This is a genomic window from Shewanella chilikensis (assembly GCF_002836945.1).
GTDB classification, from domain to species: domain Bacteria; phylum Pseudomonadota; class Gammaproteobacteria; order Enterobacterales; family Shewanellaceae; genus Shewanella; species Shewanella chilikensis.
This window is the reverse complement of sequence record NZ_NIJM01000034.1, coordinates 1-43476: the sequence shown is the minus strand read 5'-3', so window position 1 is coordinate 43476 and position 43476 is coordinate 1. Positions and strand designations below refer to the sequence as shown.

General features: G+C 52.0%; 41 protein-coding genes and 1 pseudogene. 24 read left to right on the top strand and 18 right to left on the bottom strand.

What is annotated here, in order from left to right; genetic code table 11:
• Positions 1-21 precede the first annotated feature (21 nt).
• Complete coding sequence (locus CX651_RS13460) at positions 22-1368, top strand: MFS transporter (RefSeq protein WP_101056463.1); 1347 nt, start codon at positions 22-24, stop codon at positions 1366-1368.
• Between the two features lie 76 nt (positions 1369-1444).
• On the opposite strand, the gene CX651_RS13455 is transcribed toward CX651_RS13460, so the two are convergent.
• Positions 1445-2092: an MBL fold metallo-hydrolase gene (locus CX651_RS13455; protein ID WP_101056462.1), complete on the bottom strand. Its 648-nt coding sequence runs from the start codon at positions 2090-2092 to the stop codon at positions 1445-1447.
• Positions 2093-2440: 348 nt separating this feature from the next.
• On the opposite strand from CX651_RS13455, the gene caiA reads away from it, so the two are divergent.
• Positions 2441-3577: a crotonobetainyl-CoA dehydrogenase gene (gene caiA / locus CX651_RS13450; protein WP_101056461.1), complete on the top strand. Its 1137-nt coding sequence runs from the start codon at positions 2441-2443 to the stop codon at positions 3575-3577.
• Positions 3578-3663: 86 nt separating this feature from the next.
• Here the strand turns inward: caiA and CX651_RS13445 are convergent, their stop codons facing one another.
• The 4 genes from CX651_RS13445 to CX651_RS13430 form a co-directional block, all read right to left on the bottom strand.
• On the bottom strand, positions 3664-4032 hold the full coding sequence (locus CX651_RS13445) for a YbbD family protein (protein WP_101056460.1): 369 nt from the start codon (positions 4030-4032) through the stop codon (positions 3664-3666).
• A gap of 173 nt (positions 4033-4205) precedes the next feature.
• The gene (locus CX651_RS13440; RefSeq protein ID WP_101056459.1) at positions 4206-5726 is read right to left on the bottom strand and encodes a YifB family Mg chelatase-like AAA ATPase; all 1521 of its coding nucleotides are present in this window, start codon (positions 5724-5726) and stop codon (positions 4206-4208) included.
• Positions 5727-5872: 146 nt separating this feature from the next.
• On the bottom strand, positions 5873-6373 hold the full coding sequence (locus CX651_RS13435) for a hypothetical protein (RefSeq protein ID WP_101056458.1): 501 nt from the start codon (positions 6371-6373) through the stop codon (positions 5873-5875).
• Positions 6361-7173 carry a winged helix-turn-helix domain-containing protein gene (locus tag CX651_RS13430; RefSeq protein ID WP_101056457.1) on the bottom strand — a complete coding sequence of 271 codons (813 nt, stop codon included), beginning with the start codon at positions 7171-7173 and terminating at the stop codon, positions 6361-6363. The genes CX651_RS13435 and CX651_RS13430 overlap by 13 nt, the downstream gene beginning before the upstream one ends.
• A gap of 310 nt (positions 7174-7483) precedes the next feature.
• On the opposite strand from CX651_RS13430, the gene CX651_RS13425 reads away from it, so the two are divergent.
• The 4 genes from CX651_RS13425 (at position 7484) to CX651_RS13410 (ending at position 11631) form a co-directional block, all read left to right on the top strand.
• Positions 7484-8302 carry an EAL domain-containing protein gene (locus CX651_RS13425; protein WP_101056456.1) on the top strand — a complete coding sequence of 273 codons (819 nt, stop codon included), beginning with the start codon at positions 7484-7486 and terminating at the stop codon, positions 8300-8302.
• A gap of 140 nt (positions 8303-8442) precedes the next feature.
• Positions 8443-8691: a hypothetical protein gene (locus CX651_RS13420; protein ID WP_101056455.1), complete on the top strand. Its 249-nt coding sequence runs from the start codon at positions 8443-8445 to the stop codon at positions 8689-8691.
• A 49-nt stretch (positions 8692-8740) separates the two neighbouring features.
• Positions 8741-9847, top strand: a complete 1107-nt coding sequence (locus CX651_RS13415; RefSeq protein WP_332871575.1) for an ABC transporter substrate-binding protein — start codon at positions 8741-8743, stop codon at positions 9845-9847.
• Positions 9844-11631 carry a GGDEF domain-containing protein gene (locus CX651_RS13410; RefSeq protein ID WP_101056453.1) on the top strand — a complete coding sequence of 596 codons (1788 nt, stop codon included), beginning with the start codon at positions 9844-9846 and terminating at the stop codon, positions 11629-11631. The genes CX651_RS13415 and CX651_RS13410 overlap by 4 nt, the downstream gene beginning before the upstream one ends.
• Before the next feature lie 11 nt (positions 11632-11642).
• Here the strand turns inward: CX651_RS13410 and CX651_RS13405 are convergent, their stop codons facing one another.
• A complete protein-coding gene (locus CX651_RS13405; protein ID WP_101056452.1) occupies positions 11643-12446 on the bottom strand; it encodes a substrate-binding periplasmic protein in 804 nt (267 codons plus the stop codon).
• A 173-nt stretch (positions 12447-12619) separates the two neighbouring features.
• Between CX651_RS13405 and CX651_RS13400 the strand changes: the two genes are divergently transcribed.
• Entirely contained in the window at positions 12620-13951 is a 1332-nt protein-coding gene (locus tag CX651_RS13400) for a hemolysin family protein (RefSeq protein WP_101056451.1), read from the top strand.
• A gap of 241 nt (positions 13952-14192) precedes the next feature.
• Here the strand turns inward: CX651_RS13400 and ilvY are convergent, their stop codons facing one another.
• Positions 14193-15065 (bottom strand): HTH-type transcriptional activator IlvY, encoded by an 873-nt coding sequence (gene ilvY / locus CX651_RS13390; protein ID WP_101056449.1) that lies wholly within the window; start codon positions 15063-15065, stop codon positions 14193-14195.
• A gap of 148 nt (positions 15066-15213) precedes the next feature.
• Here ilvY and ilvC point away from each other — a divergent pair, with 148 nt between their 5' ends.
• From ilvC to CX651_RS13360, 6 genes are all read left to right on the top strand, one after another.
• A complete protein-coding gene (gene ilvC, locus CX651_RS13385; RefSeq protein WP_101056448.1) occupies positions 15214-16695 on the top strand; it encodes a ketol-acid reductoisomerase in 1482 nt (493 codons plus the stop codon).
• 412 nt (positions 16696-17107) lie between these two features.
• Entirely contained in the window at positions 17108-18784 is a 1677-nt protein-coding gene (gene ilvG / locus CX651_RS13380; protein WP_101056447.1) for an acetolactate synthase 2 catalytic subunit, read from the top strand.
• Positions 18781-19038 carry an acetolactate synthase 2 small subunit gene (gene ilvM, locus CX651_RS13375; RefSeq protein ID WP_025010070.1) on the top strand — a complete coding sequence of 86 codons (258 nt, stop codon included), beginning with the start codon at positions 18781-18783 and terminating at the stop codon, positions 19036-19038. Before ilvG ends, ilvM begins: the two co-directional genes overlap by 4 nt.
• Positions 19039-19074: 36 nt before the next feature.
• Positions 19075-20931: a dihydroxy-acid dehydratase gene (gene ilvD, locus CX651_RS13370; RefSeq protein ID WP_101056446.1), complete on the top strand. Its 1857-nt coding sequence runs from the start codon at positions 19075-19077 to the stop codon at positions 20929-20931.
• 1 nt (position 20932) lies between these two features.
• On the top strand, positions 20933-22486 hold the full coding sequence (gene ilvA, locus CX651_RS13365; RefSeq protein ID WP_101056445.1) for a threonine ammonia-lyase, biosynthetic: 1554 nt from the start codon (positions 20933-20935) through the stop codon (positions 22484-22486).
• A 127-nt stretch (positions 22487-22613) separates the two neighbouring features.
• Positions 22614-23744, top strand: coding sequence for a pyridoxal-phosphate-dependent aminotransferase family protein (locus CX651_RS13360; protein ID WP_045283242.1), 1131 nt, complete (start codon positions 22614-22616; stop codon positions 23742-23744).
• A gap of 49 nt (positions 23745-23793) precedes the next feature.
• On the opposite strand, the gene CX651_RS13355 is transcribed toward CX651_RS13360, so the two are convergent.
• From CX651_RS13355 to radC, 4 genes are all read right to left on the bottom strand, one after another.
• Entirely contained in the window at positions 23794-24561 is a 768-nt protein-coding gene (locus tag CX651_RS13355; protein WP_101056444.1) for a phosphatase PAP2 family protein, read from the bottom strand.
• Between the two features lie 301 nt (positions 24562-24862).
• Positions 24863-25036 (bottom strand): 50S ribosomal protein L33, encoded by a 174-nt coding sequence (rpmG, locus tag CX651_RS13350; RefSeq protein WP_025010872.1) that lies wholly within the window; start codon positions 25034-25036, stop codon positions 24863-24865.
• Positions 25037-25042: 6 nt separating this feature from the next.
• Positions 25043-25279, bottom strand: a complete 237-nt coding sequence (gene rpmB, locus CX651_RS13345) for a 50S ribosomal protein L28 (RefSeq protein WP_028769274.1) — start codon at positions 25277-25279, stop codon at positions 25043-25045.
• Between the two features lie 122 nt (positions 25280-25401).
• Positions 25402-26079, bottom strand: a complete 678-nt coding sequence (radC, locus tag CX651_RS13340) for a RadC family protein (protein ID WP_039035359.1) — start codon at positions 26077-26079, stop codon at positions 25402-25404.
• Positions 26080-26207: 128 nt separating this feature from the next.
• On the opposite strand from radC, the gene coaBC reads away from it, so the two are divergent.
• The 5 genes from coaBC to folE all read left to right on the top strand — a co-directional run bounded on the left by coaBC (position 26208) and on the right by folE (position 31421).
• Positions 26208-27404, top strand: coding sequence for a bifunctional phosphopantothenoylcysteine decarboxylase/phosphopantothenate--cysteine ligase CoaBC (gene coaBC, locus CX651_RS13335; RefSeq protein WP_167398146.1), 1197 nt, complete (start codon positions 26208-26210; stop codon positions 27402-27404).
• Positions 27401-27859: a dUTP diphosphatase gene (gene dut, locus CX651_RS13330; RefSeq protein ID WP_025888140.1), complete on the top strand. Its 459-nt coding sequence runs from the start codon at positions 27401-27403 to the stop codon at positions 27857-27859. The genes coaBC and dut overlap by 4 nt, the downstream gene beginning before the upstream one ends.
• Before the next feature lie 24 nt (positions 27860-27883).
• The gene (gene slmA, locus CX651_RS13325; protein ID WP_025010868.1) at positions 27884-28477 is read left to right on the top strand and encodes a nucleoid occlusion factor SlmA; all 594 of its coding nucleotides are present in this window, start codon (positions 27884-27886) and stop codon (positions 28475-28477) included.
• Between the two features lie 130 nt (positions 28478-28607).
• A complete protein-coding gene (locus tag CX651_RS13320) occupies positions 28608-30578 on the top strand; it encodes an alpha/beta hydrolase family protein (protein ID WP_101056443.1) in 1971 nt (656 codons plus the stop codon).
• A gap of 192 nt (positions 30579-30770) precedes the next feature.
• Positions 30771-31421, top strand: coding sequence for a GTP cyclohydrolase I FolE (folE, locus tag CX651_RS13315; RefSeq protein ID WP_025010867.1), 651 nt, complete (start codon positions 30771-30773; stop codon positions 31419-31421).
• A 101-nt stretch (positions 31422-31522) separates the two neighbouring features.
• On the opposite strand, the gene pyrE is transcribed toward folE, so the two are convergent.
• A complete protein-coding gene (gene pyrE / locus CX651_RS13310) occupies positions 31523-32164 on the bottom strand; it encodes an orotate phosphoribosyltransferase (protein ID WP_025010866.1) in 642 nt (213 codons plus the stop codon).
• Between the two features lie 104 nt (positions 32165-32268).
• Positions 32269-32982: a ribonuclease PH gene (gene rph, locus CX651_RS13305; protein WP_025010865.1), complete on the bottom strand. Its 714-nt coding sequence runs from the start codon at positions 32980-32982 to the stop codon at positions 32269-32271.
• A gap of 180 nt (positions 32983-33162) precedes the next feature.
• Here rph and CX651_RS13300 point away from each other — a divergent pair, with 180 nt between their 5' ends.
• Both CX651_RS13300 and CX651_RS13295 read left to right on the top strand, forming a co-directional pair.
• The gene (locus CX651_RS13300) at positions 33163-34026 is read left to right on the top strand and encodes a YicC/YloC family endoribonuclease (RefSeq protein WP_101056442.1); all 864 of its coding nucleotides are present in this window, start codon (positions 33163-33165) and stop codon (positions 34024-34026) included.
• Between the two features lie 173 nt (positions 34027-34199).
• Positions 34200-34454 (top strand): Arm DNA-binding domain-containing protein, encoded by a 255-nt coding sequence (locus CX651_RS13295; RefSeq protein ID WP_198552056.1) that lies wholly within the window; start codon positions 34200-34202, stop codon positions 34452-34454.
• Here the strand turns inward: CX651_RS13295 and CX651_RS13290 are convergent.
• The 4 genes from CX651_RS13290 to CX651_RS13275 form a co-directional block, all read right to left on the bottom strand.
• Positions 34416-35420, bottom strand: coding sequence for a YecA family protein (locus CX651_RS13290; protein WP_101056441.1), 1005 nt, complete (start codon positions 35418-35420; stop codon positions 34416-34418). The genes CX651_RS13295 and CX651_RS13290 overlap by 39 nt on opposite strands.
• 17 nt (positions 35421-35437) lie before the next feature.
• Positions 35438-36787, bottom strand: a complete 1350-nt coding sequence (locus CX651_RS13285; RefSeq protein WP_101056440.1) for a type II toxin-antitoxin system HipA family toxin — start codon at positions 36785-36787, stop codon at positions 35438-35440.
• Positions 36777-37067, bottom strand: coding sequence for a helix-turn-helix domain-containing protein (locus tag CX651_RS13280; RefSeq protein ID WP_101056439.1), 291 nt, complete (start codon positions 37065-37067; stop codon positions 36777-36779). Before CX651_RS13280 ends, CX651_RS13285 begins: the two co-directional genes overlap by 11 nt.
• 506 nt (positions 37068-37573) lie before the next feature.
• Positions 37574-38689, bottom strand: a complete 1116-nt coding sequence (locus CX651_RS13275; protein ID WP_101056438.1) for a multidrug effflux MFS transporter — start codon at positions 38687-38689, stop codon at positions 37574-37576.
• A 154-nt stretch (positions 38690-38843) separates the two neighbouring features.
• On the opposite strand from CX651_RS13275, the gene CX651_RS13270 reads away from it, so the two are divergent.
• Positions 38844-39620: an AraC family transcriptional regulator gene (locus CX651_RS13270; RefSeq protein ID WP_101056437.1), complete on the top strand. Its 777-nt coding sequence runs from the start codon at positions 38844-38846 to the stop codon at positions 39618-39620.
• 86 nt (positions 39621-39706) lie between these two features.
• Positions 39707-39889 (top strand): annotated as a pseudogene (locus CX651_RS20370) (IS5/IS1182 family transposase); the annotation flags it as partial.
• Positions 39890-39960: 71 nt separating this feature from the next.
• On the opposite strand, the gene CX651_RS13265 reads toward CX651_RS20370, so the two are convergent.
• A complete protein-coding gene (locus CX651_RS13265; protein WP_101056436.1) occupies positions 39961-40515 on the bottom strand; it encodes an outer membrane beta-barrel protein in 555 nt (184 codons plus the stop codon).
• Between the two features lie 235 nt (positions 40516-40750).
• Here CX651_RS13265 and CX651_RS13260 point away from each other — a divergent pair, with 235 nt between their 5' ends.
• Both CX651_RS13260 and CX651_RS13255 read left to right on the top strand, forming a co-directional pair.
• Positions 40751-42109, top strand: coding sequence for an esterase/lipase family protein (locus tag CX651_RS13260; protein ID WP_101056435.1), 1359 nt, complete (start codon positions 40751-40753; stop codon positions 42107-42109).
• A gap of 127 nt (positions 42110-42236) precedes the next feature.
• The gene (locus CX651_RS13255; RefSeq protein WP_101056434.1) at positions 42237-43328 is read left to right on the top strand and encodes a branched-chain amino acid aminotransferase; all 1092 of its coding nucleotides are present in this window, start codon (positions 42237-42239) and stop codon (positions 43326-43328) included.
• The last annotated feature ends 148 nt before the right edge of the window (positions 43329-43476 follow it).

Below are 43476 nucleotides of genomic sequence, written 5' to 3'. Positions count from 1 at the left end.
CTGGGTTCAGGTTACAACACGATGATCTCACATCTCGGACTTATTCGCACCTTCCCTAAAAAGTTCGATGAAATGGAGTTTACGCCATTACATAAGAAAATCATGTTTTGGGGCAGTGGTGGTCCCTTCCTCGACGGTTATATTCTGGTCATTATTGGTTTGGCGCTGGAGCAACTTATCCCCGAGATGCAGTTGGATGCCAACTGGATTGGTTTGGTTGGGGCGTCTACCCTGGTGGGCCTGTTTGTCGGTACTGCACTCTTTGGCTATGTGGCTGATTTGTTTGGTCGCAAGTTAATGTTCCTGATAGATATCATAGCAATAGCCGTGTTATCTGTCGCCACCATGTTCGTCTCATCCCCAATAGAATTAGTGGTGATGCGCTTCCTTATCGGGGTGGTGATTGGAGCCGATTACCCCATTGCCACCTCCATGGTGGCCGAGTTCTCCCCAACCAAGAAGCGCGCCTTTACCATGGGTTTTATCGCGCTGATGTGGTACGTGGGCGCTACTGCGGCCAATGCGGTTGGTTATCTGCTTTACGATCTCGAGGGTGGCTGGCGTTGGATGTTGGGCAGCGGCTTGATACCTTGTCTTGTTATCCTGCTTGGGCGTTTCCATCTACCCGAGTCGCCACGTTGGCTGCTGCGCAAGGGCCGTATCGCTGAGTATAAGCAGGTTATGCAACAGTACTTTGGCGGCAATATTCATATTGAAGCGGAAGAGAAGATCGATACCCAGTATTGTAAGCTGTTCGAAAAACGCAACTTCACCATGATTATCTTTATCGGCACTATCTGGACCTGCCAAATTATCCCCATGTTTGCCATCTACACCTTTGGGCCGCAGATAGTTGGGGCCTTGGGGTTCTACGATGGCAAAGACTCGGCACTTGGCAACATCATCATTAGCGCCTTCTTTATCATAGGCTGTATCCCGGCCATGTATTGGCTGGATTCCATGGGCCGCCGGCCACTGCTTATCATCAGCTTTGCCATGATGACCTTGTCACTGGCGATGCTGGGGCTGGTGTCCTCGCCCGGTATCTGGGTGGTGATTGCGGCCTTTGGTATGTACGCCTTCTGCTCAGGTGGTCCGGGGATCTTGCAGTGGCTCTACCCCAATGAATTGTTCCCTACCGATATCCGTGCTTCGGCAGTGGGGGCCGTGATGTCTTTTAGCCGAATAGGCACCATACTATCGACCTATGCTTTGCCTGTATTTATGAACGCTTATGGGGTTTCCTGGACCATGATGGCTGGCGCCGGTATTTCACTGCTGGGCCTGGTGGTTTCCATCTTGCTGGCACCGGAAACCCGTGGCATGACCTTGGCGGATACCAGTGTTGCCGGATTTGTAAAACACTGATTATCAGATACTAACTATCAAACGCTGCTTATTAAAAATATCGAAAATCGCCGCCTCCAAGGAGGCGGCAACAGCTTCAATGGTCGGCGACATAAGGGTTGTGGCGCCGCTCTTCAGCAAAAGTGGACATGGGGCCATGACCGGGAATAAAGCAGGTATCTCCCCCCAGCGGCCAGAGTTTGTTCTTGATGGAATCCAGCAGCGCCGCGTGATTCCCGCCGGGAAAATCGCAGCGGCCTATGGAGTGTCTGAACAGCACATCGCCAACCCAGGCCAACTTGGCCGCCGGGGCAAAGAATACCAGGTGGCCTGGTGTATGGCCCGGACAATGAATCACCTGAAGTTGTAACTCGCCGACCCAAATAGTGTCATCCTGCTCAAGAAAGCGGTCTGGATAAAAGACATCACAGTGGGGAAATTGATATAGACGACATTCCTCCGGCAGCATATCAAACAGAAAAGTATCATCCTTATGAGGGCCGAGTATTTCGGTCGATGAACTTTCGGCCAATAATCTGGCTGCACCGATATGATCTATATGACCATGGGTCAGGAGTATCTTATCCAGCTCCAGTTTATTGTCTTCAATAAAACTTGTTATCTTCTCTACTTCACCACCTGGATCTATTACAGCGGCCTTGTTGCAACCATCTTGCCAAACAACACAGGCATTTTGTTTATAATGAGTTACGGGAATAATTTTGAAGTTTACATTTTGAGTCATTTATATCTCCACGATTATATAAATATAAATTGAGTTTACTGGTGGATGGATTCTATTGGTTGATATTGCTCAATAAATCATAACTTATTTTCTGTGATTTTATTTTTTAATTCATTAAATGGATTGCTTCAGGCTTTAAATTTATATCTTGTTGTTGAATAATCTATTTCACTTGGATTATTGTGAAATAGCTCAAAGGGATGGCGGGCTAATTTCTATAATATTGACCATGTTCCAGCATTTCTAACTGGATTGACTCGAATATGCCTGGGGTTATACTGCCGTAGGTACCTGTCGCAGAGTTTCGATAGGTATCCTGCTTACTGATGAAAACTTGCTGAGGTATCGATGAACTATCGACTGACAAACGAACAAGAAGCATTTATTGCAGGAGTAAGAGACCTGATGTCACAGGAGGACTGGGAATGCTATTTCTCCACCTGCGACGACAACAATGAATATCCTGAGCGTTTTGTCAGAGAGCTGGCCAAGCTGGGGCTGGATAGTTTGCTGCTTCCGGAAGAATACGGCGGCAGCGATGCAGGTCTGGTGACTCTGGCCTTGATCTGGGAAGAGTTGGGCCGTCTCGGTGCGCCAACCTATGTGCTTTATCAGATGGCGGGTTTTCCTACCATATTACAGGAAGGCACCCAGGAGCAGATCGATAAGATCATGGCTTATATTGGTACTGGCAAACAGGTGTGGAACTCGGCGGTCACCGAGCCGGATGCCGGCTCGGATGTGCGCAGTCTGCAGACCACTTACACCCGGAAGAAGGGCAAGGTCTACCTCAATGGCACCAAATGTTATATCACCAGTGCCGCCGAGACCCCTTATCTGGTGGTGATGGCCAAAGATTCCGCCAGCTTCGAACCGATTTTCTCCGAGTTTTTTGTCGACATGAGTAAACCGGGGATCTCTGTCAGCCACTTGCCCAAGCTGGGACTGAAGATGGACAGCTGCTGTGTGGTGGAGTTCGACAACGTAGAGCTGGAGGAAAAGGACTTCTTCGGCACCGAAGGCAACGGTTTTGCCAGGGTGAAGAAGGAGTTTGATCTGGAGCGTTTCCTCATTGCCTGCAGCAACTATGGTTGCGCCTATTGCGCCTTCGAAGATGCCGCCCGTTACGCCAACAAGCGGGTACAGTTTGACTTGCCGATCGCCAAGACGCAGCTGATCCAGGAAAAGTTTGCCTATATGTCGGTGCAGCTCACCAACATGAAGAACATGATTTATCACACCGCCTGGAAGGCTGACAACGGCCAAATGACCCCGGGCGATGCCGCCAAATGTAAGCTTTACTGCTCCAAGGCGGCCTTCGATGTGGTCGACAATGCCATGCAGGTGTTTGGCGGCCAGGGGATCACCGGCGAGCATCGCATCAGCCGTTTCTGGCGCGATCTGAGGGTCGACAGAGTTTCCGGCGGCTCGGAAGAGATGCAGGTGCTGACGCTGGGCCGGGAAGTGCTTCGGGAGTATGTCTAGTCTTTAGGTAAAGACAGATACCGCCCACAATGTGGCCGAGTTGGCCTTCCTGTTGGCCAAGCTGTAACCGTTATCTAGCTGAAGCCTTACTGCAGTTGGTACTGGATAACTCCGTTCTGGGTCAGGCGAAAGATCCACAGGGAGTCGCCTTCGCGGTAATACCAGCTGTTGGCCAGACCTTCTTCGGCTTTTAACTGAGAAGTGAACTCGCTAATTGCCGCGGCGGGCAGGCGGAAACTGCCGCTGGAGCTGTTGTTGTCCAGATCATTGTTGACCTTTATCTCCGTGGCCGAGGGCGGCAATATCGGTGGCAGCCAGCCTCGCTCGAATACTCCTTCAGCCCGGGCTTCGGCTTCGGTGGGGTATTGTTCGCTGATGACATCGCTGCAACCCCAGAGTAAGGCGGTTAACGTCAGCATGGAGCTGATGGAAAGGGAACGCATCAATGGTTTCATCTTGGGCTCCTTGTCAGTGAAATGGCGTTCTACTTTAACAAAGGCGGCCTGTACCTAGTCTGAAGCCAAGGTGCTTTCAGCGGTTTTGCTTTGCTTTTTCTGGACGCTTGGTTTATGACCATTGGCCCCTTTGTTGATTCGCCTAACATGCAGGCATCAATTCACATGGGTCATTAAAGCTGTTGCAGGCTGGCCAGCAAACGGTCCATCGCCCGATAACCCAGGGCCTGAGCCAGATGGCGCCGCTCGACCATGGGGCTGAGCTGCAGATCGGCTATGGTGCGCGCCACTCGTTGCAGCCGATGAAAGCTGCGCACTGATAATCCCAGCTGATTGACACTCTGTTCGAGAAACGCCAGATCGCCGGGTTTGAAACCTGCCTGCTTCAATTCCTTACTGCCCAACTGACTATTGAGTACGCCGGCGCGGCTGAGTTGCAGCTCCCTGGCCGCAGCGACTCTGGCGGCAATCTGCTCACTGGTTTCACCCTGCGCCGCCTCTGAGGTCAAGGCGCCTGGCGGGAGTTTGGGCACCTCTATGGTGAGGTCGAATCTGTCAATGAAAGGGCCAGACAGCCGGGCCAGGTAACGGCGGATCTGCTCTGGGCTGGCGCGGCTTCCCGGGCCTGCATCACCACAGGGGCTGGGGTTCATGGCGGCGATAAGTTGAAAACGGGCATCGAAGCGCAGTTTGGCTGCGGCGCGGGAGATGATGACATGGCCGGTTTCCATGGGTTCACGCAGGCAGTCGAGTACCTTGCGGGGAAACTCGGCAATTTCATCGAGAAACAGCACCCCAAGGTGAGCCAGCGAAATCTCGCCGGGTTTGGGAATCGAGCCGCCACCCACTAAAGAGATGGCCGAGCTGGTATGGTGCGGAGCGCGAAACGGGCGGCGATAAAATTCCCCCGGCTCAGTGGCCATGCCGGCCACTGAATGAATTGCCGCCACTTCCAGCGCCTCTTCATAACTCATGGGAGGCAGGAGTGAGATTATCCGGCTGGCCAGCATGGTTTTGCCTGTACCAGGTGGCCCCAGCATCAGCAGGTTATGCCCGCCGGCTGCCGCGATTTCCAGTGCTTGTTTGGCTTGATATTGGCCTATGACTTCCGACAGGCAGTCACTTGAGTGTGGCTTGGATTGTTCCAGCCATTCGGTTCCCGGCACTATCCCCGGCAGGGTTTGCTGCCCGTGCAGATAGGCGGCAATATGTTGCAGGTGCTGGGCCAGGCAACACTGTTGATAGCCCACCAAATCCGCCTCACTACGGTTATCCTGTGGCAATACCAGTTTGATACCTCTTTGACGGGCGGCAATGATCACCGGCAGGATCCCAGTGCAGTGCCTGACCTCACCGGACAGCCCAAGCTCACCGACAAATTCATGCTCGTCCAGGGATTTCAGTGGCAGCTGTCCGGATGCTGCCAGGATGCCAATGGCAATAGGAAGGTCGTAACGTCCACCCTGCTTGGGCAGATCGGCCGGTGCCAGATTGATGGTTATCCTGCGCATAGGGAACTCAAAACCCGCATTGATTATGGCGCTGCGAACCCTTTCTCTGGCTTCCTTGACCGAAGCTTCCGGCAACCCCACCAGATTGAAGGCCGGCAGGCCGTTGGAGAGGTGAGCTTCGACCAGTACTTGAGGCGCCTCCACACCTTTGGCGGCTCGGGTGGCAACTCTGGCTATGGGCATAACAGTTCCTTTGTTGTGCGCTTCCCTATTTTGTAGAGTGTAGCAGTTGCCTGGATTTACATTGGCTTGTGGGAATAGCGGTCCCGGCGTTATCGACCGAGATTTCCAGAACCCGGAAATGGTCAGCATCAATAAAAATTGTGAGACTAGATGACTTTCTGCATACATCTGAGGCTGTCATCTGCTTCGTTGGAGAAACAAAAAACGCTGTCGACCAAGGTGTAGTGCCATACCACCTTATAATTAGTCGCCAGCAATAGCTTCAACAGTGACAGTGCAGGATTGTCAAACAAGGCCTCCAGGGAGTCGGTCGAGACTGGGTAGACTTTAACCTGTTCGACTTGCACTGAATTATCATGTAACGCCAACCTGGAGATTTTGCCGGAAAAGAGTATCTTACCCTCAAATTTATCTTTGTTATCATCAAGTTGTAACCAACCCCAGAAGCTTTCGGACTCCATGTCAATATAAAGGGAAAAGCTGATCCGCTTAATCTGGTTATCTGGTCCTTCAACATTTTTTATTACTCGGTACAGACCGTCAATATCTTGAACATCGTGATAGTCATAAATTAAGTTGACTATGATAGAAGCCAGCAGAAATGCGAGGGGAATAATAAATGGCACTATTCTTTCTAGCTTTGACATGCAGTTCCATCCTTGATTTTATTGTATATGGATATTTCATTGTGGCTGACATAAGTACTGATTTTATTGTGTGACTTGTTAATGCAGTCAATTGAAAAAACACCTGTGCCATAACTGAGAATTATTGTATCTTTATCATCGTTTATTTCTGACTTGAGATCGTGGAAATCGACAGTTCCAAGTAACTTATAATTCAGCTTGTGAATGAGTGATTTTATTTCTTTTTGTTCATCCATATTTTTTATTTCTGTAAGGGTTATTATTTTTGTTTTTCCATCAGTGTAAATGTCTACTTCAGGAAGGTTTTCTGTCACTGATATTTTTATAGTAAATGGTATAAAAAACAATGAGATTGATGCCATTATTATTGAAATTATCTTGATTGAAGAAGGTTGACTTTGTTTTGACTGACTCGCTGACTCTGTATTTTGACCTTGTTCAGTGGGTGGCTTTTCTTGATTGTCTAAAATGAATTCAATTTTGATATGATCTTGCATTGTGTCTAAGCCATATCCAAACCCTTTGACTGTAAATATTAATTCATTGCCTGATATTTCCCTGAATACACGTCTTATATTAGCGATGGCCACAGGAATAGAGTTTGGAGAGACTACTCTGCCGTTCCAGCCTGTCGATAACAATTTGTCTCTGCTTACTGCTTGCCCTTTATTGTTATACATCTCTTTTAATATATAAAGCTCTGGGGTTGAACACTTATATCTTCTGGTGTTTGTGCTTATGGTTGGGTTGCCGTTGTTTAGGCGAACAGTGATGTTTTCCCTTCCTTTGGTGGTGTCCATCTTGGATCCTATTGATTTTTGGCTTCAACCTAATCTTCTACATGTTTTCATTCTAATAATAAGTGATAAAAAATCCAGCAGTTCAGGTTATAAATTGTTAATCAAAGAAATGTTAAGATTGCAACTTGTTGTTTTGCTGTGAGAATTGTTGGATTTTGAGTTGTTATTTGTCTTCTTTTATTTATTAGGTTTTATAACTATAAGAACAATGATTTTGGTGAGAACCTCCAGGTTACCAGGCTAATGTTATTGATTTAACAGGGTGTCATCTTGTTTGTGGTAGTTGATTCCTGTGGTTTAAGGAGGGAGTATGTTAACGCAGCAGAGAAGCAGCAATATCCATACATGTAAGGAGGGAATCCCTACAGGAGTATCTCACTTTCAAGCGGATTATAAACCTTTGACGCGGGCCCACTTACAAGAAATAGTTACCAGAGAGGTTAATGGCTGTATAAAGAGTATTGCATATGAGGTTTTGTTTAGGCCGGGAATGCAACACAAGAATGTAGAGTTTTTTTATCAGAATCTAGAATATAAAGAACTATTGAATCTATCATTGGAACAGTTACACCAGTTAGCTGTGATTGATTATAGAAACCTTGATGTACTGGCTTTGACCGGACGTAAAATAAAACGTTTGTTTATTAATGTGGAAGCTAGGGTGATAATGGCATTGGAAGCTGAGTTGATTTGGCTCAATGACACATTAAAACAGCAAGATATTGAGTTGGTTATTGAGATAACTGAGCGTTTAAACCCTGATTGTGCTCACCCGGCTTTTATTAGTGTGGCAAAACTACATGATCTGGGGTTAAAAATAGCTTTAGATGATTTTGAGCCTGAAGGAGATCTAAGGCAATGTTGGATAAGGACAGGATGTGTTGACTATATTAAGCTGATTTTGCCTAATGGTTTTGAATACTCTGAGAAGATAAGAGCAGATTTTATTGAGCATGTCTATCAGTTGAAGGATAAAGCCTTGCTTAAAGTGATTGTTGAAAAGGTCGAGAATTTGGATCAGTTTTTAGCGATGGAATTTGTGCCCTATGATGGTTTACAAGGATATCTCTTTTCAGTACCGGCAGAACTTCTTCCTGTACGGCTAAATAACCATGCCTTACTACGATGACTTATCTGGCGATCGGATAAAAAAGGTCACTGTCACGGCAAAAATTTCTCGTTATCTGAATGTAAAATCTACTGGTAGATTGTGTGAGACTTCTCTGTGCCGTTCCATGGAATGGCACTTTACTCACTCAAGGAAACAAGATGAAAAGCTTAACTCTACTGTTGGCCGGTATGTTACTCAGTGGTGCTGTTTTGGCGGTCGATGAAGAACAAGCATTGCCTCAAGCCAGTGAAACCGACGTTCAACAACTGCAGCAAGCTTGTTTGCAGATGGCTGACGAAGACGCGGTGCCAGCCGAAGAGCGTCAGGAGTATCTGCTGACTTGCGTTAATGATCAACTCAATGAAATGGGTTATCAGTCTTTGGAAAGTTTGCCAGAGGTTAATTAATCTCCACAAAAGCAGCTCATTTGTGTTTTAATTCTCCGGTATACGAGATGTGTTGTTTACCCGGGGGAAGGATACCTTGCTGTTGAGTCTACTTAATACGTCGTGGGGAAATTGCTTCATACCACGACGTAAACTTCTTTTGTTCATCCTATCTTGGCTAAGTGTTTTTCTGGTTCATCCTGCCAAGTCTTCGGCTCAAACTCAACCGTTACGGGTGAGCTTTATTAATCCCGGCTCTGCTCAGGAAAGTTTCTGGGGCGATATAGATAGCCTTATGCTGGTAGCAGCATCAGAGCTGAATATTGAGTTGGAAATATTGCACGCCGACAGGGATCATTTTCGGATGATAGCCTTGGCACAAGAGTTGGCTGCCCGTGAACAGTTACCTCAATATATTATTTTGGTTAATGAAAAAAATGCTGCCGTAAAAATGTTGGCCGCCTTTGAAGGTTTACCTATTAAGACTCTTTTATTGCTCAATGATGTGGCTCCTGAAGTGCGCCATTTGTTGCAACAACAGCCATACTGGCGACAGCATCTGTTACCGCCTTTGGTCCCTGATAATGAACGGATAGGCTTTCTTACTGCGCAGGCCTTGGTGCAGCAGTTGGGGGCCGGGTCGCAACAAGTACTGCTGATTTCCGGCGATAAGGGAACGCCTGCATCAATAGCGCGGACTCAAGGGGCAATAAATGGCTTCAGAGAAAGAGGGGTAGAGCCATTACAAGTCGTCTACGGTCATTGGCAAGAACTAAGAGCCAAGACGCAAACAGAAATTCTGCTGAAACGTTACCCGGGGCTGAAAGGGATCTGGACCGCCAATGATCATATGGCCTTTGGTGCTATTGCGTCGCTGGAGGAAAAGGGGCTCAGGCCAGGAGAGGATATCTTCATTTCCAGTATCAATACTTCCAACAAGGTGCTTGATTGGCGTAGCCAGGGGCGTGTCAGTGTCTTGGGGGGTGGGCATTTGCTGGCGGGTGCCGAGGCGCTCAGGCGCATCCGAGACGACAGTGAGGCCAGGCCCTGGAATAATAAGATACCTTCTATGTTCAGGCTGTTGGTTCCGGGGACAGAGCCTTTCAACTTACTTGAGCAACGAAATTGGCGGGCACTGCTCGTTTGGTACCAACAGACATCGGAAGTAATGCATTGAAACAAAGTTCCGTCATCAGTCATAAGATGACCTTGGTGATCATAGGCGTCAGTTCATTCTTTGCCTTGATGACCATGGCGGCCCAGTTGTTCTGGAATTACCAGGATGGTGTTGAGGGGAGTAATCGCAGGCTTCATGAATATGTTGAGGCAAATCTGCCCGGCATAGCTCAGGCCATTTGGGATGTAGACCATAAGTTGCTGCGGGACATACTGATAGGTATAGGTATGCAGCCTTATGTTTCCGGTGCTTCTTTGTCCAGTGCCGATGGTATCGCCCTGCAGGTAGGAAAGAATCAGGCACTGGACAATGAAATCTTTCTGTTTCCAATAATCTACCGTCAGCAACAGATAGGTGAGCTTAAGGTTCAACGCAGCCGCAACCAACTCTATTATGAGCTATGGCGGCAGATGATCCTGATAGTCGTGGGTAATGGCTTGAAAACCCTGCTGATGATCTATGTGATCCTGACGCTGGTACGTAGCCTGGTTACCGGAAGATTGGCGGCGCTGGCCGCATACGTTAATCGTATCGATTTGGGACAACCGCGAAAAGTGCCCTTACCTAATGAGGTAGGAGCGGCAAATCAAGATGAAATTGGCAGCGTGGCCCGCGCCATAGAGCAGATGTACCGACGTATTAGAACCGACTTTGCCCGCAAACGCTGGCAGCAGAGGCATTTGACTCGAGGGCAAAGGCAATTGTCCGAGCAGGTGGAATTTAGCCATAAAGAACTGGCTTGGCAGGCCAGAGCCAATGAGTTATTGGCGGATCTATCATTGCAGTTTCTGAAGGTACAGCCAGGGGACGTAGATCAGGCTTTGGCCGATGTGGGTCGTCAGATTGCCGAGTTGTTTGCAGTCGAGCGGGTCACCTTGCTGGAGATCAAAGAGCAACAACTCTGTTATCGTAGCGTGTGGAGTCGCCGCGACGACTTGCTGTCTTCAAGTTACATAGATATCAGTGAGTTGAATCGTTTTTCAGAGCAACTCAACACCAGACATATGATAGTCGTTGAGGATGTGGAAACCCTGCAGTCGGATGATAGCGCCGAATATAGGTTACTCAAACAGTTGCAGTTACGTTCCCTGGCGCTGTTTGCCATCACAGATGGGCAAGACCTGCTGGGGATTTTGTCGCTAAGCAATAGTCAATCTCCAAAACTTTGGCCTCAATCCCGCCGTGCCATGCTGACCCAGTTTGCCGCTGCGCTCAACGAGCTCCTGGTCAGGGAGCGCAGAGATTTGCAGATGTTGGGGCTGCAGCGGGAGCTGTTGGGGCTGAATCACAAACTTAAACAGCTGTCGGAAACCGATGAACTAACTGGATTGGCGAACCGCCGTCCCTTTACTGAATCCCTGGCGCGGTTGCTGGCTTCGAAAGAGGAGGGCGCCTTGATAATGCTGGATGTCGATCATTTTAAAGCTTTTAACGATTGTTTCGGCCATCCAGCCGGTGATCGGGTATTGCAGCGTTTGGCCCAGGCCATGCGTAAAGCGCTTCCTGAACGCGCCTTGCTGGCCAGAGTCGGCGGCGAAGAATTTGCTTTGGTGTTGCCGGGAGTCGACCGCAGGCAAGCTGAGGGTGTTGCCGAAACCTTGTTGACTCAGGTTCGGGAATTGCAAATTACTCATGGCTCAGCCCCCGCAGGTATAGTCACTATCAGTCTTGGGCTGGCACTCCTGACCCAGAATACACGGGATTTGAGTGAGGTTATTCGGGTGGCAGACAAGGCGCTCTATCAGGCTAAACATCAAGGGCGTAATACTTGGTGTATTGCGTAATAGCCTGGAACTCAGTGGTCTGTGAAGGCTTGCAGTAACAGTTGCAACTCGCCGCTTTTTTCCAGTAGGGTGACGCCGCTATTGAATTCTTCCAGCAGTACCATCTTGTGTGGGCTTTGTCTGGATACCAGCATATAGAAGGGTTCTGGCCGGGTGTTGGGAACCGCTTGCGTTGCTAACCCAAAGTCCTGGTGGGTGCGATTCATCTGCTTTAAGGTGCCGCTGAAAACCTCCAGCCGTGCCAGAAAGAAGTCACATCGACCCCGTTGCAGTAACTCGGGGATCAACGGCAGATCTTTGCTTAGGGATAGTGGCTGAGAGTTGTCCCAACCGAAGTTACGATAATTGAAACCGCGAATGCCGCAAACTGTGCCTATCTGCGTTAGCTCCGTTAGCGAGTTGAATCTTAGACCCTTTGGGAAGCTCTGTTTGAGAAATACCACCCCAGGGGTGAGGTGGTAATACGAGCGCGATAGCAAGAACTTACGCCGTCGCTCGGGGTTGGCTGAGGCGCTCATGGCGGAATCTATCTTGCCCAATTCCACTTCCAACATGCACCTTGGCCAGGGAAGGGCGATGATGTGTAACTGCCAACGCGGTGGTGTAAACAGTCGATAAAGCAACTGAATATCATAGCCGTCACTGTTATGGGACTTACGGCCATCTATTCTGGAAAAGTAATTGAAAGGAGGAAATTCAGACTCTTCGACACATATTTTTAATGGTATGCCGCTAAGCTCATCTTTTGCGTTGGAGACCGGTGAGATAAGCATCACTGTCAAAAATGCTGCAAACGGATATAATGTGAACTTCATTCCGGTAGAAGAAGCCTGCAATGGGTTTCTTGGAGTATAGCAAAGCCACTCAATTCGCCAGTTTAGTACCCGTACCGGTAACCAGTTAGCCTTTAGACCTCCCAGTCACTCCACATTCAGGCCTGGACAAGGGCACGGCATAGAAGCGCTTTGTAACTAACCTAAGGTGTTGTATGAGTTTATTCGATAATTTGGTGATTATCTTTTGCCTGATCGGAACCAGCTGCTTTTTTTCCATGTCTGAAATTGCCCTGGCCGCTTCCCGTAAAATCCGTTTGCGACAGATGGCCGATGAGGGAGATTTGCGCGCCGAAAAAGTGTTGGCGCTGCAAACCACTCCGGGTAGTTTTTTCACCGTAGTGCAGATTGGTCTCAATGCCGTTGCCATCATGGGTGGTATAGTCGGTGAGTCTGCTTTTACCCCTTATTTTGCGGCAGCTTTGGCCCATGTGGTTCCGCCGCCCTGGGTCGGACAACTCAGTTTTGTGTTGTCTTTCGTATTGGTGACCAGTCTGTTTATTCTGATCGCCGACCTGATGCCTAAACGGGTTGCCATGGCCTTACCGGAGAAAGTGGCCGTTAACTTGGTAAACCCTATGCTTATCTGTATTGCCTTGCTGCGCCCCTTTGTATGGGTATTCAACGGCATGGCCAACGGTATCTTCAAACTGCTGCAGATACCTACTGCTCGCAATGATGAAATCACCCCTGACGATATCTACGCCATTATGGATGCCGGTGCCGAGGCCGGTGTACTGGATAAGGGTGAACAGCAGATGATTGAGAATGTGTTCGAGATGCAATCTGTCAGCGTCACCTCGGCAATGACCGCCCGTGAGAGCCTGGTGTATTTCCTGTTGCAGGATGATGAAGACGCTATCAAGAAAAAAATCGCCGAGGATCCGCACAACAAGTTTTTGGTCTGTGATGGTCAGCTGGACAATATCAAAGGGGTGGTGGACGCCAAGGAACTGCTGCTGCGGGTGATCAACGGCCGCAAGATAGATTTGAAAGATACCTCGTTAGTGCGCAACTGCCTGATTATTCCCGACACCCTGAGCCTGTCGGAAGCCATGGAATATTTCCGTCATCACAGGGCCGACTTTGCCGTGGTGATGAATGAATACGCCCTGGTGGTGGGAATAGTGACCACTGACGATCTGCAAAGTGCGGTAATGGGCGCCTGGTCGCTGCATGAAAGTGAAGAACAGATAGTGCCCCGCGACGCCAACTCCTGGTTGGTGGATGGGGTGACGCCGATAACCGACGTGATGCGTGCCTTTGGTATTGAAGAGTTTCCGCAAAACCAAAACTATGAAACCATCGCCGGTTTTATGATGTATACGTTACGCAAGATCCCCAAGCGCACCGACTCGGTTAACTACGCAGGTTATAAGTTTGAGGTGGTGGACATAGATGCCTACAAGGTTGACCAGTTGCTGGTTACCCGCCTCTTGCCTCAGGAAGATCAACTGCCCAAGGATGAAGAGTCACTCGATATTTAAGGTAAGCTCGAAGGGCGTGGCATACAGACCATAGACTGAGTTATGCATCTTGCAGAGGACTCGGTCATAGTCGGTAAAGCCCGCCCGACTTTCCAAGCCCCGAAGGACGTGGCTTACAAGCCTGCCTGCTGTGTTGTGCTTCTTGCAAAGGACTAGGGCCATTTGCTGCGAACCACGCCTTGTATCCAGGCCTGTAAGCCGACGCAGAGCACGCATGGGACTTGTTCGCACCTTCCTTTAGCTAAATCACTTCCAGAAATGCACTCACCAAGGGATCCTGGCGCCGCTTGGCCTTGCAGCAGCACCCCAGTTCAAAGGGGGCTATCTCGGCCGGTGAGGCCAGGGTTTTTATCCTCTCGCCCAGTGGACTGTTGGTTACCACGACATCCGGAGTGATGCTGACACCGCAGCCCAGAGCCACCATGGGCACTATCGCCTCGTGGCCCGATACCTGGGCATAGATATTGGCCTTGATCCCCATCGCCTTGAACCAGCGCTCGGCCCGTAAACGCCCGGGGCCGTGGTCGGGCACGATAAAGGGCAGTTGCTCCCAGGGAATAGGGTTTTGCGCCAGCAGCGACTGCAATTGACAGTTGATGGTGGGCGCGATAATCGATAGTGGCACCTCTCCTATGGGGGCAAAGTGCAGACTCGGCGGAAAGTCCTGCGGCAGGGCGGCGATGGCGATATCCGCTCTCTGCTGCTGAATTTCCTGTACCGCATCGGCGGCATCACCTGTGGTGAGTTTGATATCGACCAGGGGTTGTTGGCGGCGAAACTTATCCAATAGGGCCGGCAGGTGGCTATAGGCTGCCGTGACCGAGCAATAGAGTTGCAATGTGCCCCTCAGCAGCTTTTGCTGCGGATCCAGCTCGCGTCGCAGCTCCTGCCACTGAGTCAATGTCTGGCTGGCGAAGCGGCGAAAGGCTTCGCCTGCGTGGGTCAGGGTAACGCTGCGGTTGTCCCGCTCCAGCAGCTTGCTGCCCACTTCATCTTCCAGCCTTTGCAGGGTGCGGCTTAAGGTTGAAGGGCTGACATGCATCCGGGTGGCGGTGCGGGAAAAATGCAGGGTGTCGCAGAGATCCAGATAGAGTTTTATCGCCCGAATATCCATGCCGTTTTGCCTCTCTTTTTGTTGCGTTTTGTGCAACATGACATGCCGAATATATCATTTCAAGCAATTTAAACCATGGGCTATAGTGATTTGCATCACTGAGCCGTTTCGGCTTGGTCCCAGGAATTCGGTTAAACAGGTGGCTAAGATGGCAAATTACTTCAATACCCTGAATCTGCGGCAACAGTTGGCACAGCTGAGCCAGTGCCGTTTTATGGAGCGCAGCGAGTTTGAAAACGGCTGTGACTATATCAAGGACTGGAATATTGTCATTCTTGGTTGTGGTGCCCAGGGGCTCAATCAGGGCTTGAACATGCGTGACTCAGGGCTGAACATCGCCTATGCCCTGCGCAGCGAAGCCATCGCCGAGAAACGCGCCTCCTGGCAGCGAGCCACCGAAAACGGTTTCAAGGTGGGCACCTTCGAAGAACTGATCCCCGGGGCCGATCTGGTACTGAACCTGACTCCTGACAAGCAGCACACTCCTGTGGTCAATGCGGTAATGCCCTTGATGAAGCAAGGTGCGACCCTGTCCTATTCCCACGGTTTCAACATAGTGGAAGAGGGGATGCAGGTGCGCCCAGACATCACTGTCATCATGGTGGCGCCCAAGTGCCCCGGTACCGAAGTGCGTGAGGAATACAAGCGTGGCTTCGGGGTTCCGACACTGATCGCCGTGCATCCTGAGAATGATCCCAATGGCGACGGCCTGGAGATCGCCAAGGCCTATGCCAGTGCTACCGGCGGAGATCGCGCCGGCGTGCTGCACTCCTCGTTTATCGCCGAGGTGAAGTCTGATCTGATGGGCGAGCAGACCATTCTCTGCGGCATGCTGCAGACAGGGGCTATTCTGGGTTATGACAAGATGGTGGCCGATGGCGTCGAGCCGGGTTATGCCGCCAAGCTTATCCAGCAGGGCTGGGAAACCATCACTGAGGCGCTCAAGCATGGCGGTATCACCAATATGATGGATCGCCTGTCCAACCCGGCCAAGATCAAGGCGTTTGAGATTGCCGAAGAGCTTAAGGTGTTGCTGACCCCGTTGTTTGAAAAACATATGGACGACATCATCAGCGGCGAGTTTTCCGCCACCATGATGGCCGACTGGGCCAATGACGACGCCAATTTGCTGCGCTGGCGTGAAGAAACCAATAACACCGGTTTTGAAAAGGCGCCGACCTGCGCCGAGCAGATAGATGAGCAGACCTATTTCGACAAGGGGATCTTGCTGGTGGCCATGATCAAGGCCGGGGTGGAACTGGCGTTCGATACCATGGTGGATGCCGGGATCATCGAAGAGTCGGCCTACTACGAGTCGCTGCATGAGACGCCGCTGATTGCCAACACCATAGCCCGTAAACGCCTTTATGAGATGAACGTAGTGATCTCGGATACCGCCGAATATGGCTGTTACCTGTTCAACCATGCCGCCGTGCCGCTGCTGCGTGACTATGTCAACGCCCTCTCTCCCGAGGTCCTGGGCGCCGGTCTCAAGGATTCGGGCAATGGGGTCGATAATCTGCGTCTGATCGAGGTCAACGAAGCGATTCGCCATACGGCCGTCGAATATGTCGGTGCCGAACTTCGCGGTTATATGACTGAAATGAAAAGGATAAACCTGCAAGATTGACGTAAACGTTAGCTTGATTGCCGCCGGCGGCAATCAAGCTGTTTAGGCGAGCCATCGTCGAGGGTGCCATAGCCAAGCCAAGTTGGAAGATTTTCAGGTTGTGAATTTTTTTGTTGTGTTCTGAAAACACTTTATGGTAATGGTTAATAAGTGCGCTGCCAAAGGGCTCGCCAAGCAGATAAATTGAATACAGGAAACTGTCTGAGAAATGTTTAACTTAAGCGCCAAGCTCCTCCTCGTGATTATTACCGTCGTGATTATTCCATCACAGCGGGGGCGGCTCGTGGCGCGACGACAGACCAGATAGGGTCAGAAATTGCAAACAAACCCCCCGCTCCGAAAGGACCGGGGGGTTTGTCGTTTCAGGGCCATTGAAAACTTAAACAGCAGCAAAAATAGGCGAGATAACAAGATGGAACAAGGGCAGAAGATCAGCGGCAGTGAAGCAGTTATCAAGGTATTGGCCGCCCATGGGGTGAACACGGTTTTTGGTTATCCCGGCGGCGCCATCATGCCTATCTACGATGCTCTCTACGACAGCCAGGTCGAACATCTGCTCTCCCGTCATGAACAGGGCGCCGCCTTCGCCGCCGTCGGTTATGCCCGCTCAAGCGGCAAGACGGGCGTCTGCCTGGCTACCTCGGGCCCGGGGGCGACCAATCTGATCACCGCCTTGGCCGATGCGCTGTTGGACTCAGTGCCGCTGGTGGCCATCACAGGTCAGGTTTCCACCTCCGTGATAGGCACAGATGCCTTTCAGGAGATGGACGTGCTGGGCATGAGCCTGTCATGTACCAAACACAGTTTTATGGTGACCCGCGCCGAGGAACTGGTTGCTACCCTGTACCGCGCCTTCGAAATCGCCGCCTCCGGCCGTCCCGGTCCTGTGTTGGTGGATATCCCCAAAGACATCCAACTTGCCCAAGTGGAATACAAGGCGCCGTTGCAGGCGGTGCCCGATGAGCCGGAGCTGGACCAGGCGGCTTTGGCGGAAGCCAACGCCTTGCTGGCGGCCGCGCGCCAACCCATGTTGTACGTCGGTGGCGGCGTCGGTATGGCGGGCGCAGTGGAGCCGCTGCGGGCCTTTATTCAGCGTAGCGGTATTCCTTCGGTGGCAACGCTCAAGGGGCTGGGCGCCATAGCCCACGGCACTCAAGGTTACCTGGGCATGCTGGGGATGCACGGCAACAAGGCCGCCAATCTGGCGGTGCAGCAGTGTGATCTGCTGCTGGTGGTCGGTGCCCGTTTCGATGACAGGGTCACGGGTAGGCTTGAGAGCTTTGCCAGCAAGGCCAAGGTGATCCACCTGGATATCGATGCTGCCGAACTTGGCAAACTGCGCCAGCCGGATGTGGCCATGGATGGGGACTTAAGAAGCATATTGACGCAACTGGCGCCGCAAGCGCTGCAGATAGCGCCCTGGCAAGCGGAAGTCGAGCACCTGCGGGCGCAGCACCAGTGGGATTACGTCCATCCTGGTTCACTCATATATGCGCCGGCCATGTTGCGTCGTCTGGCCAACAAGCTGCCGAGCGACTCTGTGGTGAGCTGTGATGTCGGCCAGCACCAGATGTGGGTTGCCCAGCATATGCATTTTCGCCGCCCGGAAGATCATCTTTCCAGTGCCGGGCTTGGCACCATGGGCTTTGGCTTGCCGGCGGCCATAGGCGCGCAGATGGCAAGGCCGGATGCCACTGTGGTCACGGTTTCCGGCGATGGTTCTTTCATGATGAATGTGCAGGAGCTGACCACCATCAAGCGTCGTAAACTGCCGGTGAAGATACTTTTGATAGATAACCAGAAGTTGGGCATGGTGAAGCAGTGGCAACAGCTGTTTTTTGAAGAGAGATACAGCGAAACCGACCTGTCCGATAACCCCGACTTTGTTACCCTGGCGTCCTCCTTCGATATCCCCGGACGCACCATCTACTCGGCCGATGAGGTTGAGCAGGCACTGGATGAGATGCTCGGTGCCAAAGGCCCCTTCCTGCTGCACGTCGCCATAGACGATGCCTTTAATGTCTGGCCGCTGGTTCCCCCCGGCGCCTCCAACTGTGAAATGATGGAACAAACGGAGAAGCGATCATGATCCATAATCTGGAATTGACCCTGGAACAACGCCCCGAAGTACTGGAACGTGTATTGCGGGTAACCCGCCACCGCGGCTTTACCGTCCGCGATATGCATATGACACTGGCCGAGGATCAGCGCCTGCAGCTGGCAATGGCGGTCGACAGTGACAGAGCTATCGAGTTGCTGAGTCGTCAGTTGACTAAGCTGGTAGACGTGGCCCGTTGCACTGTGCGGCCCGCGAGCAGCCTCTCCCGTACCGTCAACGGCTAACCAAGAATCATCAGAATAAGCGTAAGGAATTGAGCAATGCCCAAACTCAGATCAGCAACCAGTACCGAAGGCCGCAACATGGCCGGAGCCCGAGCCCTTTGGCGTGCCACAGGGGTCAAGGAAGGCGACTTCGGTAAGCCCATTATCGCCATTGCCAATTCTTTCACTCAGTTTGTTCCCGGTCATGTGCATCTGAAAGACATGGGCTCCCTGGTGGCATCGGCCATCGAAGAGGCCGGCGGCATCGCCAAAGAGTTCAACACCATAGCGGTCGATGACGGCATCGCCATGGGCCATGGCGGCATGCTCTATTCCCTGCCTTCCCGTGAACTGATTGCCGACAGCGTCGAGTATATGGTCAATGCCCACTGCGCCGATGCTCTGGTGTGTATCTCCAACTGCGACAAGATCACCCCCGGCATGTTGATGGCGGCGCTGCGGCTCAATATCCCCGTGGTATTTGTCTCCGGCGGGCCTATGGAAGCGGGCAAGACCAAACTGTCCGATAAACTTATCAAGCTGGATCTGGTGGATGCCATGGTGGCGGCGGCCGATGACAGGGTATCCGATGCCGACAGCGAGAAAATCGAACGCAGCGCCTGCCCAACCTGTGGCAGCTGCTCCGGCATGTTTACAGCCAACTCGATGAACTGCCTGACCGAGGCGTTGGGGCTGTCGCTGCCGGGCAACGGCTCCATGTTGGCGACCCACAGTGATCGACGCGAACTGTTTCTGGAGGCGGGCAGAAGAGTGATGGCGCTGGCCAAGCGTTACTACTCGGATGATGATGTCTCGGTATTGCCGCGCAATATCGCCAACTTCAAGGCGTTCGAGAATGCCATGACCTTGGATATCGCCATGGGCGGTTCTTCCAACACTGTGCTGCACCTGTTGGCGGCGGCTCAGGAAGCCGAAGTGGATTTCACCATGACGGATATCGACCGTCTCAGCCGCAAGGTGCCGCACCTTTGCAAGGTGGCACCTTCGACCCCTAAATACCATATGGAAGATGTCCACAGAGCCGGGGGCGTAATGGGGATCTTGGGTGAGCTGGAACGCGCCGGTTTACTGCATACGGATGTTAACCATGTGGCTTCCGATGATGGCTCGCTTGAGTCTGTGCTGGCCAATTATGATGTGATGCGCACCGAGTCTGCGAAGGTAAAAGACTTCTTCCGTGCCGGTCCCGCGGGGATCCCTACTACCCAGGCCTTCAGCCAGGATTGCCGCTGGCCATCACTGGATACAGATCGCCGCGAAGGTTGTATCCGCAGCCGCGAGTTTGCCTTCAGTCAGGAAGGGGGCTTGGCGGTACTGTCCGGTAATCTGGCCGAGCATGGCTGCATAGTGAAAACCGCCGGGGTGGATGAATCCAACCTCAGGTTCAAGGGCGTGGCCAGGGTATATGAGAGCCAGGACGAGGCCGTTGCCGGGATCCTCGGCGGTGAAGTGGTCGCCGGGGATGTGGTGGTTATTCGCTACGAAGGCCCTAAAGGTGGCCCTGGCATGCAGGAGATGCTTTATCCCACCAGTTACCTCAAGTCCCGCGGTTTGGGCAAGGCCTGCGCCTTAATCACAGATGGCCGCTTCTCCGGCGGTACGTCCGGGCTGTCCATAGGCCATGTGTCACCGGAAGCCGCCTCAGGGGGCACTATCGCCTTGATTGAAAATGGCGATGCCATTGAAATCGATATCCCGGCCCGCAGCATCACACTTAAGCTGAGCGATGCTGAGCTCGCCCGGCGCCGTGAGGCGATGCAGGCCAAGGGGCCTTTGGCCTGGAAGCCGTTGGCACGGGTGCGCCCTGTGTCGTTGGCGCTCAAGGCTTATGCCATGTTGGCCACCAGTGCCGACAAGGGCGCCGTGCGCGATCGCACTAAGTTGGAGGGCTAGTATGTTGGCGCTGGCATCCAAGAGTCAGCTGTCGCTGGCCAACTATTATCTACAGAAGATCCTCTTGTCCCATGTCTATGATGTGGCGCGGGTTACCCCGCTGTCGAGTCTGAACAAGCTGTCGGCCCGTTTGGGCTGCCAGGTGTTTCTCAAGCGCGAGGATATGCAACCGGTACACTCGTTCAAGCTGCGCGGCGCCTATAATCGTATCGCCGCCTTGAGCCCAGCTGAGTGCGAAAACGGAGTGGTATGTGCCTCGGCCGGTAATCATGCCCAGGGCGTTGCCATGTCGGCTTCGAGTCGCGGGGTCGACGCCGTGATAGTGATGCCTACTACCACCCCGGACATCAAGATAGATGCGGTGCGCCGCCTCGGCGGCAATGTGGTGCTTCATGGGCAGTCGTTCGATCAGGCCAATCAGTATGCCATGGCGTTGGCCCAGGATGAGGGGCGGGTGTTTATCCCCCCCTTCGATGATGAGGCGGTGATAGCCGGGCAGGGCACGGTTGCCCAGGAGATGCTGCAGCAGCAAAGAGATCTTGAAGTGGTGTTTGTGCCAGTGGGTGGCGGTGGCTTAATCGCCGGCATTGCCGCTTACTACAAAGCCGTAATGCCTGAGGTGAAGATCATCGGCGTCGAGCCGGAAGATGCCGCCTGTCTCAAGGCGGCGCTGGAAGCGGATGAGCCGGTGACGCTGGAGCAGGTGGGGTTGTTTGCCGATGGGGTGGCGGTTAAGCGTATAGGTCAGGAGCCTTTTCGATTGGCGCGGGAATATGTCGATGAAGTGGTGACCGTCAGCTCGGATGAAATTTGCGCCGCGGTCAAGGATATCTTCGAAGATACCCGCGCCATTGCCGAACCGGCCGGTGCTTTGTCGCTGGCCGGGCTGAAAAAGTATGTCGGTGACAAGGGCAAGGGCGAGAAACTGGCGGCGATTCTCAGCGGAGCCAATGTCAATTTTCACAGCCTGAGATATGTGTCCGAGCGCTGCGAGCTGGGCGAGCATAAAGAGGCGGTGCTGGCAGTGACCATTCCGGAAAGGCCGGGTTCCTTCCTGCATTTTTGTGAACTGCTGGAGCGGCGGGTGATGACAGAGTTCAACTATCGTTTCAGCGGGCGCGATCGCGCCGTGGTCTTTGCCGGGATCCGTCTTAGCGAAGGTATCAGCGAGCTGCAGGCGATTGTCTCCCGCCTGGAGAGTGCCGGCTTTGCGGTGCAGGATCTTTCTGCCGATGAGGCGGCCAAACTGCATGTGCGTTATATGGTGGGCGGCTTGCCACCCGAGCCTTTGGAAGAAAAACTGCTCAGCTTTGAATTCCCGGAGCATCCCGGGGCCTTGCTGCAGTTTCTCACGACGTTGAAGAGCAAGTGGAACATCAGTCTATTTCACTATCGCAACCATGGCGCCGCCTTTGGGCGGGTGCTGGCCGGCTTTGAAGTGCCCAAGGCCGATGAAGCCGCCTTTGGTCGGTTTCTGGATGAGTTGGGGTTTGTCTGTCAGGACGAGACGGATAACCCCGCCTACCGGCTGTTTCTGGCGCGCCCAGGCCAGTGAGATCCTGAAAGGGAAAAGGTCGACTGTCTTTGCCAAAAGCAGGGGCAGTCCGGCGGTCAGTTTTATGCTATGGTCTTGAGTTATTATTCTAATCCGTACCCTGAAACCTCTTGTAAGGAGAGCCAAGATGTTTGCTGCACCCTCGGTTAGCGCTTTTAATCCTCCCCGCCGGATCCTGATGGGCCCCGGCCCTTCGGATGTCTATCCTCAGGTATTGGCGGCGCAGTCGCGGCCGACGGTCGGGCATCTGGATCCTCTGTTTGTGGCCATGATGGATGAGCTCAAGAGTCTCATTCAATATGCGTTTCAAACCCGCAACGAGATGACTATAGCGGTATCTGCCCCGGGCAGCGCCGGTATGGAGACCTGCTTCGTCAACCTGGTGGAGCCGGGCGAAAAGGTGATTGTCTGCCGTAACGGGGTGTTTGGCGACAGAATGCGCCAGAACGTTGAGCGGATTGGCGCCGAGGCGGTGATGCTGGATTTCGAATGGGGCACAGCGGTTGACCCAGAAGTGGTGGAAGCTGCGCTGAAGGCGCATCCCGATGCCGCCTTCCTGGCCTTTGTGCACGCCGAAACCTCCACCGGCGCACTTTCCGACGCCAAAACGCTGTGCGCCCTGGCGCGTGAGCACGGCTGTCTGTCGATTGTCGATGCCGTAACTTCCCTCGGTGGCGTCGAGCTCAGAGTCGATGATTGGGGCATAGATGCCATCTATTCCGGCAGTCAGAAGTGCCTCTCCTGTGTGCCTGGTTTGTCCCCCGTGTCCTTCTCACCGGCCGCAGTGGCTAAACTCAAGGCGCGCAAGAGCCCGGTACAGAGCTGGTTCCTGGACCAGTCTCTGGTGATGGGGTATTGGAGCGGTGATGGTAAGCGCAGTTATCATCACACGGCGCCTGTTAATGCCCTGTACTCACTGCATGAAGCGCTGCGGTTACTGGCCGAAGAGGGGCTGGAAAATGCCTGGCAACGCCACCGAGATATGCACCTTTTGCTGCGTCAGGGGCTTGAGTCCATGGGGCTCGAATTTGTGGTGGCCGAGCAGAGCCGCTTGCCGCAACTCAACGCAGTTTATATCCCGCAAGGTGTCGATGATGGCGCCGTGAGAAAGCAGCTGTTGGATAACTATAATCTGGAGATAGGTGCCGGCCTCGGCGCCTTGGCCGGAAAGGCCTGGCGTATCGGCCTGATGGGTTACGGTGCCAGACGGGAAAATGTTGCCCTGTGCCTGCGGGCCTTGGCCGAAGTGCTTAACTGATCGCTCGCCTTTAGATAAGCGCCCCGTTCAATGACGGGGCGTTTTCGTTTTAGCTTTCGCTCATAGCCTTGGTGAACACAGGCTTTAGGCGGTGATAGCTGTGACTGCCGATATAGATAGCCAAGGCCGACAGCAGCCCCCCCAGCAGGGTCGAGGTCAATACATCGACACTCCAATGCATCCCCAGCAACATACGGCTCAGCCCCATCAGCAGTGCCCAGCAGATAAGCAGCGCCGGAAGCCAGAGATTGTTGTGTCTCAGCAGAAAGAAACTGCTGCACATAGTCAGGGTCACGGCAAAAATGGTATGGCCGGAGGGAAAGGAAAACCCAGTTTCTATCTGCCAGTGATGCTGGATCTGTGCCGAGATAGGCATATCCAGCGGTGATACCCCGGGAAGAACCTGCGCCAGCAGTTCCCTGCGGGCGTACTTGTCTATGCTGTAGAACTCCTTGATATCCAGATGCTGCTGGTGGGACAGCCATTCGATATAGGGCCGGGATTCGGCAAATACCAGCTTGAGCTGTTCATTGAGCAGCAAACACAGCACCAAGCCCAGCGAAGTGCAGAACATCATCTTCAGCCAGCTGCCCTTTGGCAGGATAAAAAAGCTGATGGCAAACACCAACAACACAGTGCTTACGCCCCAGGGCGCTGAACCGGACACGGTTAACCAGTACCAAAACTGAGCGGCGGCGCTATCGAGGTTAAGCCAAGGGAAGAGTGGCTCTGACAGGGAAAACAGCGCCAGCGGCAAGCTGAGCAGAAACAGCCAACAAATGGCCAGTGAGGTCAAAGGGACGGCTGCATACTTCATTAATACACCCTTATCGGAACGGACAAACCGCCATTGTGCCAGAGAAAGGAAGTGCAGCAAGTACTATTCAGTGTTTGGTTAAGCTGAGTGTCATGTTGCGCTAAACAGGGGCCAAAGTTGTTTTCTGCTACCTAGGCGTGGTGGCAATGAGGGCAACGATTGATGATACTGATTAAAAACGGCTACAGAGTACCCAGAGTTTCTGATATGGCATTGTCTTGATATAGCCAATGTGACTGAAAGTTGAGTATAAAAAAGCCCCTGCGAGAGGGGCTTTCCAAGAATTCAAATACCAAGTGGATTACTTGATTTTGGCTTCTTTGTAGATAACGTGCTGACGAACTACGGGATCAAACTTTTTGATCTCCATCTTTTCAGGCATGTTACGCTTGTTCTTGTCGGTAGTGTAGAAGTGACCAGTCTTGGCGCTTGAAACCAGCTTGATCTTCTCACGATTTCCTTTAGCTTTAGCCATTTTCTATTACACCTTCTCGCCACGGGCACGAAGTTCAGCAACAACGACTTCGATACCTTTCTTGTCGATAATGCGCATACCCTTGGTAGAAACGCGCAATTGTACGAAACGCTTTTCGTCTTCTAACCAGAAACGGTGGTTCTGCAGGTTAGGTAAAAAACGACGACGAGTTGCGTTTTTTGCGTGCGAACGGTTGTTACCAACCATTGGTCGCTTGCCAGTAACTTGGCATACTCTTGACATGTCAATCTTCTCCAAAAAACAATTTTAACGCTCGAGCATTAATGTGCCTCGTATGGCCGTCGCCCGAGGCACAAAGAGGGCGCATGTTATACAGGATAACTGAGGAAAGATCAAGCGATGGATCAAACTATCCATCCGCGTTCTGCGAAGGAAACTATCTCGCAATCCCCTACAACCATATGATCCAGAAGCGAAACATCTATGGTTGCGAGCGCACATTTCAACCGCTCAGTAATTCGCCTGTCAGCCTGGCTGGGCTCAGCCACGCCGGACGGGTGATTATGGCAAACTATGACCGCCGCGGCCTGTTTTTCCAGCACCAGTCTAACCACCTCTCGCGGATAGACGGATGCAGAGTCCAGGGTGCCATGGAATAATTCCACGAATTGGATTACTCGGTGCTGGCTGTCCAGCAACAGAATCGCAAACACCTCGGTGGCACGGTCTGCTAATTGTCTCATTAAATAGTCGCGAGTCAAATCCGGATTTGTCAAAACCGGCCCTCTTTGCAGCTTTTCCCGAGAAATTCGTCTCGAAAGTTCGGCGGCGGCCTGCAATTGGGTATATTTCACCGGCCCCATTCCCGGAATTCGGGCAACTTGATTCAGTGGTGCCACCAAGAGTTGCCGCAGTGAACCGAATGCCGCGAGCAAATCTCTGGCTAATTCAACCGCACTTTGCCCCGCCAGGCCGTTACGCAGCAAGACCGCCAGTAACTCGGCATCACTCAGGCTCTTGGCTCCCTGCTGCAGCAACTTTTCCCTTGGGCCCTCTCCTGTAGGCCAGTCTCTGATACCCATCCTTGGCTCCCGTCCCTGTGCCCTATACTTTGTTTCAATTATGGTCGAGATTTTTGAAGCTGCATCCTGCCAAGTCGGGGGAGCTTTGTGATATCTTAGCCGCCAATTACCATCAGTTGATTGTTTCTATGAGCCTGAAGCATAAAAAAATCCTCTTGGGGATTGGCGGTGGCATTGCCGCCTACAAGAGTGCTGATCTGGTGCGGCGCCTGCAGGACAGAGGTGCCGAAGTCAGAGTCGTCATGAGCCAGAGCGCCATGGAATTCATTACCCCGCTGACCTTGCAGGCGTTATCCGGCCATCCGGTAGCCTCAGATCTGCTGGATCCTGCGGCCGAGGCTGCCATGGGGCATATCGAATTGGCCCGTTGGGCCGATCTGGTTATCATTGCCCCCGCTACCGCCAACCTGTTGGCCCGTATTCGTGCCGGTATGGCCGATGAACTGATCACCACCACCTGCCTGGCAACGGCGGCTAAGGTGATGCTCTGCCCGGCGATGAACCAACAGATGTACCAAAACGTAGCGACTCAGGAGAACCTCAAGGTGCTGGCCGAGCGCGGTTATGGTATCTGGGGCCCGGATAGCGGCAGCCAAGCCTGTGGTGAAATCGGCCCGGGGCGTATGCTGGAACCCAATGATATCGCTCAGCGAGCCGCCGCTTGCTTTGAGCCACAGCTGTTGGCCGGCCAAAAGCTGCTGCTCACCGCCGGACCGACCCGTGAAGCGATAGATCCTGTGCGTTATATCTCCAACCACAGCTCTGGCAAGATGGGGTTTGCACTGGCCACTGCGGCGGCGCAGATGGGCGCCGAAGTGACTCTGGTCAGCGGCCCGGTTAATTTAGCTACCCCGGCAGGGGTGACCCGAGTCGATGTGCAATCGGCCAAAGAGATGCTCGATGCCGTGATGCAAAGGGTGGAACAGCAGGATATTTTTATTGGCTGCGCCGCAGTGGCAGACTATCGTGTCGCCGATGTCGCCGAAGCCAAAATAAAAAAATCTTCCGAAACCATGGCATTGGCACTGGTGCGTAACCCGGATATTCTGGCCACGGTCGCCAGCCATTCTATCCGGCCCTTTACCGTGGGTTTTGCGGCAGAAACCCATGAAGTGGAGACCTACGCGCGTGACAAGCTCAAGCGCAAGAAACTCGATATGATTGCCGCCAACGATGTGTCTGTTCCGGGTCAGGGTTTCAACGCCGACCGGAATGCCCTGAAAGTATTTTCTGCAACAGGTTGTGATGAACTGCCGGCCACCGACAAGTTGAGCCTGGCCAAACAGTTGCTGATCCTGATAGCGAAGCATAAAAACAACTCATGAAAACACCCATAGAACTGAAAATTCTCGACTCGCGTATTGGCAGTGAATTTCCGCTGCCAAGCTATGCGACCCCAGGCAGTGCCGGCATGGATCTACGCGCCATGCTGGACACCAGCATCACCATAGCCCCGGGTGAAACTGTATTGATCCCGACCGGAATTGCGGTTCATGTGGCCGACCCTTCTCTGGCGGCGGTGATTTTGCCCCGCTCGGGTCTGGGCCACAAAAACGGCATAGTACTCGGCAACCTGGTCGGCCTTATCGACTCTGACTATCAGGGCCCGCTGATGGTTTCCTGCTGGAACCGCAGCCAGACACCTTTCACCCTGGAGATAGGTGACCGCTTGGCCCAATTGGTGTTTGTGCCCGTCGTTCAAGCCCAGTTCAAACTGGTGGATGAATTTGACACCTCGGACAGAGGCGAAGGTGGCTTCGGTCACTCAGGCACTCAATAATTCCTGCCACTGACAGAGCGAAACATGGCTGTAAAAGAAAAAATCAATCGTCGTGAACACATACTCCAATCCCTTGCCAGAATGCTGGAAACCAATCCGGGGCAAAGGATTACCACCGCCAAGCTGGCCTCGGAAGTTGGCGTGTCGGAAGCGGCGCTTTATCGCCACTTTCCCAGTAAGGCGCGGATGTTTGAAGGCCTGATTGAGTTTATTGAAGACTCTCTGCTGTCACGCATCAACCTCATCATGGACGAGGAGAAAGACACCATGAAACGCTGCCAACAGGCACTGCAGCTGTTATTGGTGTTTGCCGAGCGCAACCCAGGGATCTCCCGGGTACTGAGCGGTGATGCCCTGCTGGGCGAGAATGAGCGTCTCAGAGAGAGGATCAACCTGTTGTTTGCCAAGTTGGAAACCCATCTGAAGCAGATCCTGCGGGAAAAATCCCTGCGAGAAGGGCAAAAATTCGCCCTGGATGAAGCCATTCTGGCAAACCTGCTGTTGGCCGTGGCCGAAGGCCGTATTGCCCAGTTTGTTCGCAGTGAATTCAAGCTCAAGCCAACGGCTCACTTCGAGGAGCAGTGGCAGTTTATTCAAAGCCAGTTATTGCAGAGCTGAACGCCCTGTTTTTCGGGATCAAGGACGGTAAAAACCGTCCTTTTTTTATGGATTTAGCCTTGTCCAAACCCAAGCATTTAATTAACATTGAAAAAACATAGGTTACTTATAATAAACACAAGGATGTCAAATGAAATTCCAACCTTTGTTGACTGGTATATTATTGCTGGCCCCCACTCTCGCTTTGGCCCAGAGTCATCAAACGCCCACGCCGGCAGAAATTTTCAGCCAGGGGGCGCAATACACCAATGTCAAAATCTCCCCCTCCGGTGACTATCTCAGCGTGATCATGAATCACGAAGGAAAAGATAAGCTACTGATCCTCAATACTGAAGACCTCAGTGCCAAGCACATTGTTTACTTCCCGGGCAACGCCCAAGTGGGCAGTTATACCTGGGTCAACGATGAACGTGTCGTGGTCGCCAAGGAATACCTCAAGGGCTGGGATGATCGCCCGCTCTACTATGGTGAATTGATGGCGGTGAACGCCGATGGTTCCAAGGTCGCCTATCTGTTCGGTTACAATTCGGGCCAGCAACAAACCGGTTCCCACCTGAAGAAAAACACCGCCATCCAGGCCACTGCCTATGTACTCGATCCCTTGCCGGATGATGACCGCTACATGTTGGTCAACGCCATCCCCTGGAACGGCGGTCGCAGCCTGGATTATGAACAGTTACAGGATGTCTATCGGGTTGATGTCTACCGTGGCACCCGCAAGAAGATCACCCGCTCTCCCATAGGTATGGCCAGCTTCATGACAGATGACGACGGTGAAGTGCGCTTTGTGGCCGGTCAGGACAGAAGCAACAACACCCGTATTTTTTACCGTAACGACGGAGAATGGATTGACACCGACAAGCTGAACATCGGCCTTAAGGACTTTACCCCTATCTCCTTTACCGAAGATCCCAACAGCGTCTATGCCGCCGCGTCTCAGGCCGGTGAGCCCAAAGCCGTGTATCGGGTCAACCTGAAAACCGGTGAAAAGCAGCAGATAGTCAGTGACGCCAGAGTCGAGCCGGACAACTTCTGGATCAACGGCCAGAACAAACAGCTCTATGCGGTGGAGTTTGCCAACGGTTACCCAACCTACGCCTTTGTTGACTCTGAAGATCAACATGCTGTGTATCTCAAGCAACTGCTGGCCAGCCTGCCGGGGCACCAGGTGCGCATCGTCAGCGAGACCCGTAACGCCGACAAGATGGTCATTCTGGCCTTCAACGACCGCAACCCGGGCGACTACTATCTGTTTGATACCAAAGCGGTCAAACTCAGACACCTGCTGCGTACCATGGAAAGCATAGATCCGGCCAACATGGCCGAAGTGAAACCCATGGATATCAAGGTGCGAGACGGCATGACGATTCAGGCCTACCTGACCTTACCACCCGGTAAAGATCCCAAGCAGTTGCCTCTGGTGGTCAACCCGCACGGCGGCCCACACTATGTCAGGGACAGCTGGGGCTTTGATCCTCAAAACCAGATGCTGGCCAATCAGGGTATTGCCGTACTGCAGGTTAACTTCCGCGGCTCAGGTGGTTATGGTGAAGCCTTCCAGCAAGCGGGCTACCGCAAGTGGGGCAGTGAAATTCAATACGACATCATAGACGCCACCCGCCATCTGATAGATCAAGGCATAGTGGACAAGCAGCGCATCTGTATCGTCGGCGGCAGTTTTGGCGGCTACAGCGCGCTGCAAAGCTCGGTTATGGAGCCGGATCTATTTAAGTGCGCCATCGGCTTTGCCGGGGTGTACGATCTGGAAATGATGTTTAAAGAAGGTGACGTGCAGGAACGTGACTCGGGCACCAGCTACCTGCGAACTGTGCTTGGTCAGGATCAAGCCGTGCTGCGCGCTATGTCGCCCACTCGCAACGTCGACAAGCTCAAGGCCAATCTGCTGCTGGTGCACGGTGGCAATGATGAGCGCGCTCCCATAGAGCAGTTTGAAGCCCTGGAAGATGCGCTCAAGAAGCGTAACTACCCCTACCAGAAAATCATCATGGATGATGAGGGCCACGGTTTCTACGATGAAAGCCACAGAGCCATCTATTATCAGAAAATGCTCAACTTCCTGAAGCAGAATCTGGGCGTTTAAGTTTAACAGCCGTAAACAAAGCCGCTCTCCAGGGAGCGGCTTTTTTCGTGCTATGGGGCTTTTCTGGTATGAATTTACAGCAAATAGCGGTATCCTCCGCTTCCCGCAGATAAATGTGAAAAGCGTCACAGCTTGCGCGGACAGTAACAAACGGAAGGCGCTGGCTTGGCGTCTATCCGCCGGAGGAAAACAATGGCATTGAGTGAAGCAGCTTTGATGGTTCAGACCGCGCTCCTGGAGCGAGGACTCGAGACCCCCATGGTACCCTGTGGCTTGTCGGCCGAGGAGCGCAAGGAAAAAATAGAGGCCCATATGAAGGCCATTTTGACCTTGATGTCGCTGGATTTGAGCGACGACAGCCTGATGGATACGCCGAAACGTATCGCCAAGATGTATGTCGACGAAATTTTCTCCGGCCTCGACTATGCCAACTTCCCCAAGATCACTGTTATCGACAACAAGATGGGCTTCGATGAAATGGTGCGGGTGCAGGACATCAGTCTCACCAGCACCTGTGAGCACCATCTGGTGACCATAGACGGCACTGCTACTGTGGCCTATCTGCCGCGGAAGAAGATCATCGGCCTGTCGAAGATCAACCGCATAGTGCGTTTCTTTGCCCAGCGGCCACAGGTGCAGGAGCGCCTGACCCAGCAAGTACTGGTCGCGTTGCAGACCCTGCTGGAAACCAAAGATGTGGCGGTAAAAATGGATGCGGTGCATTACTGCGTTAAATCCCGCGGTGTGATGGACTCCACCAGCTCCACCACCACTACGGCTCTTGGCGGCGTGTTCAAGTCCAACCCGGCCACCCGCGCCGAGTTTCTGCATCAGGCCAAATAGCTTCTCCGCCATAAAAAACGCTGCCAAGGCAGCGTTTTTTATGGACTGTACAGAAAGTTACTCAAGCTTCTGTAAGAACTGACATTCTATCCTGGGTGGCATTAAATACCATACTGTTCACGATAGGCGCTAACGGCGGCCAACTCCTGCTCCATCCCAGGTTTCTCGGCCAAGTAGGCAATCAAATCGGCCAGCTTGATGATGGCCACTATCTGGCAACCAAAGTCGCGCTCCACTTCCTGAATGGCAGACAATTCGCCCTTGCCCTTCTCCTGACGGTCGAGGGCAATCAATACCCCGGCCAGAGTCGCGCCATTGGCCTGAATGATCTCCATGGACTCGCGAATAGCGGTACCTGCGGTGATCACATCATCCACCAACATCACCTTACCCTTGAGCTCGCTGCCTACCAGGTTGCCGCCTTCGCCGTGGTCTTTCTTCTCTTTGCGGTTAAAGCAGTAAGGAATATCCAGATCATGGTGTTCGGCCAAGGCTACAGCCGTGGTTGTGGCGATGGGGATCCCCTTGTAGGCCGGGCCAAACAGGAGATCGTAGTCGATACCGGCATCCACCAACGCAGCAGCATAAAAACGGCCCAGGCGGGCCAGATCCCGGCCAGTGTTAAACAGACCGGCATTGAAGAAGTATGGGCTCTTGCGGCCGGACTTCAGGGTAAACTCACCGAATCTCAACACCTGACGCTCAAGGGCAAATTCAATAAACTCGCGCTGATAGGCTTTCACGATCTCTCCTCTTGTGATTATGGGTAAGCCCTTAAGGCTCACGGGTACGAACAAGTACTCTCTGGAGTACGAAAAAAAGGACCCTCATGGGGTCCTTAAAAAACTTAACTCAATGCAGCCTTCTGCACATCGATAATCTCACGAATGCCATGCTTGGCCAGCTCCAGCAGACTCAGCAACTCTTCATGGCTGAACGGCTCGCCTTCGGCGGTGCCCTGGATCTCGATGATCTTGCCGGTTTCTGTCATCACCACGTTCATATCGGTTTCGGCGGCGCTGTCTTCGATATATTCCAGGTCACAGATAGGCTCACCTTCAAAAATCCCCACGCTCACGGCGGCGATAAGGAATTTGAGCGGATTGGCCTTGAGAATACCCTTGGCACGAGCCCAATTAAGCGCATCCACCAGAGCCACACAGGCACCTGTGATGGCTGCAGTGCGGGTACCGCCGTCGGCCTGAATCACATCACAGTCGATCACTATGGTGTTTTCACCCAGCAGCTTCATATCCACAGCAGCGCGCAAAGCACGGCCGATGAGGCGCTGAATTTCCTGGGTACGACCAGACTGCTTGCCCCGGGCCGCTTCGCGATCCATACGGCTATGGGTAGAACGGGGCAACATGCCATATTCTGCCGTCACCCAACCTTGGCCCTGGCCTTTGAGAAATCTCGGCACCCCTTCGGTAAAACTGGCGGTACAGAGTACTTTGGTATCGCCGAACTCGACCAGCACAGAACCTTCCGCATGGGCGGTAAACTGGCGAGTGATTGAAATGGGGCGGGTTTGAGCCGGAGTTCTGTTGCTGGGACGCATAGTGAATTCCTGTATTTTGTCGTCTGGACTGAATTGGCTGCATATTATAGGGCCTTGCGGCGCTTGACGCCATGGCGGATCCGTATCGAACCGACAAAGTGTATACACTTCACTTTAACCCCGGGGGCAAGCTGTCTATAATCCTCTGCTACACCCGTCTTCAAGCAACTGGAATATCTGATGATCCACAGCATGACCGCCTACGCCCGTATCGAGCATAAAGCCGACTGGGGCACAGCCTCCTGGGAAATCCGCTCAGTCAACCAGAGATATCTGGAAACCTATCTGCGCCTGCCGGAACAGTTCCGTAGCCTGGAGCCTGTGCTGCGAGACAGACTGCGCAAGCGTCTCAATCGCGGTAAGGTAGAGGTCAATTTGCGCTACGAGCTGAGCGATCAACAAGGTACCCAGCTGAATATGAACCAGGACTTGGCACTGCAACTGCTGCAGGCCGCCAATTGGGTAAAACAGCAAGCCGGCCAGGGTGAGCTCAATCCAGTGGATATTCTGCGCTGGCCTGGGGTCATGTCCTCATCCGAGCAAGACATGGATGCCATTGCCGCCGAACTGCTCAAAGCCTTCGACGGCGCCGTCGATCAGTTTATCGAAGCCCGCGGCCGTGAAGGCAGCGCCATCAAAGAGATGCTGCTGACCCGCCTGGATGCCGTTGAAGCCCAGATCGCCATAGTCCGCGAGCACATGCCCAAGGTCATGGAGTGGCAAAGGGAAAAACTCAGCAACCGCCTGGCCGAAATCCAGGGCGAACTGGACCCGGCCAGACTGGAACAGGAAATGGTATTGCTGGCCCAAAAACAGGATGTGGCCGAAGAGATGGATCGCCTCGAAGCCCACGTGGCCGAAGCTCGTCGGATCCTCAACAAGGGTGGCAGCGAAGGCCGCAGACTGGACTTCATGATGCAAGAGTTCAACCGCGAATCCAACACCCTGGCCTCCAAGTCAATCAGCAGCGAAATCACCGCCGCCGCGGTCGAGCTTAAAGTGCTGATTGAGCAGATGAGAGAGCAGATCCAGAACGTGGAGTGATGTTTTAACATTCACAAGTACAGCATAAAGCCTCATTTTTGAGGCTTTTTTGTTTTCAGAAGATTTCAGGTCTTTGCCTCTGTTTTCAACCAACTGGTGAGTTTAGTGGTGAGTAGGATTGATCTAGTATGCCCTTAAATGGTGAGTAACTTTCCATACCTAAGGAGAACTATATGGGCAAGCTCAATGCACGCAAAGTCGCCGCTTTGGCCAAAGATGAACCACGCAAAACCGCAGATGGTAATGGCCTCTACTTCGTTGTACCCGCCTCTGGAGAACCTTTTTGGATCTTGCGATTTTCAATCAACGGTTGTCGTCCAGAAATGACAATTGGATCTTATCCAGAACTATCCCTTGCAGATGCACGAGATGCGGCCTTCACGATCTTTTTATATGTTAATTGTAAATTGAAACGTTTGTTTGAATAAGGGCTGAATTTGAGCTCTTCTGACGACCGGCTCAGCGTTTAAATAACGCCTTGGATCTATGGTGATAAATCCCCAAAACTGTAAAAATCGCTTAATAAACCTGGATTCAATGAGCATGCTTAAGTTTCTTTCTGGCGCGAAGTAATCATCTGTAGAGAATGCCTGTAGTAAATCGGGGAAAGCAGTCATCACCTCTTTAACAAGCTGCTCCACATTGTTGTGACACTGAATGCGCCACAGCATAAATAACCAAAATGGTCGCAAGTCGACATCGTATTCAAAGCCGTCCATATACCCCCAGTTATATTTGCTGATTGCGGCTTCTAACATAGGTTTGAAGAATGCTTGTATACCTAAAGCCTGATACTGTTGTTGTGCTAACTTTTTGACATGGTAGCGACCGCTGCGGCGATAAATAATGCTGCTAATTTCGGCTAGCACTCGGGTGTAGTGCAGGGCATTAAATTTATCTTCGTTACTGCCCGCAAACTCGCTGATGCTAATATTTTGTGGGAACTGAGCAACGGCAAACTCAGGCAATAACTCACTGGCCTGTTTGACCAACTTAGCCGGTAAGTTGCCTTTACTCGTGGCTTTGAATGACCCATCTTGCGCCATAGCCTCATCAAGAATAAGAGCTAAATAGCGCATCACAGGACTGGCTAAAAGCGCATCTGGTGTGCTGATTGTCACCCACTGTAATTCATCAAAAGGCGCATAAAGCCAATTGGCCATTTGCGTTGGTGTTACACCACAAAAATCGGGATGAGGTTGATTATTACGATCCTGCACTTTGTGCTGTAAAACAGTGTTGAGTTCATCAAGGCTCAAATTGGGGTTCATTGCCAGCATGGTGTCAATATCATCAAATATTTGGGCATGTTGCTTGGAGACACTGCTCATACAACAACGTTTAAACTTTTTACCACTGCCACAATGGCAAGGATCGTTTCGGCCAAGCTTCATGTTGTCCCTTCTTATTATTATAGAAAAAGCGCTTCATTTTCTTGTTTACGCTGGTTCAATGTATGAGTAATAGCAGACACTGTGATTTTACTTACCCCTTGCTGCTTTGCTAGATGAGCAAACTGACTGATGGCTTCTGCGACTTCTTCAATAACTTGCCTCACCTCATTCCAATTGGCAAAGCCTGCGCTGGCAGCCAGCTTTTGCATTAGCTTAAGCGGTGGCGCTTTGCCATAACCTCCAAAGGCAGTGGCATGTTCGTTAAATGGATGTGGGCTGTAGGTAACATCGTAAAAAGGTGCAGGATTCCATTGGCCATCGTCCGTTTGCAAAAAAGCCCAGTTTTTACTGTGATCGTCTTGGTTAGACGACAGCAGGTTAAAAATGGCACGGCGAAATTGCAGTTGCCCAGCGGCTGGAGATTTACACAGCTGTCGGCTGGCTTTGATTAAATCAATATAATCTAAACTTGGCGTTCGGAAGTCTGCATCAAGCAATCCGCAGGCGCTGTGCATATGCAAGCGGCCTGAACTGCGCTTGCTGCCTAAATTGGTCTGTTCAGCGACATAATCAAAACGCTTGAGTGCTAACCACGCAGGCGCACCGCTTGTATGCGGCGCTTCAATAAGTTGCCAAATTGGCGGTTGGCACTTTGCTTGCTCGGCCATTTGTAAATAAACCGCCTCGCACAAACCTTCTTCATGTCCGAGCGCTAGATTCTTCGAGGTAAACTTAATCAACCAAGCTTCATCACCGGGCTGTGCAAAGGTTCGACAATGCCGAGTTTCCCCAGCAGGCGTATAAATCTGCGCCTTTGGTCTTGCACCACCCGAACTACCTCCGGCGACTAATGCGGCCAACACGTGTTGAGTATGCCCATCTAACTCATCTTGGTTGTCGTCCATATAATCTGACATTGAAGAATCGAACAGTGTTTGTGCTTCTAAACCCAAGGTTGCTAAATCAATGTCAGCGTGCGTCGTGGCTGAAAACTCAGATACCGGAGAAAAAGAGAGCGCTCCCATACCTTTATCACCGACAAAAGCCAGTCTATCCATTGCTGTTAATTGATTAGGCAGAATGCCTTTTTGCCGGAAAATACGATCTTGTAACAGCATGCCCCAACCATCGGGCAAACAATCCCCGAATACACCATGCACACCTTGGTGTGGCTGTTTAGGTGCGGCTTGTACTTGTGTGCTTGCCTGAATAGTAAAAGGCGATAAATTGCCAAACTGCTGCAAATAGCTGCCTGCATACTGAAAAAAAACGCCTTGTCGATTCTGAGCCAAAACCCCTACAGTGACCTGCTCACCTGAGCTTAACGTACGGGATATGGTGAGTTTTTGAATGGGTTTAAAACTCATCTTTTAGCACCTCATCAATGCTAGATGGTGTAGAAACGCGTTCTTTACTTGGTAGCGTGAGCTGATAGAGCCTATCCAATGAGTCGAGGGTCTGCCAAAGCAACAGCAATTGACGAAATGAAATTTGCCCAGTCAGCTCAAACTTCTTAATAGTGGCCGCTGGGACGCAGCTTCGCTCTGCCAGTGCTGTTCGTGACAGCTTTGCCTGCTTCCGTAACTCACGTAAATAAGCCGCATAGGCTTGGCTTACATCGGTATCATCAAGTAAGGTAAAATTCATCCGCAATGACTTATTGGATACAGTTATATCCATTGTATAGGAAAATAACCAGAAATGGCTATTATTGTATCCAATAAGTGCGGTAGTGTTGAAAGTTCACTCGATCAAGCCTTCCGAAACTGTTATTTTTGAACCCAACTGTAGAGTGAAAACGGCATTGTTTTTCCGTACTCATAACCAAGAAGTGCTACCAAGATTTAGTAAAAGCCATAGGTTAGTGGTAGGTTGTTTGGTGGTGGAGGTAGCCATTTTTGAACGGTTTATTTTTATAATTTATTGATTTTTAAAGGGTCTAGTCTGCTGCTCAATAAGCAGTTCCTGAACCTAGAATAATGTTTCGCGCTGTAAAAAAACGTTCAAAAATCCAGCAAAGCCCCTTCAATAAGGGGCTTTGTCATTTCTAACTCCTACCTAATAGCTGGTCGCCGCAAATGAACACTAAGACCGGAGACAGGGCCTAATAGCGCAAACTCTGCATTGAACAGTGGCCAACTGCAGCAAGCTCATCAGCGAACCCGGCTTACCAACAGCGCCATACTGCCGCAGGCTAACAGTACCCATCCCAAGTGCTGTACCGCACCTGCCAGAGCAAGGCCGCTGCCGATGAGTAAGTAGTACATCAAGCCGAACAGGGCTCCGGCGCTGCCGGCCTGCTGCCGGTACTGAGCCAAGGCCATGCTGAGCACATTGGGGATCGCTATTCCGAATGCCATAACCACAAGTAGCATAGGCGCCAGAAACCCGATGGAGTTCAGCGAAAGTTGTACTCCTATGGCTCCCAGAAGCAGCAGTAAAGCGGCGCCTTGCAAGAGTTTGCCTTGAGAGACTCCCTTGGAGATCAAGCGTTTATTGCTGTAGCTGCCGACCTGTGAGCCCAGGCCAAGGATTAAGCCGCTGTAACCAAACTGTTCCGGCGTGAACCCAAGCCTGGCAAAGTTGAATCCACCGAGTTGGTAGTAAGAAAACAGGGCGACGTTATAGGCAGTGACCAAGAGCGCAGATTGCCAGATTTGCCTGTCACCGAGCATACGTTTACTCAAGGCGAACAGTTGCAAATTCTGCCTGCTGGTTTGGGTTTCCGGCAACCTGATAAAACAATAGGCGAATAAACCCAAGGCCATAATAAACAAAGCTAAAAACACCGCATGATGACCACCCACCTTGACCAATTGGCCACCGGAAAACATGCCGATAACAGGGCTGATGGCAATCCCAAGTCCCATCACACTGAACACTTTCGCCAACTCTTCACCGCTGAAGGCGTCACGCAGCATGGTTTGGGTGACGATTGAGCCGACAGCAATACCAAAAGCGCTGCAGGCTCTGGCGGCCATCAGCACGGCGAAGCTGGTTGTTGACATGGCCACCCAGGCTGCGACGCCATAGATAAAGAGTCCCAGCAACATGGCCTGGCGACGGCCGCAACTGTCGGCCACTATGCCCCACACTGCCACGCCCAAAGCGAAAGCCAAAAAATAAACCGATAGGGTTTGCGCCGCCTGAGGGTAGGACACGGCAAATGTCTGCGAAATAGCCCCCAGGGCCGGGCTGTAAATGGTTTCCACTATTTGCGGGAACATTAGTAGCGCCAGCATCAACCATAGCGAAGGTTTGGTTTTCATCTCTTATCCTTATCACAATCAAGCAAGCTGCGAACAAGCCCTGTTCCTCTATGCAGGCTTGAACCGCGCTTTTCCGAGTCGGCGCGCAGTGTATACTCGTGATGAAACGGCACGTTAACGACATAAAGACAAGAAACATCAAAATAGGGACGTCATGGCGATTATTGAGCAGGAAACTGAGTTCGATGCGGATACCTTTCCAGCCAGTGTTATCGGCATTGCGGCCGATGTTGGCCAGCACGATTCGGGCATGCACCAACACCATAAAGGGCAACTGCTTTATGCCCCCCACGGCTGCATGAGCTTTGCATTGGAGAATGCCATCTGCATCTTGCCACCCACCAAAGCCGTGTGGATCCCGCCCCGTATTTCGCACCGCGCGGTAATGACCAATGTGGTGGCCTATCGCTCTTTGTATTTTGATTGTGCCAGGTTCAACACTCCGGCTGAGCTTCGCATGATAGAGGTCAACGCCCTCTTGAAAGCCTTGATAGACAAAATGGCACTGTGGCCTTGGGACACGCCGGAGCAGAATATGGCCAATAGCAGTGCGTTATTTTGGGAAGAGTTTTATGCCGCCAAGAAACATTCATTTCAGCTGCCACTGCCACGGGATCGCAGGTTTCGCCGATTCCGCCAGCAGCTTATCAAGGAAGAGTTTCTCGCGCCGGATATACGCAGGCTTGCCAGCAGTGTCGGCGCCAGTACCAAGACAGTCACCCGGTTATTCAAGGCTGAAACCGGTATGACTTATCAGCAATGGCGCCAACAGTGGCGCCTTTTGAAGGCCGTAGAACTCCTATCCGGTGCCAGAACAGTCAGCGAGGTGGCCCACAAGCTGGCGTTTTCTTCCGACAGCGCCTTTATTGCGTTTTTTAAAAAGCAGACGGGCCAAACGCCTTTGAGCTTTATTCAGAATTCAATCAATTAAGGACGGTGTGAACAAGCCTCATGCGTACTCTGCGCCGGCTCATAAAATTGAATGCAAGGCTTGCTGCAGAAGCACAAATCCTTTGTAAACAGTGGGAATGGATGAATAACTTCCATAGGCGTTCCTTGCCAGAGACCACTGGGTATCGTTATAAATAACTCATTGACGCCAGGTCCCGCTCACGAGGCTATTACAGGCAAGTCGTTGAAGCGTTGGCTGGCGTCAAGGTGTTAAACAAAGTCATAAGATTCGGCATGCCTGTTCGCCAGATAATCTCATGTTCCAATGGTCAACTAAATGCACTTTTGAATCAATGCAACTTTAGAGACCTGGGATGTCATTAGAAGCGGTAGTCTACGCTCAGGTACAGTTGCTGGGTGTTGTCCAGCGCATATTTACCTGTGTCTATCTTGTTGTCATAGTCCTGCTTCAGGTAGCTATAACCTATCTCGGTATTGAGATTGTCGCTCAGCTTATACACAAGACCTGTCTGACCACCCCAGACAAAATTATTATCTGATCCCAGGGCGCCGCTGTCCGGTGAAGTGTGGTTAATACCGGCGCTGGCACCGACAAACCAGTTCAGCTTGTGGTCCTGATCCAAACCTACCAGATAGTCATAGGAAACCAGCCCCATCTGCTGCTTGGCGAAGTCATCGCTGTTGTAGCTATAAGTGGCGTATAGGCGTTGGTTCGGTGTCAGGAAGGCACCACCGCGCACCATGTAGACAGCGTTGCGATCATCATCGCTGAACTTGCCGCCATCAATGGGTTTGTGGGAGTAGTCGTTTTGCTGCGCGCCGACACCACCGCCGACAAACCAGTCTGCGGCAAAGGAAGGGGCTGAGAAAGCGAGAGCCGCAGCGGAAGCCAGTATTAGAGATTGAATTTTCATAATTTACTCCTTGATCCGGGAAAGTCCGGATGGCTGTTTTAAGCCGGGTCAACTTGTGTTCATCGGCAGGTTAGGGCCGTTTTGCTGAACTTTGGCTGAATGAGAGCCGGAAGGGACTTTTTATCGTATAAGTTGATTTTTTGTGTTAAAAAACTTGATGTTAGAAATGGCAATTGTTGATAGCCCGTGATGGGGTTGTGGTTTGGAATGGAACTATTAACCTGAGGGAAAAGGGATGCGACTGGTATTTGTACACGGCTGGAGTGTGACGTCCACAGAGACCTACGGCTATTTGCCACAGGCATTGGCCAAGCTGGCAGACACTGAGCTCCAAGTGAGTCATCTGCACTTGGGGCGTTACATCAGTTTTCAGGATCAGGTGAAGCTGGAGGACGTTGCGCTGGCTTTCGAGGCTGCCAGACGTGAAGTGCTGGGGGATGAGCCTTTCGCGGTGATTACCCACAGTACCGGCGCCGCGGTTGTGCGCTGTTGGTTGGAGACTTTCTTCGGAGCCCAAAAGCTGGCGGCTTGTCCCGTGACTCATATGATCATGCTGGCACCGGCCAACCACGGCTCTGCCTTGGCACAGCTTGGCAAGTCGCGCCTTGCTAGGATTAAGGCCTGGTTCGATGGATTGGAACCAGGGCAGAAGATCCTTGACTGGTTGGAGTTGGGCAGCCTGGGACAGGCCTCTTTAAGTCAAGCCTGGCTTAATTATGATTTTGAAGCTGCTCGGCTTTGGCCCTTGGTGCTGACCGGCGAGAGCATAGATACTTCCCTCTATGACTATCTCAACTCCTATACCGCCGAGCCGGGCTCGGATGGTGTCGTGCGGGTCGCCGCGGCAAATATGAATTATGCTCGGTTGCAATTGGTGGAGCATGCTCAGGAATGTGACAGCTTTGATGGTGCCTGCGTGGCCAAGCTGGCGCCGGAAAGTTTCATTCAGGCCCCTGTCAGTGGCTTCGGCATTATTCCCAAGGCTAGCCACAGCAAAGAGAAAATGGGGATCATGCGCTCGGTCAGCCGAAGAAACGCTGCCAACAAGCCGGTAGTGCAGGCGATTCTGAATTGGTTGAAGGTCGACTCGGTAGAGGCTTACCGCCGTGCCTGTCAGGAGCTTACGCGGCAAATCCAAAGCCGGACCACCAAGAAGCGTTACACCATGCTGGTGATTCGGGTGTGGGACGATACCGGCGCCGCCATAGAGGATTTTGATTTTTATCTGCTCAGTGGTGAGCAATATCTGCCGGGTATTTTACCTAAGGGCTTTATGCAGGATAAACAGCGCAATCAGCTGAGCCGCAACTGCCTGACCCTGTATCTGGATGCCGCCAAGATGCAGACCCTGCCTCAAGGGAAAATCGGCTTTAAGCTGGTGCCACGCCCTGATGATGGCGGCTGTTATTATCGTGCTGCTGAGTTCCAGTCAGATGCCGGCGCGGTATTCAGGCTGTTGAAGGAGGACGCTACTTTGGAAGTGGATCTCTTACTTAAGCGGCACAGGGATGCAGGGCTATTTACTCTGGTTAGCTCGGAAGAGGGCGGTGATTTTTCCCACTTACCACCTCAGGGGGAGTTGGTCGATATTTGATGGCAAAATTTTACCTTACTTTTTACAGTAATTTTTACAGAACTCTGATTGGCCGCAGACCTTGGTCCTCTTGACATTATTCCGGGTGCTCCCTAGTCTGCTTGAACAATAGTCAAGGTGGTAAGCAATGGAAATCAAGTATCAGTTAAAGCCCGCCGCAGAGCGTCGCTCAGAGCAGTTTTGTCCTGAAGGTAATGTTGGCTTTGGTCGTCTGCGCACCGACCATATGTTCATGATGGATTATTATGATGGCGAGTGGCGGGATCCCCGCATTGTCCCCTATGGTCCGTTTGAGATGGCTCCCGGCGCGATGGCGCTGCATTATGGTCAGAGTATTTTTGAAGGCGCCAAGGCCTTTATGCATGAAGATGGGGAGATTTATACCTTCCGTCTCAACAAGAATGCCGAACGCATGAACCGCTCTGCCGATATCGTCTGTATTCCCAACATTGATGAAGCCATGCAGCTTAAGGCGATCAACGCTCTTATCGATGTCGACCGTCTCTGGTTCCCTATGCTGGAAGGGGCTTGCCTCTATATCCGGCCCTTTATTTTTGCCACCGAAGACAGATTGTCAGTCAGCCCGGCTAACCGCTACACCTTCTGTGTGGTGATGAGCCCCAGCGGTGCCTACTATGGTGAGAGCCTCAACGCCATTCGCCTGCTGATCAGTAAAGAATTCCACCGCGCGGTATCCGGTGGTACCGGTGCCTCCAAGGCCGCCGGCAACTATGCCGCTTCCCTGCGTGCCGGTAAGGCGGCTGCGGCTCACGGTGCTTCCCAGGTGCTGTACCTGGACTCGACCAATGAATATATCGAAGAAGCCGGGGCGATGAACCACTTCCATATTCTCAAGGATGGCACAGTAATCATCCCTGAGTTTACCGATACCATTCTCAAGTCGATCACCTCTCAGTCTATTATTGAGCTGGCGCCACTGCTTGGCTGTGATGTCCGCCAGGAGCAAGTGAAACTGGATGATTTTATCGCCGGTGTCGAGTCGGGTGAGATTATCGAAGCCGGTGGTTTCGGCACAGCAGCCGTGGTTTCTCCGGTCGGCTCCTACATTTTTGAAGATGGCCGGGTGGTCACCGTTGGTGACGGTAAGGTGGGTGAACATGTCAGCCGCATCTATAAGGTCTTCACCGAAATCCAGAAAGGGCACAGACAAGGCCCACAAGGCTGGGTCTGCAAAGTGCCCAGGCTGGAAAAGGCATAAGCCAATAACCCCACTATTAATCAAAAACGCGGCCATTTGAGCTAATGCCGTTCACTTAGTGTGAACGGCATTTTTCTTAGGCTTAATGGGATACTTGTTTTTACTCATTTTTAACGCACGTGGATAGGCTCTATCCCGTTTCCCATCA

Excerpts from the sequence above, each read along its gene's own strand:
- CX651_RS13285 (WP_101056440.1), bottom strand. The coding sequence starts at position 36,787 with ATGAGTTTTAAACCCATTCAAAAACTCACCATATCCCGTACGTTAAGC.
- CX651_RS13460 (WP_101056463.1), top strand. The coding sequence starts at position 22 with ATGATCTCACATCTCGGACTTATTCGCACCTTCCCTAAAAAGTTCGAT.
- CX651_RS13255 (WP_101056434.1), top strand. The coding sequence starts at position 42,237 with ATGGAAATCAAGTATCAGTTAAAGCCCGCCGCAGAGCGTCGCTCAGAG.
- CX651_RS13355 (WP_101056444.1), bottom strand. The coding sequence starts at position 24,561 with ATGAAGTATGCAGCCGTCCCTTTGACCTCACTGGCCATTTGTTGGCTG.
- CX651_RS13435 (WP_101056458.1), bottom strand. The coding sequence starts at position 6,373 with ATGTCAAAGCTAGAAAGAATAGTGCCATTTATTATTCCCCTCGCATTT.
- ilvA (WP_101056445.1), top strand. The coding sequence starts at position 20,933 with ATGTTGGCGCTGGCATCCAAGAGTCAGCTGTCGCTGGCCAACTATTAT.
- folE (WP_025010867.1), top strand. The coding sequence starts at position 30,771 with ATGGCATTGAGTGAAGCAGCTTTGATGGTTCAGACCGCGCTCCTGGAG.
- ilvC (WP_101056448.1), top strand. The coding sequence starts at position 15,214 with ATGGCAAATTACTTCAATACCCTGAATCTGCGGCAACAGTTGGCACAG.
- CX651_RS13430 (WP_101056457.1), bottom strand. The coding sequence starts at position 7,173 with ATGGACACCACCAAAGGAAGGGAAAACATCACTGTTCGCCTAAACAAC.
- CX651_RS13275 (WP_101056438.1), bottom strand. The coding sequence starts at position 38,689 with ATGAAAACCAAACCTTCGCTATGGTTGATGCTGGCGCTACTAATGTTC.
- CX651_RS13290 (WP_101056441.1), bottom strand. The coding sequence starts at position 35,420 with ATGAAGCTTGGCCGAAACGATCCTTGCCATTGTGGCAGTGGTAAAAAG.
- caiA (WP_101056461.1), top strand. The coding sequence starts at position 2,441 with ATGAACTATCGACTGACAAACGAACAAGAAGCATTTATTGCAGGAGTA.
- CX651_RS13455 (WP_101056462.1), bottom strand. The coding sequence starts at position 2,092 with ATGACTCAAAATGTAAACTTCAAAATTATTCCCGTAACTCATTATAAA.
- ilvY (WP_101056449.1), bottom strand. The coding sequence starts at position 15,065 with ATGGATATTCGGGCGATAAAACTCTATCTGGATCTCTGCGACACCCTG.
- ilvG (WP_101056447.1), top strand. The coding sequence starts at position 17,108 with ATGGAACAAGGGCAGAAGATCAGCGGCAGTGAAGCAGTTATCAAGGTA.
- CX651_RS13360 (WP_045283242.1), top strand. The coding sequence starts at position 22,614 with ATGTTTGCTGCACCCTCGGTTAGCGCTTTTAATCCTCCCCGCCGGATC.
- CX651_RS13265 (WP_101056436.1), bottom strand. The coding sequence starts at position 40,515 with ATGAAAATTCAATCTCTAATACTGGCTTCCGCTGCGGCTCTCGCTTTC.
- CX651_RS13425 (WP_101056456.1), top strand. The coding sequence starts at position 7,484 with ATGTTAACGCAGCAGAGAAGCAGCAATATCCATACATGTAAGGAGGGA.
- dut (WP_025888140.1), top strand. The coding sequence starts at position 27,401 with ATGAAAACACCCATAGAACTGAAAATTCTCGACTCGCGTATTGGCAGT.
- rpmG (WP_025010872.1), bottom strand. The coding sequence starts at position 25,036 with ATGGCTAAAGCTAAAGGAAATCGTGAGAAGATCAAGCTGGTTTCAAGC.
- ilvM (WP_025010070.1), top strand. The coding sequence starts at position 18,781 with ATGATCCATAATCTGGAATTGACCCTGGAACAACGCCCCGAAGTACTG.
- CX651_RS13420 (WP_101056455.1), top strand. The coding sequence starts at position 8,443 with ATGAAAAGCTTAACTCTACTGTTGGCCGGTATGTTACTCAGTGGTGCT.
- CX651_RS13300 (WP_101056442.1), top strand. The coding sequence starts at position 33,163 with ATGATCCACAGCATGACCGCCTACGCCCGTATCGAGCATAAAGCCGAC.
- CX651_RS13295 (WP_198552056.1), top strand. The coding sequence starts at position 34,200 with ATGGGCAAGCTCAATGCACGCAAAGTCGCCGCTTTGGCCAAAGATGAA.
- coaBC (WP_167398146.1), top strand. The coding sequence starts at position 26,208 with ATGAGCCTGAAGCATAAAAAAATCCTCTTGGGGATTGGCGGTGGCATT.
- rpmB (WP_028769274.1), bottom strand. The coding sequence starts at position 25,279 with ATGTCAAGAGTATGCCAAGTTACTGGCAAGCGACCAATGGTTGGTAAC.
- ilvD (WP_101056446.1), top strand. The coding sequence starts at position 19,075 with ATGCCCAAACTCAGATCAGCAACCAGTACCGAAGGCCGCAACATGGCC.
- CX651_RS13445 (WP_101056460.1), bottom strand. The coding sequence starts at position 4,032 with ATGAAACCATTGATGCGTTCCCTTTCCATCAGCTCCATGCTGACGTTA.
- CX651_RS13440 (WP_101056459.1), bottom strand. The coding sequence starts at position 5,726 with ATGCCCATAGCCAGAGTTGCCACCCGAGCCGCCAAAGGTGTGGAGGCG.
- rph (WP_025010865.1), bottom strand. The coding sequence starts at position 32,982 with ATGCGTCCCAGCAACAGAACTCCGGCTCAAACCCGCCCCATTTCAATC.
- CX651_RS13270 (WP_101056437.1), top strand. The coding sequence starts at position 38,844 with ATGGCGATTATTGAGCAGGAAACTGAGTTCGATGCGGATACCTTTCCA.
- CX651_RS13260 (WP_101056435.1), top strand. The coding sequence starts at position 40,751 with ATGCGACTGGTATTTGTACACGGCTGGAGTGTGACGTCCACAGAGACC.
- CX651_RS13320 (WP_101056443.1), top strand. The coding sequence starts at position 28,608 with ATGAAATTCCAACCTTTGTTGACTGGTATATTATTGCTGGCCCCCACT.
- CX651_RS13405 (WP_101056452.1), bottom strand. The coding sequence starts at position 12,446 with ATGAAGTTCACATTATATCCGTTTGCAGCATTTTTGACAGTGATGCTT.
- slmA (WP_025010868.1), top strand. The coding sequence starts at position 27,884 with ATGGCTGTAAAAGAAAAAATCAATCGTCGTGAACACATACTCCAATCC.
- CX651_RS13400 (WP_101056451.1), top strand. The coding sequence starts at position 12,620 with ATGAGTTTATTCGATAATTTGGTGATTATCTTTTGCCTGATCGGAACC.
- radC (WP_039035359.1), bottom strand. The coding sequence starts at position 26,079 with ATGGGTATCAGAGACTGGCCTACAGGAGAGGGCCCAAGGGAAAAGTTG.
- CX651_RS13280 (WP_101056439.1), bottom strand. The coding sequence starts at position 37,067 with ATGAATTTTACCTTACTTGATGATACCGATGTAAGCCAAGCCTATGCG.